This window comes from Bradyrhizobium sp. (assembly GCF_030646015.1).
GTDB lineage: Bacteria > Pseudomonadota > Alphaproteobacteria > Rhizobiales > Xanthobacteraceae > Bradyrhizobium.
Genome location: NZ_JAUSLT010000038.1, coordinates 1 through 53,314 on the forward strand (window position 1 = coordinate 1; position 53,314 = coordinate 53,314).

Here is a 53,314-nt window from a genome sequence, read left to right on the forward strand (position 1 = left end):
ACCACACGACTTCGCCGTCCGCCTCAGGCGCCCTCGTCAGGAGCGCCATCCGCGTCCACCGCATCCCCGCCCCGCGTCGTTGACGTTGCGCAACGCCCCTCGGAATGGGACGGGATGGCGAATCAATAATGCTGTTTCTACCTCGCTGTCAAATATAAATTCTGGAAAACAGAAATATTCTTGCGGGGAGTTGGAACATGCCCCAATTCCTGGGCGAGCGATACGAACTGATTTTCCCGCCGGGTAGTCACACAGCGGCGTGGGGTCGTCATTGCGAGGAGCGCTTGCGAGGAAGCAATCCAGCTTTCGTGCGACAACAAAGAAAGCTGGATTGCGCTGACGTCAAACGGTACTGTGGGCCCTGGCCATCCTCTTTCAACGTCGTTCCTGCGAACGCAGGAACCCATAGCCACCGATGTTCATCGTCGCAGAAGGTGTCTGACACCACCATCCAACCGCGAGTGTTTGTGTGTGCCGCCCCCGGATTTCGCTTCGCTCCATCCGGGCTACGGTTTCGATTTACTTTCCCTTGAACTGCGGCTTCCTCTTCTCCATGAAAGCCTGCCGGCCCTCGCGAAAATCTTCCGAATCCATGCAGGCGGTGCCGATGTTCCTGATGGCGTCCATGTCGCGGTGGCTTTCGTCTTTCAGCACCTGTGCGATGGTGATCTTGGCGGCCTGAATGGCCAGCGGCGCGTTGCCGGAGATGGTGCGGGCGATCTGCAGGGTTTCGTCCCACAGGTCGAGGTCGGCGATCACGCGATCGACCAGGCCGATCCGCACCGCTTCCGCGGAATCGATCCGCATCCCCGTATACATCAGCAGCCGCGCCCAGGACGGGCCGACCAGCGACACCAGATGCTTCAATCCCTCATAGCCATAGGCGATACCGAGTTTTGCGGCGGGGATGCCGAACTGGCTGTATTCTGAGGCGAGGCGGATGTCGGCCAGCATCGCCACCTGCATGCCGCCGCCGAGGCAGAAGCCGCGGATGCAGGCGATGGTCGGCTTCGGGTAGTCCGCCAGCAGCGCGCGTTGCGCGGCGCTCTTTCTCGAATATTCTTCCGAGGCCTCGGCGTTATGACGGGTTTTTTCGAATTGACTAATATCAGCGCCGGACACGAAGGCCTTGTCGCCGGCGCCGACCATGATCACGACGCGCACATCGGGATCGTCGCGCAGTTCGACCAGCGCCTGGCCGAGCCCTTCCCACATGTCGAGCGACATGGCGTTGCGCTTCGCCGGATTGTTGAAGGTGATGACGCCGACACCGTCGGTCACGCTTTGCAGGATCTTGCCGTCGGCGAAAGTTTTTTCTGATTTTTGCGGGACGTCCAGCATGGTGTGCGCTTTCGTGAAGGGAGTCGGAGTCGGATTGAAGCACTGCTTCGATCCTGCGGCAATGAAGCTGAGCCGGCCAGCCAAGGGGCGGGTAACCCGGGCCGACCCGGCTGCACGGGTAACAGAATAGACCGGCGACATGGGCAAACAGGGCAACTGATTGCCGGAGACCTCGTGGACGGCAGGAAGGAGGTCGATGCCATGGGTGCGGACCAGCAGGCGCCCATTGGCCCTACCATGCCGGTATTTCTGCCCGAGTCGAAGGTGGGATATCTAGATGAATGCTCGCGAAAGTTGTATGGTATTAAGCCGCTGTTGAGGCTGTTGCGCTGTCGCCACAGATGATGGCGTCGATTGGAGTCATGACGCCTTTGATATGCCACGTGAGCGGCTATGCTATTCCGCAACAGCGATGGAGAAAAAATGCGCTGGGAGGAAACCATGGCATTGACGCGCCGGGAAGCGATGGCCGGATGCGGGGCAGCCTTGCTGACGGGGTTGCCGGCCTTTGCGCAGGCGGCCTATCCCAGCCAGGGCATCAAGATGATCGTGCCCTATCCCGCGGGTGGCACCACCGATCTGCTCGGCCGCCTGGTCGCCGATCAGCTGAGAAGCGGGCTTGGCGCGCATGTCAGCGTCGAGAACAAGCCGGGTGCAGCCACCGCGGTCGGCGCGGAGCATGTGGCGCGCGCCGAGCCGGATGGCCATACCTTGCTGATGGCGACCTCGACCACGCTCGCCATCAACAAGACGCTCTACAGGAAGCTACCATACGATCCGGTCAAGGATTTTACCCCGATTGCGCTGGTGGCCGGCGTGCCGTTCGCGCTGATCGTCAACCCGCAGATCCCGGCGAAGACGCTGTCCGCCTTCATCGCCTACGCCAAATCGAAGCCGGGACTGGCCTATGGCTCGGCCGGCAATGGCAGCCCGCAGCATCTCGGCGCCGAGATGCTGAAGGCGGCGGCCGGGATCAATATCCGCCACGTGCCGTATCGCGGCAGCGTGACCGCGATGCAGGACATGATCGCGGGGCACATTGCCTTCGTGATGATGGATTTGCAGCCTGCGCTGAAGCCGATTCGAGAGGGCAAGCTGAGGTGCCTTGGCGTCGCCACGTCAAAGCGGGTCGCTGCCGCGCCCGACATTCCGACGTTGGCGGAAGCGGGCCTGCCCGGCTTCGAACTGGTGGCGTGGCAGGGCGTGGTCGGGCCCGCCGGCCTGCGGCGTGATATCGCCGACCAGCTGGCGGCGCAGATCGGAAAACTGCTCGCCGATCCTGCAACGCGCGACAAGTTGACGGCGCTCGCGCTGGAGCCGCTGCCCGGCTCAACGCCGGACAGTTTTGCCGCTTACGTCAAGACCGAGGTCGATCGCTGGGCCGTGATCGTCAGGAATTCGGGCGCCACGCTGGAATGACACGACGTCATGCCACAGCTGACGCTGTTCGCACGAGGCGCGATGGTGCCTTGATATCGAACAGCCAGATATATCGAACAGCCAGATGCCGCCGTTTTCTACGGCGGTGGGCTCGTCCTGTCGCGCCCGGACCGGCTATGGCCCGGCGAGAGATACCGCGAACCAACCGTTCACACTGCGACCCGGGCCGCGAACCCACGGGTTCGCGCCGGGATTGATTCGCAGCGCTCAGTCTTCGTTCGCGGCGATCGATTCCATCAAGGACACCAGCTGACGCTGAACGGTCTGGTCCTTGATCTTGCTGTAGGCGCGCAACAGCCTCAGGCTGAACGCGCTGTCCAGGAACAGCAGGCTCTCGACTTCACGCGCCTTGCCGTCGCCGTCATAGAAGAACGTGACGGGCACATCGAGCGCGGTGGCGATTGCCTGAAGACGGGCAGCGCCGACGCGGTTGACACCCTTCTCGTACTTCTGCACCTGCTGGAAGCTGACGCCGAGCTTGTCGCCGAGCTCCGCCTGCGAGATCTTCTGCTCAACGCGCCGAAGCCGGATCCGCTTGCCCAATTCAATGTCGGGTTTACCGGCACTGCGCTGCTTCATTTTCTTCGCTGCTGCTTTCATCATTCTGCCTTTTGTCGTCCGTCGGTCGAGAAGCCCCCGAAGAGATGGGTCAGGGATTCACCCTTATATACCGCTTTAAATTCGCTTGGATGGACGAATTCGTCCTTAAACCACGGGAATCTTGCGGGATTGAAAGCCTCCACCAGCCAGTCGATCATGTGCCGTACCCTGGGGATACGGCCACTACCGGCATGATAGGAAAGCCAAATATCGAACGGCCGGCTTAATGGAATTTCGAGCGGCACGATCTTACCGCCGAGCGCCCAGCCGTAGGTTGGAAACACGCCGACGCCGGCGCCGTTGGCGACGGCCCAGTAATGCGCGCTGCTGACGTTGGTTTTCATCACCAGCAAATCGCGTTGCGAATAACCCGGAAACAGACTGTCGAACGTTTCCTTGGCGGCGATCTCATCGGCGACCTGCATCACCAACCGGTGCTTGACAAGTTCTGCCGTCGTCTTCGGCGCGCCGAAAGTCTCGATGTATTTCTCGCTGGCGAAGAACATCATATGCATGCGGCCGAGCCGCACCAGCTTGACGTCGAGCGCCGCGGGCCGCGACAGATGGATCGCAATGTCGGCCTCATGCCGCGACACGTCGGCAGAGCGCATCGCGCAGTGCAGGTCGACCGTGATGTTCGGGAACGCTTGCTGGAATTCGACGAGGCGGGGCGCCAGCCAGAATGTCCCCAGGCCCTCGGTAACGGCCACCCGGACTTCGCCGGACAGCGTATTGGTGACAGAATTGCTGGCGCGCAGCAGATCGAACGAAGCCGCCTCCATGCGTTCCACCGCCGACACCACCTGCGAGCCTTCGTCGGTCAGCCTGGTGCCATGGACGTCGCGGGTGAAGAGGGTGGCGCCGATCTGCCGCTCGAAATCGTCGATGCGGCGGCGCACGCCGTTGATGGACAAGTCCAGCCGCTCCGCGGCGGACCTGAAACTGCCGCAGCGGACCACTTCCAGGAAAACCCTGGCGGCGTCCCAGTCCGTGAGACTGCCGATGGCGACCTTCTGGCGTTCCTCCTGAGGAACGCCCCTTTCCACTACCAGACGCATACAGATTCCTTTCTGCCCGCTAAACTTGGCAGAATATCGTGAAAACTACAACCATTGCGGGTCCAGGGGCTGGGGATTCCGAGGGTTATACTTACCCTGTGGCTGAGCCTGCAGGCCGCCCCCGGCACATTGGGATACCACCCGGTAACCGTTCCGGGCTTGAGAGGGGCGCCAAGTGACGTCAGTTGTAAGCCTTCGGAGTTTCGCGAATTCCTCCAGCGTCCCGATCGTCGTGTTCGTGGACATGCAGCAGGAATATCTGGCGAAGCCGCGGCTGCTGGCGATTTCCGAGATCGACCGCGCGCTGGATAATTGCCGCAGGGTGCTGGACCATTCGCGCCAGATCGGGCTGCTGGTGGCCTTCATCCGGATGCTCAATGAGTCCGCCTTCTTCAACCGGGCAACCCCGTTCGTGCGCTGGATCGAGGGTTTTGAGCCCACCCGCAACGAAATGGTATTCGAACGGGCGAGCCCGTCGTGCTATTCTTCCGAACCGTTCACCGCGTTGGTGAACCAAAGCCGTGGCGGCATCGTGCTGGTCGGGTTTGCAGGCGAGTCGGCCTGCCTGTCGACCATGATCGATGGCTTCCATCGTAACCACAAGGTCGCCTATCTCAGCGATGCGTCGGCCAGTCATGCCCTCGACGACATGTCCGCGGACGACGTTCAGCGGGCCGTATCGAGGATATCTGCGCTTTATGGAGACGTCTATGAAACCGCCGACTGGATCGCCTCCACTGTACCTCGCAAGCTCGGTAACGGAAGAAACGCTGGTGGCTAATTCAGAAGAACGACTGCAGTCGATCCTCGCAACCCTCGAGCAGTGCCGGGCGGCCCTGGTCAAGGAGGCTCGCCCGGAGACCGCCAAGCTGGTGTCGCTGGCCGTTCTCGACCTTCGGATCGACATCGGCAAACTCCCGGATTCGGATCTGAAGGCGCTGTGCGATGCGATGACACCGCCGGAGCAGGCGCCTGCGGGACGGTCGAACGATCCGAACTCGCCACGAGGCCCGCGCAAGCGCGCCGTGCTGAAGCTGGTCAAGTAGCGCCGCGGATTCGGCGACAGCGGGATTGCTTGCTGGATTGGCGGCTCGTCCGGTCCGGCCGGCGACCTTCTTCCGTAAATCCAGCGACAAAAATAATCTTGCCTGATCGCGCGGCGGCTGCAATCTGGTCCTCAAATTGAGGAACAGGGAAGCATCTGGATGAGCCAACTCATTGTCCGCGTGGGCGACTTCACGTTCGACGCACGTTTCGAAGACCAGCTGGCGCCCAAGACCTGCGCCGCCTTCCGCACCGCGATGCCGTTCGAGAGCCAGGCGGTTCATGTCCGCTGGAGCGGCGAGGCGGTCTGGCTGCCGCTCGGCGATCTCGACTTCGGCGTCGGCTATGAGAACCACACCAGCTATCCGGCACCCGGCCAGATCATCCTATATCCCGGTGGCATCAGCGAGACCGAGATTCTGCTGGCCTATGGCGGGGTGCACTTCGCCAGCAAGATGGGCCAGCTCGCCGGCAACCATTTTATTACACTGACCTCGGGGCTCGAGCGGCTGCCGGAGCTGGGCAAGACCGTGCTCTACAAGGGGGCGCAGAAGGTCCGGTTCGAGGCGGCCTAGGAATGGCTGATACCCCTTACCCCCGGGATCTCAGCGGCTATGGCCGCAACCCGCCAGATCCGCAATGGCCTGATGGCGCGCGTATCGCGGTGCAGTTCGTGGTCAATTTCGAGGAGGGCGGCGAGAACAATATCCTGCACGGCGATCCCGCCTCGGAAGCCTTCCTGTCGGATGTGCTCGGCGCGCAGCCATGGCCGGGACAACGCCACGCCAATATCGAATCGATGTTCGAATACGGCTCGCGTGCCGGCTTTTGGCGGCTGTGGCGCGCCTTTACCGAACGCAAGTGGCCTGCCACCGTGTTCGGAGTCGCAACCGCGCTGCAGCGCAATCCCGACATCGTCGCGGCGATGAACGAGGCCCGGTGGGATATCGCCAGCCACAGCCTGAAATGGGTCGAGCACCGCAATATGCCGGAGGCGGAGGAGCGGGCGACCATTGCCGAGGCGATCCGCATTCACACCGAGGTCACGGGGCAGCGGCCGCTCGGCTGGTACACGGGACGGTCCTCGATCAACACGCTGCGGCTGGTAATGGAAGCCGGCGGCTTTCTGTATTCCAGCGATTCCTACGCCGACGATCTGCCCTACTGGGTCAGGGGCGCGTCCGGACCGCATCTCGTCATTCCCTACAGCCTCGACGCCAACGACATGCGTTTTGTGAATGCCCAGGGTTTTGGCGATGGTGATCAGTTCTTCAATTATCTGAAGGACAGTTTTGACGTGCTCTATGCGGAGGGCGCGACGGCGCCAAAAATGATGTCGGTGGGCCTGCATTGCCGGGTCGTCGGCCGGCCGGGAAGGGCGGCCTCGCTGCTGCGCTTTCTCGATTATGTCGCTGGCCATGACAAGGTCTGGGTGCCCACCCGGCTGCAGATCGCGCAGCATTGGCACACCCGTCTCGCGCATCTCGCCGACGGCGCACCCAGCGTCGGATCGTCGTGATGGCGCCGGCAACCGCTGCCACGGGGGAACTCGGCCGGGATATCCTCCGCCGGATCGAGGCGCTCGGCGCCATCTCCGAGACGCCGGATCACCTGACGCGAATCTTCCTTTCCCCCGAGCACCGCGCCGCGGCCGATCTCCTGCTGTCGTGGATGCGGGACGCCGGCATGGCGGCGCATCTCGATGCCATCGGCAATGTCTGCGGCCGTTACGAAGGCGAGAAAGCGGGCTTGCCCTGCCTGATGCTGGGCTCGCATTACGACACCGTGCGCGACGCCGGCAAATGGGACGGGCCGCTCGGGCTCATCACCGCGATTGCCTGCGTCGCGGATTTGCACCGGCGCGGCAAGCGGCTGCCGTTCGCCGTCGAGGTGACCGGCTTTGCCGATGAGGAAGGCGTCCGCTTCGCTTCGACGCTGCTGGGCAGCCGGGCGGTGGCCGGAACGTTCGACGAGAGCGTGCTGGGCTCAAGAGACAGCGCCGGCATCTCGATGCGCGAGGCGCTGATCACATTCGGGCTCGACCCCGATCATATCGGCGCCGCCGCACGGGTGCGTAGCGAATTGCTGGCCTATGTCGAATTGCACATCGAGCAGGGCCCGGTGCTGGAAGGCCTCCATCTCCCGGTCGGAACCGTCACCGCGATCGCGGGCGCGACCCGGCTGGCGGCGAGCCTCACCGGCATGGCCGGCCATGCCGGCACGGTGCCGATGCTGCTGCGCCGCGACGCGCTCGCGGGTGCTGCCGAATGCATTGTCGAGATCGAGCAATTCTGCCGGACCGACCAGGACGGGCTTGTCGGCACCGTCGGATATATCGATGCGCGGCCCGGCGCCACCAATGTCATCCCGGGACAGGTGTCGTTCACCATCGATATCCGCGCACCCACCGATGCGCACCGCAAGCTCGCCGTCGCCGATATCGTCCGACGAATCGAGAATATCGCCAAACGCCGCAAGCTGCAGCTGCAGCTCGACGTCACCCACGAGAACCGCACCGTGCCCTGTGCGCCATGGCTGCGGGATCAGGTGTCGGAAGCCGTCGCCGCGGAGGGGTTTCGTACCTTCGAACTGGCGAGCGGCGCCGGCCATGACGGCATGGCGATGATCGACATCGCCGACGTCGCCATGCTGTTCGTGCGCTGCCGCGGCGGCATCAGCCATCACCCCGATGAGCATGTCGACGCTGATGACGCCGACGCCGGCGCCCGCGTGCTGCTGCGGCTGGTCGAGAATTTCCGGCCGCGGGGGGCGGAAGTCGAATGACCGGGACGCGGGCGTGGCGTGTCTCGTCAATGTTAGTTGATTGTTGTCCTGGCCGCGATCGGCTCTTTTCCGCCCGGGGTCGCGATCGTTCGGCCGGACACGGCGGTCGCCTACCCAGGGCCTCAGCGAAAAATCGCGAAAACAACCCCATGCACAGTAAGCCTCGTCGTTCACCCAACCAGGCACGATCCCGGCCGCAGGGCCGACGGCGAGCTGAACGAAAAGTGAGTGCTGGAGCGGCTTTGAGTTGCTTGCGGTGGTCGCAGAGGTGCTAGAGATGGCCTGGTTCTGCCCGTCGCAGCCGCTTGAAGCAGGGCTGCGCGCAACGATCCGGGGCACAGGCTGGAACTCCGGTTCAGCCCAATAACAATGATGGCAAAGACGGCATGATTCACGATGTCTCGATCCCCGCGGCGCTGCTTGCCGGTCTGGTCAGTTTCCTGTCGCCCTGCGTGCTGCCGCTGGTGCCGCCCTATCTGATCTACCTCACCGGCGCGACCATCGAACAGGTCGCCAATGACGAGACGGAAGCATCCTCCAAGCGCGCGGTGATGCTGGCGGCCGGCATGTTCGTGCTCGGTTTTTCCACCGTGTTCGTGGCGCTCGGTGCCAGCGCCTCGCTGATCGGGAGCCTGATCCGCGCCTGGTCGGCGGAGCTGTCGATCGTCGCCGGCATCGTCATCATCATCATGGGCCTGCATTTCCTCGGGCTGACCCGGATCGGCTTCATGATGCGGGAAGGGCGGCTGCCGATCCCGAGGCCGGTCGGCCTGTGGGGCGCCTATGCGATGGGGCTCGCCTTTGCGTTCGGCTGGACACCCTGCATCGGTCCGATCCTGGCGGCCATTCTGTCGGTCGCCGCCGCCGAGGCCACGGTGACCAAGGGGGCGATGCTGCTCGCGGTCTATTCCGCCGGGCTCGGAATTCCCTTCCTGATCGCGGCCTTCATGGTCGAACAATTCTCCGCACTGTTTGCGCGCATGAAGCGCTACCTCGTCAATGTCGAGCGGGCGATGGGCGTGCTGCTGGTCGTCACCGGCATCGGCTTCCTCACCGGCGCGGTCACCAGTGTCAGCATCTGGCTGCTGGAGACGTTTCCGGCATTGCAGAATTTCGGCTAGGGCGCTTGCCGCCGCCTTCGGGGGCGGGTCTCCCTGGGGTTGCCGATGTCGCGCCGACAAACGGGGTATCGCGCTGTCGGAGATGACTTCCAGCGCTCCATACGATTGATCTTGTGCGTGTACCGCGCGACACTATGGTCATGCAGATGCGTGCGATCCCGAAGGATCATTCCTTCCTGCCCTATTTCTGGGCCATATCGATATATCTGTGTTCGCGGGTGGTGGTCGCACTCGGATTGGTATTCTCACAGAAGTACCTGCCCATCGCTACGGATGTCTGGTCGGCGGGACCGTCCTGGTACCACCAATTGCTGCAATGGGATTCAGAATGGTATTTCAAGATCGCAACCGAGGGATATCGGTATAACGGCGATCCGACCATTCAACAGAATATCGTGTTTTACCCGTTGTATCCGATGCTCGCGCGGGGTCTCACTGCGGTTAGCGGCCTGACGCCTGCGGATGCATTGCTGCTGGTGTCGAACGTCGCGGGAATGCTTTCTATCGTCGCGCTCTTCAAGCTGGTTCGCGAGGAATTCGGCGACCAGATCGCCCTCACCACCATCGCGCTGCTCAGCTTTTTTCCGGCGTCGGTTTTGCTGTCGGCCGGGTATACCGAACCCCTGGAATTACTCCTGATCGTTGGGTTTTTTCTTGTCTTGAAGCAACAGCGCTATCTGTCGGCAGCGCTGCTTGCGGGCCTGGCCGTTGCCGACCGATCGACGGGCATTGTGTTATTACCCGTCCTGCTCTGGGAGATGTGGCGCAATCGCGACCACAAGCCGTTCCTTGCGGTCCTTGTGCCGTGCGTCGTTCTCGCCACGTCGGGCATCTGGCTGTTCATGATCTATCTCTGGAGCCAGTTCGGGGATCCCCTTGTATTCGCGTACGGGCAGGCGGCTTTCCATCGAGAAACGACCTTCGCTGCAAGGTTGATCGCGGCACTCAAATTCGAACCCTTCACCCGATTGATCCTCAATGACTGGAATCCATGGGGGCAGGACAGCTGGTTCACGCTGCTGTTTATTGTCCTGATCGCTGTGGGCTGGTTTCGATTGCGCTCCTCCTGGACGCTGTTCGCCATGGGTGTGTTGTTGTTGCCGTATCTGACGCTCGGCGGTGGACCGGCAGGCTTCGTCTCGATGGGCCGGTTTAATCTTGTCTCATTTCCGCTGTTTGTCGTGCTGGCCGATTTATTGCTGCGGGCGAAGTGGCTTCTGGCAGGCGTGATCGGGCTACTCGGCGCGGCTCTGCTCATGAACACCGCGTTGTTCGCCCGGAGAATCTGGATCGGATGATCGGCGGCTTGGAAAAACTAGCGCTTCTCGATTTTCGTGATGGTCTTCGTTCCGCCCGTTTCGCTGACGGAAAAGGTGACCCTGTCGCCGGCGTGCAAATTGGTCAGCATGCCGGCTTGTACCTTGAATTGCTCCGCCGTTCCGCCGGTATTCGCGCCAACCGTGGCGCTTTCAGTGCCGCTTTGCGCCGGTTGAATGGCGATGGTCCCGCTGATCCGATTGACCATGGTGACCGTTCCCGTAAGCGCTTCCTGCGCCAGCGTCACCGAACTGATGAGCGTGAGCAGGGAACCCGCCAAAAACGTCTGTGTCAGCCTCATCGCGATCTCCTGGATTTCGAGCATTCGGAGATAAGCTCCGAAGGTCGGATTTTGTTCCCTGCCGGGTAAGCCCTGGATCGAAAAAAGCTCCCCCAAGCCTGAAGCAGTCACAGAGAAAGACCCATACAGCAGTCGTTGACGACGGTCGAAATGGTGTCCTACTCGAGCGTGCAGGTCACCGTGTAAACCACGCCGTGGGGCAGAAAATCAACGGTGGCCTCGCCGCCGAGTTGATCGCGGGCGCTGCGCTCGATCAGCCGCGATCCGAAGCCGCGCTGCACCGGGGCCGTGACGTGAGGGCCGCCGGATTCGGTCCAGATCAATCTCAATTGCGGTTTGACGTCTTCCGTAATCACTTCCCAGTCCAGCGCAACCTTGCCGCTGTCGTTCGACAGCGCGCCGTACTTGGCGGCGTTGGTCGCGATCTCGTGCAGGATCATCGACAGCACCACCGCCAGCCGCGGCGACAGCGGCACGTCGGGTCCGGACATTCGCAGCCGCTCCGGCGCGTTGAGCAGATAGGGCTGCAGCACACGGTCGATGACGTCCCTTAGTTCCGAGCGCTCCCATTTTTCCTTGCTCAGTAGATTATGCGCTTCCGCCAGCGCGCCGAGCCGTCCCTCGAATTTCTCGCGCTCGATCCTGTTGGCGCTGCGAAAGGTCTGCGTGGCGATTGCCTGCAGGATCGCCAGCGTATTCTTGACGCGATGATTGAGCTCCTCGATCAGGAGGTCGTGGAGCATCTCGCCGCGGGCAATCGCGGTCGCCATCCGCACCGCGAAGGCGAGGCCGACCAGCAGCAGAAGGCCGCCGATCACGCTGGTGATGGCGAGGTTGCGCCACAACGGACCGACCAGCGAGCTTTCCGCGATCCCGGCGGCGACCGTCCAGCCGGTGAGGGAGGACCGTGCAAAGCTGGTGATCAGCGGCACGCCTTCGAGCGTCACCGTCGACAAGGTAGCTTCCGGTGCACGCAGCATCGCGGCGTACAGCGACGGCGAGGCGCGCTTGCCGAGCGTATCCTGCGGATTCGGTACCCGCGCGAAATTGACGCCTTCGCGGTCGAAGATCGAGATCGTCCAGTCCCGGCTGGGGCGCTGCTTCTCGATGATGGCCTGGAAAATCTCGATCGGCGGACTGAAGGAGACGACACTGACGACCTGGCCGTCGCGAAGCACCGGCACCTCGGCGGTTACGATCAGCTGCTTCTTGGCGGCGTCGATGAACAGGTTGGAGTATTGCGGGCTTTTGGTTGCGAATACCTTCTCGACGATGTCGCGATTGTTGCGCGGCTGAAGGCTCGCTGTATCCGCCGTGACCGAGGAGAACAGTTGACGGCCGTCACGGTCGGCCACCAGCACGACGCCGTCCTTGCCATACTGCTCGAGGAAGCCCGTGGCGATGCGGCGGAAGCTGTCGAAATCGCGGTCCCGCAGCGCGTTGGTCCGCGCCATCACCTGCAGCCCGCCGGCCATCCGCTGCATTTCGGCGTCGAGCACCAGCCGGATGCTGCGCACGGTTTCCAGCACGCGCTGCGTCGCGGCCCGGCGGTCCTGCTCATAGTTGTAAATGACGAGACCAACCGCAAAGACGATCAGCGGCAGCGTGGTTCCCGCGACCAGCAGGGCGAGACGCACTGGCAGTGAGAGTTTTGGCACGCGGATCCCGGCCCATGGCATCCGGCGCGAAAGCGCCTGATGCTCCGGAGCATAAGAGAAGCGTCTAAAACGCGCCAGCGGCAGCCGGGTTCCATGGTGCGTTGAACGCCAGGCAATCCGGGTTGGTACCTAGAGATTGCTGTCGGTGATGGCCGCGTACACCATGGTGCGCAGCTCGCGCCGGATCGGATAGGCGCTCGACGGCAGCACCTGGGTCATGAAAATGGCGATCAGTTCTTCCGCCGGATCGATCCAGAACGAGGTCGTCGCCGCACCGCCCCAGGAATACTCGCCGGCGCTCCCCGGAATCAGTGTCTGGGCCGGGTTCATGGTGACGGAGAAGCCGAGGCCGAAGCCGATACCGTTATAGGCCGCTTCCGAGAACAGCGAGCGCGACATCGCCGGCAGGTCGACGCCGCCGGGCAGATGATTTGATGTCATCAGCGCCAGGGTTTTGGGGCCGAGCAGCCTGACGCCGCCGAGTTCGCCGCGGTTCAACAGGGCACGGCAGAAGGTGAGGTAGTCGGCCGCCGTCGAGCACAGCCCGCCGCCGCCGGAAATGAACGTCGGCGGCGACAGGAACGAACTGGTGGCCGGGTCGTCCTGCAGCGTGAGGCTAGCCTTGCGATCGGCGGCGTTGGAGGTCATGCCGAGCTTTGCATCGGCCGAGTAGCAGGCCGCGAAGCGATGTGCCTTGGCGGCGGGCACATGAAAGTCGGTGTCGGTCATCCCGAGGGGATCGAAGATGCGCTGCTTCAGGAACTGTTCGAACGGCATGCCGCTGATGAGGCCGACGAGATAGCCGACCACGTCGGTGGCGACGGAATAATTCCAGGCCTCGCCGGGGGAGAATTCCAGCGGAATCTTGGCGAGGTCGTCGATCATTCCCTGCAGCGTTCCGGCCTTGACGACTTCGCCGATCTTCATTTCGCGGTAGGCGGCATCGACATTGGAGCGCTGCTGGAAGCCGTAGGTTAGCCCCGACGTATGCCGCAGCAGGTCGACGATCAGCATCGGCCGCGACGGCGGCCTGGTCAGGAAGGAGGGCGCGGTGCCGGCCTGGAAAACCCCGAGGTTCTTCCATTCCGGGATATATTTATGGACGGGCTCGTCGAGCGCGACGCGGCCTTCCTCGACCAGCATCATGAAGGCCACCGAGGTGATCGGCTTGGTCATCGAATAGATCCGGAAGATGGTGTCGTCCTTGACCGGCGCCTTGCGCTCGAGGTCGGCAAAGCCCTGCACCGCGCTGTGCACTACCTTGCCGCGGCGGTAGACCAGAAGCTGCGACCCCGGAAAGCGGCCGGCGTCGATATAGCGGCGCTTCAGATGGGCATCGATGCGGTCGAAGCCGGTCTTGGACATGCCGGCGGATTCGGGCGAGGCGGGGGTAGGGGCTAGCATCTGATGTCTCCGGGGGCTGGCGAGGTCAGCCTTGATAGCCGAAATGTGTGCCCCGTTCCAACCGCCGCCGCTTACCCCCGGCAGGCGGCTGGTGTAGGCTTTCCCCCTACAACCGCGTAGCCCCGCAGGACAGCCCAATGCCCCAATTCAACGACACCGAACTGACCGCCGCCGTCATTGAAAGTTTCGAGAAGACGCCGGACCCGCGGGTCAAATTCCTGATGCAGGAATTGGTCAAGTCGCTGCACGACTACGTGCGCAAGACCGATCTGACCTTCGACGAGTGGGGCTACGCGATCGATTTCCTGACCCGCACCGGCCAGAAATGCACTGCCAGCCGGCAGGAGTTCATCCTGCTGTCCGACGTGCTCGGGGTCTCGATGCTGGTCGATGCCGTCAACCACCGCGAACGCGAGGGCGCCACCGAGACCACGGTGCTGGGGCCGTTCTATGTCGGAGAACACAAGGTGCTGCCGCACGGCACAGATGTTTCCCCGCACAATGTGACGGGCGAACGGATGTTCGTGCAGAGCCGCGTCACCGACCTCAAGGGCAAGCCGCTGGCCGGCGTCCCCGTCGACATCTGGCACGCCGACGATGACGGCCATTACGATTCGCAGAAGCCGGATTACGAGGTGACGGGCCCGTCATCGCGGGCGCGCTTTATCACCGATGCCGATGGCCGGTTTTTCTTTCGCACCATCCTGCCGTGCAGCTATCCCATTCCCACCGATGGCCCGGTCGGCGAGATGATCCGGCAGGTCCGCCGCCACGAGATGCGGCCGGCGCATGTGCATTTTCTGGTCGCGGCTCCCGGCTACGAGCCGCTGGTCACCCACGTCTTTATCGAGGGCGACGAATATCTCGATTCCGACGTGGTGTTCGGGGTGAAGGACGAACTGGTCGCCAAAATCGAAAAACGCACTGACGCGCTGATGCCGGACGGCAAGCCGGCGCCCGCGCCATGGCATCTGATGAGCTATGAGTTTCGCATGAAACCGGGCAAGGGGACGGCCCCGAAGCCGATGCTGGCGGTGGCCGAGGACGCCTGAAATCCACTGATCCGGCGCCTGCTTATTTGTTGTGCGGCGCACAAGATTTGACCTTTGCGCAAATTTTCGATGCAATATTGGGCATGCACATTAATTGTGCATATGTCTTAAGATATTAAAAAACATACGCTTTTTCTGACGAGCCCGCTTGGCACGAAGCTTGAATAGTTTGTGCCGACGCCATTGATGCCGTCCCTCGAGACCAATCATCCGAATTGTGAAACCGCCAGACCGGGGCCTCCCCGGAGCGTGCCTCCATGCGCTTCTTACGGTGACACCGGACGGACGGCCAAACCGACGCAAAGGACGCCAGCGCCCATGACGAAGCCTACCGACCCAACTTCCCGCAGCGGCATCAGCCGCCGTCAGATCCTCAAGGCCACCGCGGGGACGGCAGCCCTGCTCGCCGCCGCCAGGATGAATTTGCCCGCCGGCGCCTTCGCGCAGGGCGCGGGCCCGGAAGTGAAGGGGGCGAAGCTCGGCTTCATCGCGCTCAGCGATGCCGGTCCGCTGTTCGTGGCCAAGGACAAGGGCCTGTTCGCCAAGCACGGCATGCCGGACGTCGAGGTGCAGAAGCAGGCGTCGTGGGGCACCACGCGCGACAACCTCGTGCTCGGCTCGGAAGGCAACGGCATCGATGGCGCGCATATCCTGACGCCGATGCCGTACCTGATCTCCTCCGGCAAGGTGACGCAGAACAATCAGCCGACGCCGATGTACATTTTGGCGCGGCTGAATCTGGATGCGCAGTGCATCTCGGTCGCCAGCGAATACGCCGATCTCAAGATCGGCCTGGACGCCAAGCCGTTCAAGGAAGCGCTGGACAAGAAGAAGGCCGCCGGCAAGTCGATCAAGGCGGCGATGACGTTCCCGGGCGGCACCCACGATCTGTGGCTGCGCTACTGGCTCGCCGCCGGCGGCATCGATCCCGACAAGGACATCGAAACCATCACGGTGCCACCGCCGCAGATGGTCGCCAACATGAAGGTTGGCACCATGGACTGCTTCTGTGTCGGCGAACCCTGGCCGGGCCAGCTCGTGCATCAGAAGATCGGCTACACCGCGCTCAACACCGGCGAGATCTGGAACAAGCACCCCGAAAAATCATTCGCGATGCGCTCGGCCTGGGTCGACAAGAATCCGAACGCCGCGAAAGCCATCACCATGGCGATCATGGAAGCCCAGCAGTGGGCCGACAAGGCCGAGAACAAGGAAGAGCTCGCGACCATCCTGGGCAAGCGGCAGTGGATCAACTGCCCGGTCGAGGACATTCTCGATCGCGCCAGGGGCAAGTTCGACTACGGCACCGGAAAGGTGGTCGAGAACTCGCCGCACATCATGAAGTACTGGCGCGACTTCGCCTCCTATCCGTTCCAGAGCCACGATCTCTGGTTCATGACCGAGGACATCCGCTGGGGAAAATTCGAGCCCGGCTTCGACTCAAAGGCGCTGATCGCCAAGGTCAACCGCGAGGATATCTGGCGCGACGCCGCCAAGACGCTCGGCGTCGCCGCTGCGGATATCCCGGCCTCCAAGTCGCGCGGCAAGGAGACCTTCTTCGACGGCAAGGTATTCGATCCGGAAAATCCGGCGGCCTACCTGAAGTCGCTGTCCATCAAGCGTGCCGACGTCTGATCCAGCAGGGCCGCATGCTCGCGTGCGGCCGCTCCATCGAACCACGGAGACATACTCCCGATGAATATGCATGCCCTGAAGACCGAGCCCGATGCGGTGGTGGAAGCGGTGGTCGTTGCGACCACGGCTGCGCCGGTTGTCGCGTTGATGCCGAAGCGGCCGCCACTCGCCGAGAAATACGCCAAGATGGCGAAGGAGACCGCGGTGCGCGTGGTGCCGCCGCTGATCGTGCTGGCGCTCGGCATGCTGTTCTGGGAGCTGGTCTGCCGGCGCGCCGGCTCGACCCTGCCGCCGCCGTCGCGGGTGTTCAAGGAAACCAAGGAGTTGATTTTCGATCCGTTCTTCGACCGCGGCGGCATCGACAAGGGGCTGTTCTGGCACCTGTCCGCCAGTCTGCAGCGGGTTTTTCTCGGCTATTCGCTGGCGGCGGTCGCCGGCATCGGGCTCGGCACCCTGGTCGGCCAGTCGGTCTGGGCGATGCGCGGGCTCGATCCGATCTTCCAGGTGCTGCGCACCATCCCGCCGCTGGCCTGGCTGCCGCTGTCGCTGGCCGCATTCCGCGACGGCCAGCCCTCGGCGATCTTCGTGATCTTCATCACCTCGATCTGGCCGATCATCATCAACACCGCGGTCGGCATCCGCAACATCCCGCAGGACTATCGAAATGTCGCCGCGGTGGTCCAGCTCAACCCGCTGGAATTTTTCTGGAAGATCATGATCCCGGCGGCGGCGCCCTACATCTTCACCGGCCTGCGCATCGGCATCGGCCTGTCCTGGCTCGCCATCGTGGCGGCGGAAATGCTGATCGGCGGCGTCGGCATCGGCTTCTTCATCTGGGACGCCTGGAACTCGTCGCACATCAGCGAAATCATCCTGGCGCTGTTTTACGTCGGCATCATCGGCTTCGTGCTCGACCGCATCATCGCGGGCATGGCGAAATTCGTCACCCGCGGCACCGCGCTGAACTGAAGGAACATGTCCATGCACCCCTATCTGAAGCTCGACCACATCGACAAGGTCTTCACCCGCGGCAGTGCCTCGACCGAGGTGCTGAAGGACATCAACCTGACGATCGACAAGGGCGAGTATGTCTCGATCATCGGCCATTCCGGCTGCGGCAAGTCCACGCTGCTCAACATCGTCGCCGGCCTCACCACCACCACGATGGGCTGCGTGCTGCTGGAAAACCGCGAGGTCAACTCGCCGGGTCCGGACCGCGCGGTGGTGTTCCAGAACCACAGCCTGCTGCCCTGGCTCACGGTCTACGAAAACGTCCGGCTCGGCGTCGACAAGGTGTTCGCATCCAGCAAGACCCGTGGGGAGCGTGATGCCTGGACCATGCACAATCTCAATCTGGTGCAGATGGCGCATGCCAAGGACAAGCGGCCCTCGGAAATCTCCGGCGGCATGAAGCAGCGCGTCGGCATCGCCCGCGCGCTGGCGATGGAGCCGAAAGTTCTGCTGCTGGACGAGCCCTTTGGCGCGCTCGACGCGCTGACCCGCGCACACTTGCAGGACTCCGTCATGGCGCTGCACCAAAAACTCGGCAACACCATCCTGATGATCACCCACGACGTCGACGAGGCGGTGCTGCTGTCGGACCGCATCGTGATGATGACCAACGGGCCGAGCGCGCGAATCGGCGAAGTGCTCGACGTGCCCTTGGCGCGCCCGCGCAAGCGGCTCGAACTCGCCACCAACGCCGGCTATCTGAAATGCCGCCAGCGCGTGCTCGAATTCCTCTATGAGCGGCATCGTTTTGTCGAGGCGGCGTAAGCCCTTACGTCTCTTTCGAACTTTGACGTGAACTAATGTCCCCGGAGCGCGACCAACAGGTTCTGCTTTAACGCATTAGGAGAGCTGAAATGAATTCGACGCAGGTGAAACTGGTTCAGGAGAGTTTTTCGAAGGTGGTTCCGATCTCGGAAGCCGCCGCGGTTATTTTCTACGATCGCCTGTTCGAGGTCGCGCCGTCAGTGAAGGCGATGTTCCCGGACGACATGACGCAGCAGCGCAAGAAGCTGATGATGATGCTGGCCGCCGTGGTGAACGGCCTCGGCAATCTCGAGTCGATCCTGCCGGCCGCCAGCGCGCTGGCGAAGCGCCACGTCGATTACGGCGCCCGGCCGGAACATTACCCCGTTGTCGGCGGCGCACTGCTGTGGACGCTGGAAAAGGGACTTGGCGAGGCCTGGACATCGGACGTCGCCGACGCATGGACCACGGCCTACGGGACGCTGTCCGGTTACATGATTTCAGAAGCATACGGCCGCGCGGAAGCCGCGGAGTAAGGATCGATGTGAGCGAACCGCTGGTTATCGTCGGCAATGGAATGGCGGCGGCGCGTCTGGTCGACGAGCTGTCGAAAGCAGCCCTTGGCCGTTACGCCATCGCGGTGATCGGCGAAGAGCCGCGGCTGGCCTATAACCGCGTGCTGCTGTCGTCGGTGCTGGCGGGCGAGACCGCCTCGCATGACATCGAGCTGCGGCCGGCGTCATGGTGGCGCGATCGCGGGGTCACCCTGAAATACGGCTGCGTCGCCACCGAAATCGACGTCGGCCGCCGCGAGCTCAAGATCGCGGGTGACGAGAGCATGACGTTCTCGAAGCTGGTGCTCGCGACAGGCTCGACGCCGTTGCGACTGAATGTCCCCGGCGCCGACCTCGCCGGCGTGCATACCTTTCGCGACAGCCGGGACGTCGATCTGCTGCTGACGCTGGCCGCGCAGAAGAAGCGCGTCGTCGTGATCGGCGGCGGCCTGCTCGGGCTGGAAGCAGCCTACGGCCTCGCCAAGGCCGGCGCTCCGGTCACCCTGGTTCACCTGATGGACCGGCTGATGGAGCGCCAGCTCGATGCGCCGGCGGCCGAGCTCCTGAAGTCGCTGGTCGAGCTCAAGGGCATCAAGATTCTGCTCAATGCCAACACCGCGCGCTTTCACGGCGAGACCTGCGTCGAGGGCGTCGAACTGACCGACGGCCGCCTGATCGACGCCGACGCGGTGGTCTTCGCGGCCGGCATCCGCCCCAGCATCGCGCTGGCGAAGGAAGCCGGCATTGCCGTCAACCGCGGCATCGTGGTCGACGATGTCATGCAGACCGGCGCACCTGATATTTTCGCGCTCGGCGAATGCGCCGAGCATCGCGGCATCTGCTACGGCCTGGTCGAGCCGGCCTATGAGCAGGCGCGCGTTTTGGCGCGGCATCTGGCGGGCAAGCCAGTCGCCTATCATGGCAGCGTGGTCGCGACCAATCTGAAGGTCTCCGGAGTCAGCGTGTTTTCGGCCGGCGATTTCATGGGCGCCGATGGCAGCGAAGCCATCGTGCTCAACGATATCAGGCACGGCACCTACAAGAAGCTGGTGATCTCGGGTGGCCGTCTCACCGGCGCGGTGCTGGTCGGCGATGTCGCCGACGCGCTCTGGTATCTCGAATTGATCAGGGATCGCAAACCCGTCGCGGGCATTCGCAGCCAGATGATGTTCGGCCGCTCGCTCGCGCTGGCCTCGGAGGCGGCGTGAGCCGGTTGCTCATATGACTGCTGTCGATCCCGCCCTTCGTGCTACCCGTACGACTTGCGCTTATTGCGGCGTCGGCTGCGGCGTCGTGGCGACGCCGGACGGCAGCGGCGGTGCGGCGATCTCGGGCGATCCCGAGCATCCCGCCAATTTCGGCCGGCTGTGCTCGAAAGGCTCGGCGCTCGGCGAAACCCTCGGGATTGAGGACCGGCTGCTCCATCCGATGATCCGCTGCAGCAAGGGCATCATGGAGCGGGTGGCCTGGAGCGACGCGCTCGACCATGTCGCGCATCGCTTCGCGCACATCGTCAAGCGCGACGGTCCGGATGCGGTCGCGTTCTATCTGTCCGGACAGCTTCTCACCGAAGACTATTACGTCGCCAACAAGCTGATGAAGGGGTTCATCGGCAGCGCCAATGTCGATACCAATTCGCGGCTGTGCATGGCGTCCTCGGTGGCCGGCCACCGCCGCGCCTTCGGCACCGACACCGTGCCCGGCTGCTATGACGATCTCGACCAGGCCGACCTGCTGGTGCTGGTCGGCTCCAACGCGGCGTGGTGCCATCCGGTGCTGTACCAGCGCATGGTCGCCAACAAGGCGAAGCGCGGCGCGCGCATCGTCGTGATCGATCCGCGCCGTACCGACACCGCAGGGGATGCCGACCTGTTTCTGGGCCTGAAGCCCGGCACCGACACCGCGTTGTTCTCCGGGCTGCTGGCGCATCTGGCCGATAACGGCGCGCTGGATTCCGGTTACATCGAACGGCACACCGAGGGTTTCGGCGAGGCGCTGGCGCGGGCACGGGTGATCGCCGGCAGTGTCGGCGCGACTGCACTGGCGACCGGCCTTGCCGAACGCGACATCGCGGACTTTTTCCGGCTGTTCGCCACCATGCCGCGCGTGGTGACGCTGTATTCGCAGGGCGTCAACCAGTCGGCGCAGGGCACCGACAAGGTCAATGCCATCATCAACTGCCATCTCGCCACCGGCCGGATCGGCAAACCCGGCGCGTCGCCATTCTCGCTGACCGGGCAACCCAATGCGATGGGCGGACGCGAGGTCGGCGGGCTCGCCAATCAGCTCGCCGCCCATATGGGCTTCACGCCGCCCGACATCGACCGGGTGCGCCGGTTCTGGAAAGCACCGCGCATCGCCACGCATGAAGGATTGAAGGCGGTCCAGATGTTCGAGGCGATCGCGCGCGGCGAGATCAAGGCGCTGTGGGTGATGGGCACCAATCCCGCGGTGTCGCTGCCGGACGCCGACGCCGCCCGCGCCGCGCTGAAGAAGCTCGAGATGTTCGTGGTCTCGGAGAATGTGCGTTCCAACGACACGGTGAGCGCGGGCGCGCATGTGCTGCTGCCGGCGCAGGCCTGGGGCGAGAAGTCCGGCACGGTGACCAACTCGGAACGCCGCATCTCGCGGCAGCGCGCGTTTCTGAAACCTCCCGGCGAGGCCAAAGCGGATTGGTGGATCGTCAGCGAAGTCGCAAAACGGCTCGGCTTCGGCGCGGCGTTCGATTTCAACTCGGCCGCCGACGTGTTTCGCGAGCACGCTGGTTTGTCGGCCTTCGAGAACACCGGCAGCCGTGATTTCGATATCGGTGCGCTCAAATCGCTGTCGGACGAGGCGTTTGACGCGCTGGCGCCGGTGCAGTGGCCGACGCGGATCGATAGCAGCCAGCCGCAACGGCGGTTCTTTGCCGATGGCGGCTTCTTCACCAACGACTTCAAGGCGTGCTTCATAGCACCTGAAATCCCGGCGCTGCGCAGCGTGACGACGGCCGCCCGGCCGCTGCGGCTGAACACCGGCCGCATCCGGGATCAATGGCACACCATGACCCGCAGCGGCCAGAGCCCGCGGCTGGGCCAGCATCTGCCGGAGCCGTTCGTCGAGGTGCATCCCGACGACGCGCTGAAATTCGGCGTGGCCCATGACAGCTTCGCGCGCGTCACCACCGATTACGGACAATGCACGCTCAAGGTCGTCGTCAGCGAGCGGCAGCAGCGCGGCATGCTGTTCGCGCCGATCCACTGGAGCGAGGCCACCGCCACAGGCTCGCGGGTCGGCGCGCTGGTGGCGCCTTTCACCGATGGATTTTCCGGCCAGCCCGAGAACAAGGCGACGCCGGCGTCGATCACGCCCCATGAATATGTGTTCCGCGGTTTTGCGCTGTCGCGTACACCGCTGGCCTTGCCCGGCCATGCCTGGTGGGCACATGTCGCAATCCCTGGCGGCCACGGTTATCTGCTGGCCGACAATGGGGACCTTAAGGGCTGGCAATCCTGGCTGCGCTCGGCGACTACAGATGATCTCGCCGAGTACAATGATTTCGGTGGCGGTGTTTACCGCGCCGCGGCATTCGCCGCCGACCGGATCGAAGCCTGTCTATTCATCGGACCGGCGCACGACGCCGGCGACTGGGACGTGATCAAGCAGCTGTTCGCCGCCGGCGTGCTCAGCGACGACCAGCGCCGCATGCTGCTGTCGGGCAAATCGACCGACGGGATGGCCAGCGCCGGGCCGATCGTCTGCGCCTGTTTCGGCGTCGGCCGCACCACGATCTGCGACGCGATCGCGGCGGGTGCGGGCACCGCCGCCGACATCGGCGCGCAGCTGAAGGCCGGCACCAATTGCGGCTCGTGCATTCCGGAGATGAAACGGCTGATTGCGCAGGTGGGCGCGGCGGAACTGAAGCAACCTCAATTGGCGGTGGCTAACTAGGCTGTAGCCGTAGCCCGGATGGAGCGGCTGGTGTGATCTCTCCTGGAATGTCGGCTCTCAGGGGTAACGCGGAAGTGCCATAGACATCCAACAAGTGGCGCTTTTGACCCGACTCGGACATCGATCATCATGGAGCGCCTAAAGTAGCCTTCCTCGCTAGCACGTGCCAAACTTCCAGTTGATCGCCGCCCTTTACTTTTATTGTACCCTTGGCCTCGCAGGCGAATTCATCCTTGATCAATCGAAAGGTATTGCTTGTGATTTGGATCGACTGACTTTGTCCCTGCGATTCCATACGACTTGCAATGTTCACAGCATCACCCCAAAGGTCATAGATAAACTTCTTGCGACCGATGACGCCGGCCACCACCGGACCGGAATTGATACCGATGCGAAACGCGAGCTTCTGATCGCCGAATTTGCGTTGGGTTGCCGCCTCCCGCATATCGAGGGCTAAATTCACGATCAACCTGGCGTGATCGGGGCATGATCGTGGTACTCCGGCAGCAACCATGTAGCAGTCGCCGATCGTCTTGATCTTCTCAAGATCGTATTTCTCGACCAGATCGTCGAAACATTGAAAGACTTCGTCGAGAAGATCGAGCAAACGCATTGGCGTCATGGTCGCCGCCATAGGGGTAAAATCCACGACATCGGCAAAAAGGATGCTTGTTTCCTGGTATTGAGCCGCGATCGTTTGCTGTTTGGCTTTGAGCGCCTCCGAGATTTCCTTTGGCAGGATATTTAGCAGTAGCATCTCGGAACGTTCCTGAAAGAAGTTCCGCTGAACGACGAAGTAGTAGAGGAGCGCGAAGGCTATTGCGATCACCGCGCCGACATTGAGCACGAAAAACCAGGTCACGAATGTCTCGGACAGGCCGACGGGAACCAGATAAGGCTGCAGGATCGCGCTCACGATCAAAAGGGAGACAAACCCAACGATCCAAAATACTGTTTGCCGCGATTCATCGAGCAGAAGTGCTGCGAGCGGGCACAGGGCAGCCCATATGATCACCACGCTCGAGTCCTTGATCCGCCAAGGCTCATCATCAAGAGCCATGGAAGGATCAGAAACATCAGAAGCTGGATGAAGCGGTAGAAAACGAGATTTCGGGTCCACGCAAAGACTGCTGTATTGATCGGAGCGATGACGGTGTACAAGCCCGGGACGGCGGCAGACAGCGGTGCGCCAGCGGCGAAATAGACTACGCTCCACAGAAACGTCAAAGGCAAGAGTCCGACCGAAAGCGAAACGACGAGCCGCTTTTGGAGCGCTCGTTCGGTACTGTCGGTTGGAGCGGCGCCAATACGGCCCGCTTGCGCGACGAGACGTTGGCAAACTGAAGAAATCCACCGCGCCTGCTCAGCGCTCTGCGATGACTGCGGCATGGTCAAAACTCTCGATTGAGATCGTGTCGTTCCTGCCGGCTCCATGTAAAGACTATGTGTGCGCTCTTCGTCTCTTACCCGCCGGCCGGCTCGGCGCCGTTTCCATTTTGCCGCAACGGCGCTGCAGCGCACAAGTACGTTCATGGCACGAAACGGACCTGCCGCAGTAGTCGCCGCATGTTCGCTATCGGGGGTGAGCCGGACTCCTTGGGCGCATCGCGGAATCGACGCGATTGACCCATCACGGAAATCGGGGCGGCCCCGACGCGTGATCGTGGCAGGAAACCGCGTCATGTGATTTGATGATCCTGAGGACGGCTGCTGCCCTATATTGGCCCCCAAGGGAGGAGACCACCATGACCGAGAAGGACGTTAGCGTCGCTTATGCGGACGGGACTGGATCCGCCATGACTTTCAACGAAGTGTTGCGAAGCGAGGCCGAGATCGACAGCATCATCGGGCGGCCGAATTCACGGGTATTGGCTAAAGTTACGAATAGGCTTGACGATCTCTGCCGCGAATTTATCGGGGCATCGCCGTTTTTGGTTGTTTCATCCTCGGATTCTCAAGGTCGGATGGATTGCTCGCCGAAAGGTGACCCGGCTGGATTCGTTCATATCCTCGACGATTGGACCCTCGCTATTCCTGAACGGCCGGGCAACCGCAGAGCTGATACGTTTCGAAACGTTCTGCAAAATCCTAAGGTTGGACTTATTTTCCTTGTCCCAGGTAAAGGGGAAACGCTGAGAATTAATGGAACTGCGCGAATAGTTCGCGACTCTTGGCTACGGGAAAAGTTGGCGCATAAGGGAATAGTGCCAGAGCTGACGCTAGTTGTAACAGTTGAGGAAGTGTTCGCGCATTGCACGAAATGCATGGTGCGTTCGGCGCTTTGGAAGCCTGAATCATGGAAACCCGAAGGCCTACAGTTCACCATTGGATCAGCAATGGTGGCTCATGGGAAACTCGAAATGTCGGTTCAGGAAATGCAAGCTATCGCGGATGAACGGGTACGGACTAGTCTGTATTAGGACGTGAACTCACGAACGCGGGTGTCAGCGTGATGTCACCTCATGGCACAAACTGGCACTAAGCGTCAGTTATTGCGGCGCAGCGATATGTCCGGAGTCGGGGGTAGACCGGAAGTGACCAGCACACGGCCAAAGTGAAGCTCATGACCCGAAGCGGACATGAGGCGTCGACCCTTTGCTCCGGGACTTCCTGCCAAGCCGGATGTCAGGTACACTAAATTTTTGTTACATCTGGGTTTTTTACTGCATCTGGGGTATCGGGTCGATGACGCCTATTCAGCTGCCGGAGACCCGCTATGCGCGCAGCGGAAACGTCAGTATCGCATATCAGGTGATGGGCGATGGTCCGATCGACCTGATCATGGTTCCGGGCCTGCTGTCGCATATTGAGTTTTTCCATGAACTGGCCGGTTACACGGACTTTCTACACCGGCTTTCCGCTTTCGCGCGCGTAATCAGCTTCGACAAGCGAGGCCAAGGCTTGTCTGACCGAGTTGCTGGCTGCCCCACGCTGGATGAACGGATGGATGATCTGGATGCAGTGATGATGGCGCTCGGTATCTCACGTGCGGCCCTGCTTGGTTATTCCGAGGGGGCAGCGATGAGCGCGCTGTTTTCGGCGACCTATCCCGAGCGGGTTTCCCATCTCATCCTCTATGGTGGATTTGCCCGTTTCACCAACTGCGATGACTACACCCATATGTTTCCACTGGAGCAGATGATACGCTCCGTAAAGTATTGGGGCAGCGGCGCGTCGGCTAAGGCTTTCGCTCCAAGCCTCGTCGGCGATCCTGAAGCGATCAAGATCTGGGCCAAGGGCGAAAGGCTCATCGTAAGTCCCAGCGCCTATCAGGCGATGCTTGAGACGAATGCGTTGATCGACGTTCGCGCAATTCTTCCACAACTTCGATTGCCCGCTCTCGTTTTGCACAACGAGGCTGACGTAGCCGTGCCTGTTGCCAACGGGCGTTACTTGGCGGCCCACATTCCTGGCGCGCGCTACGTCGAGTACCCTGCCGGCGATCACCGGCCATGGGCTCAGAAGAATATCGAAGCCATTATCGGCGACATCGAGGAGTTCGTCACCGGCCGCCGCGAGATCGTCGTGGACGAAATCGAGCGCGTGCTCGCCACCGTTCTCTTTACCGATATCGTTGACTCGACAAAGCAAGCGGTGAGTCTTGGTGACAACAACTGGCATCGGTTGCTCGATGAGCACGACAAGCTCGCGCGCCGCACGGTCGAACAGCATCGCGGCCGTTTGATCAAGATGACAGGAGATGGAATCTTGGCAACTTTTGACGGACCTGGGCGCGCCATCAAGTGCGCCGTGGCGTTGTCGGGAGGCACCGCGCGACTTGGAATCAGGCTTCGCGCCGGACTGCACACCGGCGAAGTCGAACTGCGGGGCGAGGATATCGCCGGTATCGCAGTCAATACTGCTGCACGGATTATGTCTGAGGCACGCCCTGGCGAAACCCTGGTGTCTCGCGTCGTGACCGATCTCGTAGCCGGCGCCGGTGTGAGCTTCAGCCCCCGCGAACCGTGCGAACTCAAGGGGCTGCCGGGGCGCTGGGACCTCTTTGCCGCTTCGTGAATCGCAGTCTCATCGCGGAATGTCTGCTAATCGCACTTTTCGGACTAGCCAATGAGGCCAAGCGGGGTCTGCTACCTGCGGGTAGACCGGACATCCCTATTGCAGTGCTACACTTCGGAGAATGACCCGGAGGAGACGTCTCGACCATCGACGGCGCCGTCGGGCCATTGCTCACTGTTTCAAGTGATGTCGAACGAGTGTAATTGCGGCCTCAGACGCTGCAGCCGAATACCCACGATCACCATGGACGAGAATCAGAGAGACCGCGCCTTCTGACAGGAGCCAGACGGCGCGGGCAAGTTCGTTCGGGCGGTCGGCCCCTGATCGAGCCAATAGCTCCGCGAAGCATTTCTCCAACTGGGCCTTGTGTCGGCGAGCGATCAGTCTTGCCGGATGACCCGGCAGGTCCGCGAGTTCGATGACGAGACGCGTAAATCCGGACCCGGCCCATCTCGGCCTGTCTGCCCAAACGGCAAGATCCTGGAACATCGCCTCGACGATGGTCTCAGCTGATCCGGAGAGATTGTCTCCGAAGGTGCGGAAAGCCTGCAACGCCAAATGATGCTGAGATTCGAGCACATCGGCGAGTAGCTGATCCTTACTGTTAAAGTGGTGATAGAGCGTGCGCTTGGTGAGCTTCGCCGCTTCAGCGATGTCGTCCATGGTGACGCGGTGTACCCTTGGCGACGAAAGAGCTTGTAAGCCGCTTCTAGGACACGTCCTCGCGTCTGCTCCGCTGACCTTGGCACAGCACCGCCTTCACAAAAGTATACTCAATAGTGAATTTACACGACAGCGGCCTGGGATGAAAGGTGCTCATCCCAGACATCAAACCACGGGTGCCCGGCATGTCGCACGCCCCTTTGACCATACGAAGCATCACCGCTCGCGCCATTGTCCTCAAGCTCAAACGGCCCGTCGTGGCCCGCATCGCCACACTGTCCGAGTGGCCGGTCATCCTGATCGATCTGCAGACCGAGCAAGGGATCACGGGCCGTAGCTACCTCGAGCCCTATATCGTGACGTCTATGCGTTACCTTGTGCCCGCCTTACAGGACTTCGGCGATATGCTCAAAGGACGCCGGCTCGCTCCGGTCGAGCTGTTTGACGCAGCGCGCAAGTCACTGCATTTCGTCGGCTACGAGGGCTTGTCGATGATCGCCGCATCTGGCCTCGACATGGCAGCGTGGGATGCGCTGGCCAAGGCAGCGAGCCAGCCACTGTGCGTGCTACTCGGCGGCACGGTTGGTCCCGTGAAATCCTACAACAGCAATGGTCTGTGGTTGAAATCACCCGAGGCCGTTGCCACCGAAGCAATTGAACTGCGCGATGAGGGCGGATTCACAGGCCTGAAGCTTAGACTCGGGCGCGAATGTATTGCCGATGATCTTGCGACGTTGGATGCTGTACGGAAAGCCGTTGGCGATGGCATTCAGCTGATGGTCGATTTCAATCAGGGGCTAACCCTGGCCGAGGCGCTTCAGCGCTGCCACATGATCGACGATCACGGGCTGGCCTGGATCGAGGAGCCGATCGTCTACGACAATCTCGACGGCTATGCCCGGCTCGCGGCCGAACTGAAGACGCCGCTGCAGATTGGAGAGAACTTCTACGGCCCGCGCGAGATGCACAAGGCCCTTCAGCGCGGGGCGTGCGACCTTGTGATGCCTGATTTCATGCGCATTGGTGGCGTCACCGGGTGGATGCGGGCTGCGGCCATTGCGGGTTCGGCGGGCATCCCCATGTCCACGCATCTCTATCCAGAGGTGGCCGCTCACGTCATGCGGGTCACCGAGACGGCGCACTGGCTCGAATGGCAGGATTGGGCCGATCCAATCTTGCAGCATCCGTACGCGATCAGAGACGGGCACCTGCATATTCCGAACGTGCCAGGCGTTGGCATTGAATGGAACGAGGATGCGGTTGAGGCGCATCAGATTTAGGCAAAAGGCCAATGTCGGTTCATGACACTTTTCGGACATGGCGTGATGTCCGTCTTGAGTTCGCTAAGCACTCAATAGCGGACGTGTCGTGGTACTTCGCGCGCTACTATGGACCGATGACGGTCAACCGGCCTCCATGCTTCAGTGACGACGCGCGGCAAGCTCGATGATCTAAATTCAATGCTGGCAGCGCTCGAAAAAGTTCATGAAGAGGCGAAGGCAATAAGGCAGGAAATTTCTGGCAAGGCCGAGATCATCCCGTGACATCGCCACGTCACGAAACCTGAGACGCCACGATGGGCAGGTGTCCAGGGGCACCGCGCCCATTCACGGGACATAGATCGGGGGATATGTCCCGAAAACGCGAATTACCCTAGTGGTATCAATGCCGTATCCCGGATTAGAGCGAACGGGTCTGCGCAAAGCGCCGCTCCGGAGCGTAATCCGGGAAACCGTATGTGCTGATGCACTGTCCCGGATTGCGCCATCGGCCGCGCATTCGCGCGAGCCGCTGGCTCCATCCGGGCTACGGGAGTGTCGAGCTTCTCACGATTTCCGATGTGTCGCATTCACGGCCATCGCCGCCGCCGCGGTGCGGTTCTCGACGCCGAGTTTCGAATAGATCTGCTCGAGATGCTTGTCGACCGTACGCGGGCTCAGGCCCAGGATCTGCGCGATGTCGCGGTTGGTCTTGCCCTTGCTGAGCCAGGACAGCACTTCGCCCTCGCGGCTGGTGAGCCCGAGATCCCTGCTGAATTCCTGCGGCAGGCCGGCGCCGGAATCCTTGGCGAGGCGCAGCAGGAATTCGTTCGGGCCGAGCTTGCCCATATATTGCAGCCGCAGCGCCTCGTTGTTCGGGAAGGAGGCCAGCGCAGGGGTTTTGGCACCGGCCTTGCCTTTTTGCGCCTGGTCGAGCCATTGCAGCATCGGCTGCGGCAGAATCAGTTCGTCGCCGTCGCCGGCCGGCAAATTGTCCGACAGCAATTTCTGCGCCTGTGGCGTCGCCCACATGATCCTGTCCTGGCCGCTCACCGCCATCAGGAAGCGACCGGAGACGTCGAGCGCGGTCTGTGCGCTCTGCGTCATCCTCGCGTTAGCGAGATGAACGCGAATGCGCGCCAGCATCTCCTCGATCACGATCGGCTTCGAGGGCACGCGGGAAATGGTCGAGGCGATGACGCGATCGACCGCGGGGACCGACGAATGCCCGATCGACGGCATTCTGAACGAATCACCCGCAGGTAATTACTAGCCATCAAAATTGTCGTCGCCCGGCTCCGACCGGGCGATCCAGTACGCCGAGGCTTATCGGTTAGGCCGCTGGCGTCTCTGGAATACTGGGTCACCCGCGTTCGCGGGTGACGACGACCTGGGTGGTTCGAAGAGGACTTTAACGGCACGTTCGTCTAAGGTCGCACCCTGCAGCTTCTCCGGCGAACGAGGCGATCTTGCGAAAACAAAAATTCGGCAATGGCGGTCCCGATGTATCCGTGATCGGGCAGGGCACCTGGTATATCGACCGCGGCGATCGCAAGAGCGCGGTAGCCGCGTTGCGCCGCGGTCTCGATCTCGGGATGAACCACATCGACACCGCCGAAATGTATGGCGATGCCGAGCCCGTCGTCGCCGAAGCGATCGCGGGCAGGCGCGACGAAGTTTTCCTGGTCTCGAAGGTGCTGCCGAGCAACGCGTCGCGGCGCGGCACCATTACCGCCTGCGAACGGTCGCTGGCGCGGCTGAAGACCGACCGGCTCGACTGCTATTTGCTGCATTGGCGCGGATCCTATCCGCTTCAGGAAACCGTCGCGGCGTTCGATGAACTGGTGGCCGCCGGAAAGATCCGCAGCTGGGGCGTCAGCAATTTCGACACCGACGATCTCAATGAACTGCTCGCGGTTGCCGGCAAAGGCAAGATCGCCTGCAATCAGGTGCTCTATCATCTGCAGGAGCGCGCCATCGAGCACGCGGTGATTCCGTGGTGTGAGCAACATGGCGTCGCGGTGGTGGCCTATTCACCGTTCGGTCACAATGAGTTTCCGTCCACACGCAGCAAGGCCGGCGAAGCGCTGCAGGCGATCGCCGACGCGCATGGCGCCTCGCCGCGCCAGGTCGCGCTGGCGTTTCTGTCGCGCCGGCCATCGGTGTTAGCGATTCCAAAAGCCGGAACTCCGGAACATGCCGCCGACAACGCGGCTGCCGGCCAACTCGTGCTCAGCGAAGGCGACATCGCCGCACTCGACAAGGCGTTTCCCCGCGGCCCAAAACCGCGCGGTCTGCCGATGCTGTAGCGGAACACAGTTCTTAACAAAGTGTTTCAGCTGTATGCGCGCCGGTACTTCTACGGCACGCCGCGCGCAATCGTGCATATCGGCGTCCCGGTTTCGTGCCTTGTCGATTCCCCCTGATTGGCGTTGTTAGAGGCTCGCCCGAATCGAAATTATTGCCTCCGAGATTGCCCGTGACACCGCCCCCCGCCGCAGCCGCCAGGCTGGACAGCGTTCCCCTGCCGTTGCCCGAGAAGAAGCCCGCCGCGCGCAAGGCGCCCGCGCGCGCCGATCATCCGTTCAAGGGCATCGCGCTGATCTTGCTCTCGACCGTGTTCCTCGGCGCCTCCGACGTGACGGCGAAATACCTGTCGGCGACGCTGCCGTCGATTGAGATCGCCTGGATCAGGTTTCTCACCTTCGCGCTGATCATGTCGCCGGCGATGTTCCCGGGATCGCCGCTGTTCGCGTTGCGCACCGAGCGCCTCGGGCTGCATTTGATGCGCGGCGCAGCACTGGTCGGCTCGTCGCTGTTCTTCATCTCCGGCCTGCGCTATCTGCCGATCGCCGAAGCCTCCGCCACCGGCTTCGTGGCGCCGCTGTTCGTCACCGCGCTGTCGATCTTTTTTCTGTCCGAGAAGGTCGGCGTGCGGCGCTGGCTGGCGACCGCGGTCGGCTTGATGGGCGTGCTGATCATCCTGCGGCCGGGCACGTCGGCGTTTCATGCCGCGGCGTTCTTCCCGCTGATCTCGGCGCTGGCGTGGGCCTGCACCTTGATCATGACGCGCATGATGAGCGGACGCGAACACGTCCTCACCACCATGACCTGGTCGTCGATCGCGGGGCTGTGCATTCTCTCGGTGCTGGTGCCGTTCGTCTGGGTGACCCCGACCTGGCACGATATTGCCTTCGGCGTCTTCATCGGCGTCGCTTCAACCGCCGGCCAGTGGATCGTGGTGCTGGCATTTCGCTACGCCGACGCCTCGGTGCTGGCGCCGTTTTCCTACACCCAGTTGCTGTGGGTCAGCTTTCTCGGCTTCCTGGTGTTCGGCGAAGTGCCCGACATCTGGACCGTGACCGGCGCCGTCTTCATCGTCGGCAGCGGCCTCTACACCGCGCACCGCGAGCGCGTCAGGCGCTCGCAATTGCTGGCGGTCGAGGGCGAGTCGTCGCCGAACGCGTGACCGCGCAATAGCACACAGTTTGGCAGGCCGGCTGGGCCACAAGCGTTGCGCGTGTGCAACAGTGGTGCCGAAAAACATGCGTTTCCCATGCCGGATCGAGGGATTCCGGCCGATCCGTAAAACTACGGGATATTGCCATGCTAGCGTGGCCCGGATGGCGCCGCAGAGCGCTGCTTAACGGGGCTGTGGGGCTGGCGTCAGTGTTCAATCTGGATCGAGCGATATTGCCGGCGAGCCTGGTGGCTATCGCAGCGTCAGTTGCGATCGGCGCGACCATGGTCCCTGCGCGCGCCCAGCAGTATTTCAATGGGTCTCAGACCACGCCTAACGGTCTCATCAATGGCGGCGGCGGCGTCTGGAACAACACGACCACGAATTGGACCGACGACCCCGGTACGGCGAGTAATCCCTATGATCCCTCGGCCGGGACAACGACATTGTTTGGCGCCTCGACAACCTCGACGCCTCCGACCGCCGGCATCGTCACGGTTGCTCCCGGCGGCGTCCAGCTCACCGGCGCCGTCATCTTTGATGCCACCGGCGACAACTCGGTCTACACCATTCAAGGCGGCAATCTGACGGTCGCAGCCGGCGGCACGACGTTCACGGTCAACGACGTCTCGCTTACGACAGATCCTTCGGCCGTCATCACCTCGAGCATCGTCGGCACCGGCGCGCTGAACCTGCAGGGCATCGGCAAGCTGCTGTTGGCCGGCGCCAATACCTATAGCGGCGGCACCACGATCTGCGCGTGCGCCACGCTGCAGCTGGGCGACGCCACCCGCATCGGCAGCATCATTGGCGCCGTCGTCAACGAAGGCTTCTTCAACATCGTCAATGCCAACACAGCGGGCATCACGTCGATCACCAATGACGGCGGCCAGACCACCTTCTTCAACGCGTCCACGGCGGGTACGGCCACCATCGTGAACGACTTCGGTGGCACGACCGTCTTCAACGATTCGAGTTCGGCGTTGAACGCAAATATCACCAATACGGCGTTTGGCGGCAGCACATTATTCTATGGGAATAGTTCTGCGGGCAGCGCGATCATCAACAATGAGAGCTCAGCCGGAAGCATTGAGCCGGTCGGCCTGGGCTTCTTCGATAACAGCAGGGCGGCGACGGCCACCATCACCAACAGCAACGGCGGTTATATCTCTTTCGGGATACCGGCGTTTCTTGGAGGGACCGATACTGCCTCGGCCGATCACGCGACGATCATCAACAATTCCGGCGGGCTGCTGGATTTCAATGCATCCACCACCGCCGGCCATGCGACGATCATCACCAACAGCGGCGGCGGGACGGCGTTTTTCGACAACAGCAACGGCGGCAATGCGCAGTTCATCACCAACGGTACCGGCTACGTCGATTTCTCCGACACTATCGGTTTGGGCCCTGTCGGCCCGCTCGGCTTGAACCGGATCACTGCGGGTTCGATCGCGGGTTCGGGAACCTATTCTATCGGATCCGGCAACGTGTTGACGGTTGGCAGCAACAATCTCTCGACCGAGGTGAGTGGCGTCATCGACGACGGTTGCGGCTGCGGCTCAGGCAGCCTCGAGAAGGTCGGCACCGGCACGCTCACTTTGTCGGGCACCAACACCTATACCGGCCTGACTTTCGTCAATGCAGGCACTTTGCTGGTGACCGGCTCGATCGCGTCCTCGACCGGTGTATCCGTAGATTCCGGCGCGACGCTGGGCGGCACCGGCACGGTTCCGTTCACCACGCTTGCCAACGGGGCGGTGCTGGCGCCCGGCCTGCCGACCGCACTCGGCACGCTGACGGTCAACGATGCGCTGTTGTTCTGCAATTGCACGTTCTATGACGTGAAGGTGACATCTGGAGGCAACGATCTCACGGTGGTCGTGCCAAACTCTCTCGCGGGATTTGCCAGTCTGGAAGGGGCGGTGCGGGTCATATCTCTCGACAACACCTACCGCTTCAACTCGCCCTACACGATCCTGACGGCGCAGGGGGGCTTCGATCTCGGTTTCGGCCCGACGCTGTTCAACTCGCTGGTCGTACCCACCGGCATCAACGGTGTACTCAGCTATACCGCGACCGATGTGAACCTGACGCTGGTGTCCGCGCTCGGACACATCACGGGATTGAACATCAACCAGCGCAATGTCGGCAATGCGCTCGATGCCGTCTTCAACGCGACCGGCAATTCCGGTAATTTGGGCGCCATCTTCAACGGCAACGTCCCGTTCAATCTCAGCCAGGTTTCCGGCGAGACCGCGACCGGCACGCAGCAGGCCACCTTCGATGCGATGAACCTGTTTCTGGGGTTGCTGACCGACCCGTTCATCGACGGACGGCGCGGTGCGTCGCCGGGCGGCGCGACACCGTTTGCAGATGAAGGCGGCGCCAGCGCCTATGCTGCAAGGAAACAAAACGCTGTGCGCGCCGCCTTCGCCAAATTCCCCACCAAGGCCGATGTCGCGCGTAATGATCTGTTTGATCCGCGCTGGAGCCTGTGGGGCAGCGCCTTTGGCGGCAGCAGCACGACATCAGGCAATGCAGCGCTGGGATCGAACGACGCCACCACACGTGCGTTCGGCTTTGCCGCCGGCGCGGACTACCGGATTTCCCCGGCGACGCTGGCAGGTTTTGCGCTGGCCGGCGGCGGTACCCATTTTGCCGTCAACGGTTTCGGCTCCGGACGTTCGGACATGTTCCAGGCCGGCGCGTTCGTGCGCCACACCATGGGCAAGGCCTATGTGACGGGGGCGCTGGCCTATGGCTGGCAGGACGTGACGACGGATCGCACCGTCACGGTTGCAGGAATCGACCGGCTGCGTGCGCAGTTCAACGCCAACGCCTGGTCCGGCCGCGTCGAAGGCGGCTACCGTTTCGTCACGCCGTGGATGGGCGTCACGCCCTATGCCGCCGGGCAGTTCACCACCTATCAATTGCCTGGCTATGCCGAGCAGGTGGTGTCAGGCGCCAATACCTTCGCGCTGAACTACGCCGCCAGGGACGTCACGGCGTCGCGCTCCGAACTCGGCATCCGCACCGACAAGTCGTTCGCGATGCAGACCGCGATCCTGACGCTGCGCGGCCGCGCCGCCTGGGCGCATAATTTCAACACCGACCGCAGCATCACCCCGGTATTCCAGACCCTGCCGGGCGCTGCCTTCGTCGTCAACGGCGCGGCGCAGGCCCGCGATGCCGCGCTGACGACAGCGTCCGCGGAGATGAAGTGGCTGAACGGCTGGTCCGCCGCCGCCACCTTCGAGGGCGAGTTCTCCCACGTCACGCGGTCCTATGCCGGCAAGGGCGTTGCGCGCTATACGTGGTGAGGGTCTCAGGCCTGAACACGGCAATAACAAGAACGCGAAGGAAACGTCGATGCGCGCAGCCATCTTCAGGAACGGCGAGATCGTGGTCGATACGCTGCCCGAGCCGAAGCCGGCTTCGGGGCAGGTGCTGGTCAAAACGCTGGCCTGCGGCATCTGCGGTTCCGACCTGCACGCTCGCAAGCATGCGCATCGCATGGTCGAACTGGCGAAGCATTTTCCCGGCCGCAAGCCGATGGACCTTTCCCGCGACATCGTGTTCGGCCATGAATTCTGCTGCGAGATCCTCGATTACGGGCCGGGCACGGAACGCAGGCTGAAAGCCGGCACCCGCGTCTGCTCGCTGCCGGCGCTGCTGACGGCGGAAGGGCCGCAGGGTATCGGCTATTCCAACGACAATCTCGGCGGTTATGCCGAGCGCATGCTGCTCAGCGAGGCGCTGCTGCTGGAGGTGCCGAACGGCCTCTCGGCAGAGCACGCCGCCTTGACCGAACCGCTTGCGGTCGGCGTTCACGCCGTCGCCAAGGCAAATATTCGCGGCGACGAGGTGCCGCTGGTGATCGGCTGCGGCCCGGTCGGGCTGGCGGTGATCGCGGCGCTGAAGCTGAAGGGGTTGCACCCGATCGTCGCCGCCGATTATTCGCCGGCGCGCCGCGCGCTGGCCGGGAAGATGGGCGCCGACATCGTCGTCGATCCCGCGCTTACGCAGCCTTATGCGACCTGGGCCGAGCACGCCCAGATGTCGCCGGAGCAGAAGGCGGCGCGGCCACCGCTGCAGGCCTTGCTGCCGGCCCTGAAGCCGGCGCTGATCTTCGAATGCGTCGGCATCCCCGGCCTGATCCAGCAGGTGTTCGAGGGCGCGCCGCGCGATGCCCGCATCGTCGTGGTCGGCGTCTGCATGGAAACCGACCGCTCCGAACCGATGCTCGGCATCATGAAGGAGCTGAACGTTCAGTATGTGCTGGGCTACACACCCGACGAATTCGCCCATTCGCTGCGGCTGATAGCGGAGGGGCAAGTCGACGCCGCCGCGCTGGTCACCGCGACCGTCGGGATCGACGGGGTTGCCCAGGCGTTCGCCGATCTCGCCAATCCGGAGCGGCATACCAAGATCATCGTCGAACCCTGGCGGTAGTTATGCCTCCTGATGATTCCGATCGTCCGCCCGTGCTCGCGCATCAGCGCTTTGTCGATGACCGGGAATCCTTTGCGGGTCTCGATCTGCGGCAGCGTTTCCGGCGCATTCACGACACCAATCTGTGGGGCGCTGCAGCCTCCACCTCGGGGCTCGGCTCGGAGCTGGACGCCACTGCCGTGCTGCGCGCGGAATTGTCCGGGCTTTTTCGAAGGCTCGGCGTAGCCTCGCTGCTCGATGCGCCCTGCGGCGATGCCGGCTGGATCAACCAGGCCGATCTCGGCGTGCGCTATGTCGGGATCGACATCGTGCCTGAACTGATCGCGCGGCTGCAGGGCCGCGCCGCGTCAGGCGAAGTCACCGGCGAATACCATCTCGCCGACATCACCGTGGACCCGCTGCCCCGCTGCGACGCCATTTTGTGCCGCGACTGCCTGGTGCATCTATCGTTTGCCAATATCGGGCGCGCGGTGGGGAATTTTCAGACGTCCGGCGCGGTGTGGCTGATCGCAACCACTTTTCCGGATTGGCAGGGCAACGCCGACTGCGAGGACGGCGACTGGCGCGCGCTGAATTTCGAGCGCGAGCCGTTTAATTGGGGGGCGCCGGTTGAATTGCTCAACGAGAATTGCCTTGAGGCCGGCGGTGGCTGGCGCGACAAGAGCCTTGGCGTGTGGCGGCTGGCATCACTCTGAGGCGGACGCTGTTTGCCGATCTGGCCAAGTGTGAGGCCATGACGGTAGAGTGAACATAATCAGTGACAAGGGGAGACGGAACATGATCACGCTGACGGCAAAAGACGTCCTGCCGGACGACGGCACCAGCGGCACGCTGGTGGGGCGGGTCTGGGTGCCTGATCTGGCAGGCCCGGCCGTAGCAGCGGTTCGTCATGACGGCGTGTTCGACGTCAGCGCGCGCTTTTCGACCGTGAGCGCACTCTGCGAGGAAGCCAACCCGGCGGACGCGCTGCGCGGAACGGCGGGGATGCGGATCGGCGATCTCGACAGCATCGTTGCCAACACGCCGCCCGATCGCCGCGACCGGACAAAACCCTGGCTGCTGGCGCCGCTCGACCTGCAGGTTCTGAAAGCGGCCGGTGTCACCTTCGCGATCTCGATGCTCGAGCGCGTGATCGAGGAGCGGGCGCGGGGCAACCCGGCCTCGGCGGAAGCGATCCGCAAGGAAGTGGTGCGGCTGGTCGGCGACGACCTCTCGAAACTCAAGCCGGGGTCGCCGGAAGCGATGAAACTGAAGGCGGTGCTGATCGATCAGAACGCCTGGAGCCAGTATCTGGAAGTCGGCATCGGCCCCGACGCGGAAGTGTTCACCAAGGCGCCGACGTTGTCCTCGGTCGGATCAGGCATGGATGCCGGCCTGCATCCGAAATCGACCTGGAACAATCCGGAGCCGGAGGTGGTGCTGGTGGTGTCGAGCCGTGGCGCGATCGTCGGCGCGATGCTCGGCAACGACGTCAATCTGCGCGACTTCGAGGGACGCTCGGCGCTGCTGTTGTCGAAGGCCAAGGACAACAACGCCTCCTGCGCCGTCGGCCCGCTGCTGCGGCTGTTTGACAGCGGTTTTTCGCTCGACGATGTACGCAAGATGGATGTCGGATTGACGGTAAAGGGGCAGGACGGTTTCGTTCTCGAGGGTCTTTCGTCGATCAGCAAGATCAGCCGCGATCCCACCGACCTCGTCGCCCAGACCATCGGGCCGGTGCATCAGTATCCCGATGGCTTCGCGCTGTTCCTCGGCACCATGTTCGCGCCGGTGAAGGACCGCGATGCGCCGGGCGAGGGGTTTACGCACAAGCGCGACGATATCGTCACGATATCCGCGCCCCAGCTCGGCAAACTGGTCAACCGCATGCGCACCAGCGACGAGTGCGAACCCTGGACGTTCGGCATCGGCGAACTGATGCGAAACCTGGCGAAGCGGAAGGTGCTGTAGGGCTGCTTCGTAGGGTGGGCAAAGCGTAAGCGTGCCCACCATCTCGCATCGTGCAGGTGATGGTGGGCACGGCGCAAGGGCGCCTTTGCCCACCCTACGGTCCGCGCGGGCAGTCATCCATCAAGGCATGACGAGCGTGATGACACCGTCGTCGACGGTTCCGGTCTTGATGCCGTCGCGCGCCATCGACTCGATGACAGGCCATTTCTCGCGAAACAGAGCCGACGCCTCATGTATGTCAGTCGCGTCGACCTTGACGCAACAGGCCCGCCGTTCGCCATCTGAAAGAAGAAGGTGTATCCATCCGGCTGCCCATTCCCGTCAATCGAAAGTCGTGCTTGTCGCATTCAGTGTCCCCTGATTTGCGTCGAAGCCGGCAGTTGCGTTTTCAAATGGGCTTTTCGTGCGGCGCAATCGTGACGCTGGTAATATTGGCGTGATGTGTTGCAAACGTTCAACAGTTGGAACGCGATTTGACCTCACACCGGCAGCGCGATCGAATATTTCACCTGGCTCAGCGCAAAACTCGATTCGATCGAGGCGATGCCGTCGAGGCGCGTCAGCTTGTTTTTCAGGAACGCTTCATAGGATGACAGGTCGGCGGCGACCACGCGCAGCAGATAGTCGCGGTTGCCGGTCATCAGATAGCATTCCAGCACCTCGTCCCATTTCGAGATCGCCTTGGCGAAGCGGTTGAGGTCTTCCTCCTTCTGCCGCGCCAGTTTGATGGAGATGAAGACGCTGACGTGGAGCCCCAGGGATTTCTGGTCGACGGTGGCGATATAGCGGGTGATGACGCCGCGCTGTTCCAGCAATTTGACCCGGCGGTGGCATGGCGACACTGACAGGCCGACCTTGTCGGCGAGCTCCTGCATGGTGGTGCGGCCGTCGGATTGCAGCTGGGCGAGGATCTTGCGGTCGATGGCGTCGAGGCTGTGCATTGGGATAAACTCGGTTCAGTGGGCTCAGGATTAGGATTTTATCCCAATATTCGCAGGTATGTCGCGGAAATTTGAGATTTTTGACGGCGGCCAAGGCGTTAACATTCCCGGATATTTCGCCCTGCCGGGAGTATTGCCATGCCGATCGATCCCGCACGCCTCGAAACCTTGTCCGCGCTGGCCCGCAAGGTGCTGTGGCTGTCGTCGTGGACCATCCATCACGCCAATCATATCAGGCCCAATGCCGACGGGCTGAAGGTCGGCGGCCACCAGGCTTCGTCCGCCTCGCTCGCCACCATCATGTCGGCGCTGTATTTCTCGGTGCTGAAGCCGGAAGACCGCGTCGCGGTGAAGCCGCATGCCAGCCCCGTGTTCCACGCCATCCAGTATCTGTTCGGGCACCAGAGCCGCGAGAAGCTGGAAAACTTTCGCGGGTTCAAGGGCGCGCAATCCTATCCGTCGCGCACCAAGGACGTCGATGATGTCGATTTCTCCACGGGATCGGTGGGCCTCGGCGTGGCGCAGACTTTGTTCTCCTCACTGGTGCAGGATTACGTCAAGGCGCATGGCTGGATGATGGATCGCCCGGAGGGGCGGATGATCGCGCTGGTCGGCGACGCCGAGATGGACGAGGGCAATATCTTCGAGGCGCTGCTGGAGGGCTGGAAACACGGCCTGCGCAACACCTGGTGGGTGGTCGATTACAACCGGCAGAGCCTCGATGCCGTGGTGCGCGAGGGGCTGTGGGAAAAATTCGAATCCATGTTCCGAAATTTCGGCTGGGACGTGGTGATCGTGAAATATGGACGGCTGATGCAGGCGGCGTTCGCCGAGCCCGGCGGCGAGGCCCTGAAAGGCTGGATCGATGCCTGCCCGAACGCAATGTATGCGGCGCTGTGTTTTCAGGGCGGGGCGGCGTTTCGAAAGCATCTCGATGACGAGATCGGCGATCAGGGCGCGGTGTCGCACCTGATCGGGCGGCGCAGCGACGACGAGTTGCTGGCGCTGATGTCGAATCTCGGCGGCCATGACATGGCCAGCATGATCGAGGCTTTTGAGTCGATCGACCATGATCGCCCGGTCTGCTTCATCGCCTACACCATCAAGGGTGTCGGGCTGCCGTTCCAGGGCCACAAGGACAACCATGCCGGCCTGATGACGGTGACCCAGATGGAGAAATGGCGCGGCGCGCAGAACATCCGCACCGGGCACGAGTGGGAGAAGTTCGAGGGGCTGGCGCAGGAGCCGGCCGCGCTGGAGGCCTTTCTGGCCGACGCCCCGTTCAACCGCGACGGCCGCCGCAGGTTGACCGCGCCGGTGATCGACGTGCCCGAGCGGCTGTCGTTCAAGCCGTCGCCTGCGATGTCCACCCAACAGGGCTTTGGGCTGGTGCTCAACGAACTCGCGCGCGGCGACAGCGATCTGGCTGAGCGCATCGTCACCGCATCGCCCGACGTTACAGTCTCGACCAATCTCGGCGCCTGGGTCAACCGCCGCGGCCTGTTCGCGCGCGCCGAGAAGGCCGACCTGTTCCGCAGCGAGAAGATCCCGTCGACCTTCAACTGGGATTTTTCGCCGAAGGGACAGCACATCGAGCTCGGCATCGCCGAGATGAACCTGTTCATCCTGATGTCGGCGCTGGGGCTGTCGCATGCCATCAATGGCGAGCGGCTGCTGCCGGTCGCCACCCTGTACGATCCCTTCATCCAGCGCGGCCTCGATGCCCTGAATTATGCCTGCTACCAGGACGCCCGTTTCATGGTGGCGGCGACGCCGTCGGGCATTACGTTGTCGCCGGAAGGCGGCGCGCATCAGTCGATCGCGACGCCGCTGATCGGCATGGCGCAGGATGGCCTCGCCTCGTTCGAGCCGGCCTTCGTCGATGAACTCTCCGTGATCATGGGCTGGGGTTTCCAGCACATGCAGCGCGAGGAAGCGGGCGAGGGCGGCTCGGTCTATTTGCGGCTGTCGACCCGCACCATCGACCAGCCGCAGCGCATCATGACGCCGGAGCTGCAACGCGGCATCACCGACGGCGCCTATTGGCTGCGCAAGCCCGGCGAGAACTGCGAGGCGGTGGTCGCCTACACCGGCGCGGTGGCGCCGGAGGCGATCGAGGCCATCGGCCTGATCGGCGAGAGCCGGCGCGATGTCGGCCTGCTGGCGGTGACCTCGGCCGACCGGCTGCATGCGGGCTGGACCTCGGCGCGAAAGCTGCGCCGCGACCGCCGCGGGGTGGCGCATCTCAGCCATATCGAAAAACTGCTGGCGCCGCTGCCGCGCGATTGCGGCATCGTCACCGTGATCGACGGCCACCCGGCGACGCTCGGCTGGCTCGGCAGCGTGCGCGGCCACCGCGTCGAGGCACTCGGCGTCGAGCACTTTGGGCAGACCGGCACCATCGGCGACCTCTACCGCCACCACGGCATGGACGCCAACGCCATCATCGATGCTGCCGAAAGCCTGACGGCCGGCGGACCGGTGCGGCACCGCACGATGGCGGTGTGATTTTTCCACCCTCCCCTGGTGGGGGAGGGTCGATCGCGTCGCGATCGGGGTGGGGTGACAGTCTATCGTTTCGGACGGTGTCCGAGTTGAGAGATCACCCCACCCCGTCTCACATTTCGCTGCGCTCAATGTGAGCCGACCCTCCCCCTCCAGGGGAGGGAAAGCAAGAATTGCCCCGTCTTGCTTCCATCCCAAACCTGCCCCTATATTCCGCGCCTGCCGCAACGCGGCGTCCCGCATATGGCGGGTTCAATTCTCCCGGCTTTCGTGCAAGGATGCCTGCCGAACGCTCCGTTCCTCCTCCATTTACTTCAAAATAAAGAGGTTTCCGATGGTCAACCGCATGCAATTCTACATCGATGGCGCCTGGGTCGATCCCGTCGTCAAGAAGTCCACCCCGGTCGTCAATCCGGCGACCGAAGAGGCGATGTATGAGGTTGCGCTGGGATCCAAGGCCGACGTCGACAAGGCGGTTGCCGCCGCCAAGCGCGCCTTCGAGACCTATTCGCAGACCAGTCGCGAGGAGCGCGTCGCGCTGCTGACCAAGGTCATGGAGGTCTACAAGACCCGCATGAAGGACATCGGCGCCGCCGTGTCCGACGAGATGGGCGCGCCGCTGCCGATGGCGGAAAGGCTGCAGGCCGGTGCCGGCCTCGGCCATATCGCTTCCACCCTGGAAGTGCTCAAGAACTATCATTTCGAGGAGCCGATCGGCTCCGCCATGGTGGTGCGCGAGCCCGTCGGCGTCATCGGCATGATCACGCCGTGGAACTGGCCGCTCAACCAGATCGCCTGCAAGGTCGCGCCCGCGCTCGCCGCCGGCTGCACCATGATCCTGAAGCCCTCGGAATTCACCCCGACCTCGGCGCTGATCTTCGCGGAAATCCTCCATGAAGCCGGCGTGCCGAAGGGCGTGTTCAACCTGATCAACGGCCTCGGGCCCGAGGTCGGCGCCGCCATGAGCGAGCATCCGGATATCGACATGATCTCGTTCACCGGCTCGACCCGCGCCGGAGTCGACGTTGCCAAGCGCGCCGCCCCCACGGTCAAGCGTGTCAGCCAGGAACTCGGAGGCAAGTCGCCGAACGTCATCCTGGAAGGCGCCGATCTCGCCAAGGCCGTCACCGGCGGCGTCATGCACATGTTCAACAATTCCGGACAGTCCTGCAACGCGCCGTCCCGGATGATCGTGCCGCTGTCGAAGATGAAGGAAGTCGCCGCGATCGCGAAAAGCGTGGCCGACAAGACCAAGGCGGGCGATCCCCGCGCCGAAGGCACCACCATCGGCCCGGTCGTGTCCCGTATCCAGTGGGACAAGATCCAGACCCTGATCCAGAAGGGCATCGACGAAGGCGCTACTCTGGTTGCCGGCGGCCCCGGCTTGCCGGAAGGCGTCAACAAGGGTTTCTATGTGCGCCCGACCATCTTCGCCGACGTCACCAACGACATGACGATCGCGCGGGAGGAAATCTTCGGACCCGTGCTCACCATCCTCGGTGCCAAGGACGAGGAAGACGCCGTCAAGATCGCCAATGACACGCCGTATGGTCTGGCTGGTTATGTCTTCGCCGATACCGTCGAGCATGCCCGCAAGGTCGGTCGCCGGATCCGCGCCGGCAACGTCAACCTGCAGGGCCAGCCGAACGACCGCACCGCGCCGTTCGGCGGCTACAAGCAGTCCGGCAACGGCCGCGAGTGGGGCCAGTACGGCCTGGAAGAATATCTCGAGGTCAAGGCGGTCGCCGGCTACAACGCCGCGTAAGTTTGGCACGAGAGAAGAATGCAGCGCCGGGGCGGATCATCCGCTCCGGCGTTTTTGCGTTTTTGGATGTGTGCATCAACAAACTCGATGTCGTCCCTGCGTTCGCAGGGACGACAGCAGCGCCTATCCCCCCAGCGCACCCTGCGTGTTGACATACAGCGCGTAGATCGACTGGCTCGCGGCCATGAACAGCCGGTTGCGCTGCAATCCGCCGAAACACAGATTGGCGCAGCGTTCGGGCAGCGCGATGCGGCCGATCATGACGCCGTCGGGCGCGAACACCACGACGCCGTCGAGTTCGGGATCGCCCATGCCCCAGCCGCACCACAGATTGCCGTCGATGTCGGCGCGCATGCCGTCGGGCGTGCCGGGACCCGCATCGACGAAGGTGCGCTTGTTGGAGAGTTTTTCGCCGCTGACTGAAACGTCATAGGCCAGAATCCTGCGGGTCGGCACGCCCCTGGATTCGATGATGTAGAGAATTTTTTCGTCCGGCGAGAAGCACAGCCCGTTCGGCCCCAGAATGCCCTCGGCGACGATGCTGGCTTTGCCGGTGGTGCCATCGATCCGGTAGACGTTCATGTCGATCTCGGACTCGGCCTTGTAGCCCTCGTAATTGCCGAGGATGCCGAACACGGGATCGGTAAACCAGATCGAGCCGTCGGATTTTACCACGACGTCGTTCGGCGAATTGAGCCGCTTGCCGTCGAACGAATCCATCAGCACGGTGATGGCGCCGTCATACTCGGTTCGGATGACGCGACGGCCGCCATGCTCGCAGGTGACCAGGCGGCCCTGGCGGTCGCGGGTATTGCCGTTGGCGAAACCGGACGGCTTGCGGAAAATGCTCACCGCGCCGGTTTCCTCTTCCCACTTGATGATGCGCTGGTTGGGAATGTCGCTGCACAGCAGATAGCGCCCGTCGCCGAACCACACCGGGCCTTCGGCCCAGCGCAGCCCCGTGGTCAGCCGCTCCACCGCCGACAGCTTCCACCAGTATTTTTCAAAGCGCGGATCGAGCGCGTGAATCGCGGGATCGGGATAATAGGTCGCCGGCTGCCAGCCGGCGCGGGGTAAAGCCTCGGACATTTGCTGTTCTCGTTGCTGTTGCGTTTCCTCGCGGGTCCATTTGCTATCATCCGCGCGGTCTGTCAGCAAGCGACCGGAGCCTCATCCCGTCATTGCGAGCATAGCGAAGCAATCCATCGCGCCACGCGAAGAAAGAATGGATTGCTTCGTCGCAAGCGCTCCTCGCAATGACGTTGAGAGAGTCTTGCTGCATCGCGGTCACCGCGCCATACTCATCTCAAACTATGAGAATGAGGGAATGAAATGCCACGCATATTGATGACCGGCGCCGCAGGGGGAATCGGCACGAGCCTCCGCAAGCTGCTGCCGCCGGTCTATCCGGACCTGCTGCTGAGCGATTTGAAGACGCCGGACGATCTCGGCGCGAACGAGAAATTCAAGGCCGCCGACCTTGCCGACCTCGCGCAGGTCGAGGCGATTTGCGAAGGCGTCGACGGCATCCTGCATTTCGGTGGCTATTCGGTCGAAGGCACCTGGGACCAGATTCACCAGTCCAACATCATAGGCTGCTACAACCTGTTCGAGGCGGCGCGCAGGAAGGGCGTCAAGCGCGTGGTATTCGCGTCGTCGAACCACGCGGTCGGCTTCTATCCCCGCCATCACCGCATCGGCACCGACGTGACGCCGCGGCCCGACAGCCGCTACGGCGTCAGCAAGGTGTTTGGCGAGGCGGTCGGCGCGCTCTACGCCGACAAGCACGGGCTCGGGGTGACATGCCTGCGGATCGGCAATTTCGGCGAGGTGCCGCTCGATCACCGCCGGCTGTCGATCTGGCTGAAGCCGGAAGACCTGGTGCAGCTGTGCCGGATCGGGCTCGATCATCCCGACATCCATTTTGAAGTTTTATACGGCGCGTCCTACAACGAGCGTAGCTGGTGGGACAACCACCGCGCCTACGACCTCGGCTATCGCCCGACCGGCCGCGGCGAGGATCATCGCGAACACGCGATGGCCGAACAGGCCAAGCTCAAGCCTGATCCCGTCGGCGATTTCTACCAGGGCGGGGCGTTCTGCGGCATGGAGTTCGATGGCGACATGAGCAGGATTATCGATTGGAAATGACGGCCGCTAGTTCGCGCTCTTCTCCCCGGCGATCCGCCCGAGATAATCCGACTTGCTGAACTGCATGTGGTCGACGCAGAGCTGCGCGAAGGCCCAGTTGTCGCGGCCACGCAGCAGTTCGATCATGAATTCGTGCTGGCGGCGCGACAGGGCCAGGCCCTCTGCATCGGCGAGATTTTTCGCCCGCATCGGCAGGGTCAGGTTCATGTAATCCTGCAGCGAGCGCACCAGATAGGGATTGCCGCAGGCGGAGAACAGCGCGACGTGAAAAGCGTCGTTGGCCTCATGGATGCCGCGCAGGTCCTGCGCGTCGGCCTTGGCGCAATATTCCTGCTGCAGCTCGGTGAGCTGCTCGATCAGGCTTGCGGGGGCGGGCAGGGCGATCATCAGCGCCGCCTGCCGCGTCAGCATTTCCCGCACCTCGTAGATCTGCCGGACTTCCTCGCTGGAATAGCACCGAACGGTGGCGCCGATGTTCTTTTCGCGCAGCACAATGCCTTGCCGCTCCAGCTGGAACAGGCCCTGCCGAACAAAATGCCGGCTGGCGCGGTAGCGCGCCATCAGCGTGTCCTCGACCAGCCGCGAGCCCGGCGCGAAGCGGCCGAAGATGATGTCTTCCTCCAGCCGGCGGATCACATCCGCCTGTTCTTCCTCGCGTGTCGGCGCGGCGGTGCCGGGTGATGATGCCTGCAAGGTCATGGCTTCGTCTCCCAGCCGGACAAGCGGTAGCAATCCTCAACCAGACGCAAGGTCTCGATATTGTCTTCAGGCGCGGTCTCGAACGGGGTGTTGTCGCGCAACGACTGGACGAAGTGCGCGATGGTCCGGTTGTAGGAGCCCTGGTACTCTGCGGCGAGATCGTAGTGCTTCTCCGCCGGGGAAGCGCCCGCGCAGGTCAGCAGCGGCCCATCGAGCCTGATCGAGCCGGCATCGCCGAGAATGTCGAGTCGGTCGACTTGGACAGCCGGAAACCCGTGCGCCGCAAAACTGGCGAACACGGTGACGGCGCCGCCAGCGGCGGCCTTGAGCTGGATCACCGCGCCGTCCTCGCCCGCCATTTCGGAAAAGCTGCGGCTGAGTTCGGCGGCCGTCACCCGCAGCGGTCCGAGCAGCATGCGCAGCGTATCGAGATGATGGATCAGCACTTCGGCCACCAGCATGCGTCGTTCCCGGCGCATGAAAGGCTGCCGCTCCAGCGCCGGCCGCAATCCGTCGGGACCCGGCAGCACCCCCGATGTCAGCAGCGTCAGCTGCGCCTGTTTGACCTTGCCGATGCGGCCCTCGCGTAGCCACGCCGCGGCGTCGCGGTAGTAGCCGCGAAAACGCCAGTTCTCATGCACCATCAGGCGCGTCTGGTTCTTCACTTCCGCGGCGAGTTCGATGGCTTCAAACAGGTTGGGCGCCAGCGGCTTCTGGCACAGCACCGGCAGGCCTCGCTTCGCGGCGTGCCGTACCAGTGGCGCATGCATCTGGCGTGGCGCCGCGATATCGATGGCGTCGAGTTCGGTCTCAGCCAGCATCGCTTCGGCATCGTCGTAGAACTTCGAAATTCCGAATTCGGCCATGCGCCGCGCGGCATTGTCGTGGGCTGGATCGGCGACCGCCGCCACGTGAGCCTGACCGGCAAGCTCGGCCCAGGCCAGCAGATGGTGACGGCTCACCATGCCGGCGCCGATCAGGCCAATGCGCAGCGGCTTGTTCATGTGCGTGCCCTTCGGCTCATGCCGGGAAATCAGCACGCAGCCATTTCATTGTCAATAATATTGATATTTTCCCCATCGATCCGGGCTGATCCGCGACACAATATCAAAGATTGACAATAATTCTGCGGACTTCATAAGTGGGGGAAACAGGGCGACAAGGAATAGTCACGATGGCGGACGGGCTTCGCAAGGGTTTGACCAGTTACGGCGATGCCGGCTTTTCGCTGTTCCTGCGCAAGGCCTTCATCAAGGCGATGGGCTATTCCGATGACGCGCTGAACCGTCCCATCGTCGGCATCACCAACACCCACAGCGACTACAATCCCTGCCACGGCAACGTGCCGCAGATCATCGAAGCGGTGAAGCGCGGCGTGATGCTGGCGGGCGCGATGCCGATGGTGTTTCCGACCATCTCGATCGCCGAGAGCTTTGCGCATCCGACCTCGATGTATCTGCGCAATCTGATGGCGATGGATACCGAGGAGATGATCCGCGCCCAGCCGATGGATTCCGTGGTCGTGATCGGCGGCTGCGACAAGACCTTGCCGGCGCAGATCATGGCCGCGCTCAGCGCCGACCTTCCGACCGTCGTCATTCCGGTCGGGCCGATGGTGGTCGGGCATCACAAGGGCGAGGTGCTGGGCGCCTGCACCGATTGCCGGCGGCTGTGGGGAAAATACCGTGCCGGCGAAATCGACGATGTCGAGATCGAGGCCGTCAACGGCCGGCTTGCGCCGTCGGTCGGCACCTGCATGGTGATGGGCACCGCCTCCACCATGGCCTGCATCACCGAAGCGCTGGGCCTGTCGCTGCCGATGAGCGCGACGATCCCGGCGCCGCATGCCGAACGTTTCCGTTCCGCCGAGGCCAGCGGCAAGGTGGCCGCCGAGATGGCGAAGGCCAAGGGGCCGAAGCCGAGCGAGTTCCTGACCAAGGCCTCATTCCGCAACGCGCAGGTGGTGCTGCAGGCGATCGGCGGATCGACCAACGGTCTCATTCATCTCACCGCGATCGCCAACCGCACCGAGCATCGCATCGATCTCGAAGGCTTTGACGAACTCGGCCGCGAGGTGCCGGTGCTGATCGACCTGAAGCCGTCGGGCGATCATTACATGGAGCATTTCCATCATGCCGGCGGCCTGCCGAAGCTGATGGCGCAGCTAGGCGACCTGATCGACCTCGATGCCAAAACCATCACCGGTGCGACCTTGCGCGATGTCGTCGCCGCCGCCGAGGAAGTGCCGGGACAGGATGTGATCCGGGCACGACAGAGCCCGATCAAGCCGGAGGGCGCGATGGCGGTGCTGCATGGCAATCTGGCGCCGCGTGGCGCCGTCATAAAACATTCGGCGGCAAGTCCGAAACTGCTCCAGCACACCGGCCGCGCCGTGGTGTTCGAATCCGTCGAAGACATGACGCTGCGGGTCGATGATCCCGATCTCGACGTCAATGCCGACGACGTGCTGGTGCTGCGCAATGCCGGGCCGAAAGGCGCGCCGGGCATGCCGGAAGCGGGCTATCTGCCGATCCCGAAGAAACTGGCGCGCGGCGGCGTCAAGGACATGGTGCGGATCTCCGACGCGCGGATGAGCGGCACGGCGTTCGGCACCATCGTGCTGCACATCACGCCGGAATCCGCGGTTGGCGGCCCGCTGGCGCTGGTCAGGAACGGCGACATGATCCGGCTCGACGTTTCCAAACGCAGCATCGATCTGCTGGTCGATGCCGCCGAGCTGGCAAAGCGGCAGGCCGCGCTGGCGCCCGCAAGCACGCCGGATTGGGCCAGGCGCGGCTACGCGCATCTCTTCAACGAGACCATCCTGCAGGCCGACGAAGGCTGCGATTTCGATTTCATGCGCGGCCAGGGCAAGGGGTAGGCAATCTCCATCGTCGTCCCTGCGAACGCAGGGTCCCATAACCACAAGCGGTCGAGGTTGCGTCAGTTCGTCCGGCAGTTTCCGTGAATCGATAGATCACGCGGTATGGGTCCCTGCGTTCGCAGGGACGACGAGGGAAATTTTTATATTTCCTCGAGCGTCCACGCCTCGCCCGCCTGCGCGAACCTGAACGGCGTACCATGGCGGTTGTTGAACCATTTCTTGCATAATGCTTCCGACATCGACTGCATTATGGCGTCGTGGCAGACGAACAGCATGGCGGCCTGTGGATAGCGGTCGAGCCATTGGCCGACACAACGCAGCGAGCGCCTGGAGACTGATGGCCACGGCTCGCCGTCCTCGGGAAGGATGGTGGCAAGCGCTTCCACCGCGGTGATGCCGTGTTCGTCCATCACCTCGGATATCGGGCGTCCTTCGAAGCTGCCGAAATCGCATTCGATCAGATCGGCATCGATAGCGACCGGCTTGCCTGACCCGGCAGCGATGATTTCGGCTGTCTTCACCGCACGGATCAGCGGGCTGCTGACCACGTAATCGAACCTGATATCGCGCAGCCGGCGGGCGGCCGCCTGGGCCTGCGTGATCCCCTCGTCATTCAAGGGAATATCGGTCAGACCCTGGAACCGGCCCTGCCGGTTCCAGTCGGTGACGCCGTGACGGACGCAGAGAAACGAGCGCGACGGCGCCGCGGACGGTCTCACGCTTTCGTCTTGCTCGTGAATTTCTTCACGGCCACGCGAAAATCATCGGTGTGCATGGCGTCGATGATCTTGGTTTCCTCGGCATCGAGCTGCGCTTTGGTCGGGGTGACCGCGGCCTGGTAGACCAGCGACTTGGTGCCGGCGATGGCGGCCGGCGGATTCTGCGCCAGCCGCTCGGCGAATTTTCGCGTTTCCGCTTTCAGCTCGGCCCCCGGCACGACCTTGGCGACCAGACCCCAATCATATGCCTGCTGTGCGGAGAAGCTGTCTTCGCTGAGAAATATCTGCAACGCGCGTCGGACGCCAACCGTCCCCACCATGCCCACCGTGCTGCCGCCATCCGGCGAGACGCCGATCTTGGCATAGGCCGGCGTGAAGCGGGCGGTATCGGCTGCGATACAGAGGTCGGCGACGAAGGCGAGGCCCATGCCGGCGCCGGCGGCGGAACCGTGGACACTCGACAGTACGATTCTCGGCATCCGCCTGACGGTCTCGATGAAGGCGTGATAATGCTTGAGCAGTTCGCCAACCACGGGCGCGATGGTGTCCGCCTCGGCGGCGGCTCCGATGGTCTGCAGGTCGCCGCCGGCGCTGAAGGCGCGGCCTTCGCCCTCGATCACCAGCACCCTTATGTCGACATTGGCCTCGACCTCGGCGCCGAGTTGTTCGAGCTTTTTCGCGATCGAAAGGTCGATCGAGTTGAAGGCGCCGGGCCGGTTGAGCGTGATGGTGGCGATCGGGCCGTCGATCCTGAGCAGCGCCGGATCGTCTGATAGGGACGTGGTAGCCGGATCTGGTGTCGGCATTGCAGGGGACCTCGGGGTTTGGGACGCGGCATTTAAATCGCAGAAGGGGACAGGTGACAATCCCGGTGAAGTCTGCGAGGCTTGGGCAACGAGCCTTGGCGCCAACCCTCATGCACGATCCCATGGGGTCGAGCGATGCTCCCGTCCTGCAAGCTGCGGCCACGAGCGCCGCCACTCGGGATGATGTGGGCAAGCACCAAATCGGCTGATATTAAGGAGATGACATGGGTAATCCCTGTGCCCTTCCAGTTGGGCTGCCCCGATGACGCAGGGAACGGTCGTCATTGTCGGCGCCGGCCACGCCGGTTTTCAGGTAGCGGCGTCGTTGCGCCAGCACGGCTTTGCCGGGCGCATCTGCCTGCTCAACGATGAGGCCCATCTGCCGTATCAGCGGCCGCCGCTGTCGAAAGCCTATCTGAAGGGCGAGGGACGGCCGGACAGCCTGATGTTCCGGCCGGATAAATTCTACCGCGATCAGACCATCGAGCTGATCGCCGATCGCGCCGTCTCGATCGATCGCGGCGCGCGAAAGTTACAACTCGCATCGGGCGCCTCGCTGGATTACTGGCACCTGGTGCTGGCGACCGGCGCACGCAATCGCCTGCTCGATATTCCCAATGCCGGTCTCGAAGACGTGCGTTATCTGCGGACGCTCGATGAAAGCGAGGCGTTGCGCAAGCGGATCGCGTCGGGGAAGGGCGTCGTCGTGATCGGCGCCGGCTTCATCGGGCTGGAATTCGCCGCTACCGCGCGGGCCAAGGGCCTCGAGGTGGATGTGATCGAACTCGGCGCCCGCGTCATGGCGCGCGCGGTGACCGTGGAAATCTCGGAATATTTTCAAGCCAGGCACACCGCGGCGGGTATCCGCATCCATCTCGGTGTGCAGGCCACCGCCATCGAGGGCGACGGCGGCCGCGTCACCGGGGCCAGCCTCAGCGACGGCCGTCATATACCGGCAGACCTGGTCGTGGTCGGCGTCGGTGTCCTGCCCAATGTCGAGGTGGCGGGTGAGGCCGGCCTGAAGGTGGCGTCAGGCATCATCGTCGATGAACAATTGCTGACGTCGGATCCCGATATCTCGGCGATCGGCGACTGTGCGCTGTTCGCAAGCCCGCGCTTCGGCGCCGCGCTGCGGCTGGAGTCGGTGCAGAACGCCACCGATCAGGCGCGTTGCGTGGCGGCGCGGCTGACCGGCGATGCCAGGACCTATGACGGTCTGCCATGGTTCTGGAGCGACCAGGGCGATGACAAGCTGCAGATTGCCGGCCTGACCACCGGCTACGATCGCGTGGTGGTGCGCGGCGACCCGGCGCAGCGATCGTTCTCGGCCTTCTGCTATAAATCCGGGCAGCTGGTCGGCGTCGAGTCCGTCAACCGTGCGTCGGATCACGTGTTCGGACGCAAGATCCTGGCGCTGGGCCGTTCGATCGAGCCGGAACAGGCGGCGGATTTGAGTTTCGATCTGAAGGCGGCCCTTACTTAAGTTGGCTTTGTCGCCACTTGCATCCGCACTTCATATCGGCGACGTTGTCGCCCGAGGACCCGTCAACGAGGTCCCAGTAATAATTTGAAGGGGAGGGATTCATGTCCGTTTGGACGCGCCGTGCAGTTTTGTCGACGGCATTCATCATCGCAGCAGCCATTGCAGGACCGGCTTCGGCCCAGACCAAGCTTAAATGGGCGCATGTCTACGAGGTCGCCGAGCCCTATCATACCCAGGCGCTGTGGGCCGCCGAGGAAATCAAGAAGCGCACCTCCGGCCGCTATGAAATCGGAGTGTTTCCGGCGTCCCAGCTCGGCAACGAGAACCAGATCAATGAGGGCCTCGGCCTCGGCACCGTGGACATGATCTACACCGGCACGTCGTTTGCCGGCTCGATCCACAAGCCGCTGGCGATTTCCGGCGCGCCGTTCATGGTGCGCGATTTCAATCACTGGAAGTCCTACCGCGACAGCAAGCTGTTCCGCGACATCGCCAAGGGTTACGAGGACAAGACCAGGCACAAGATCGTCGCGCTGACCTATTACGGCGAGCGCATGGTCACC

General features: G+C 62.9%; 44 protein-coding genes and 1 pseudogene. 30 read left to right on the forward strand and 15 right to left on the reverse strand.

Features of this window, described 5'->3' with window-relative positions; all coding sequences use genetic code 11:
- Positions 1 to 519: 519 nt before the first annotated feature.
- Positions 520 to 1,341: an enoyl-CoA hydratase gene (locus Q7T45_RS05590; protein ID WP_304868581.1), complete on the reverse strand. Its 822-nt coding sequence runs from the start codon at positions 1,339 to 1,341 to the stop codon at positions 520 to 522.
- 441 nt (positions 1,342 to 1,782) lie between these two features.
- Here Q7T45_RS05590 and Q7T45_RS05595 point away from each other — a divergent pair, with 441 nt between their 5' ends.
- Positions 1,783 to 2,760, forward strand: coding sequence for a tripartite tricarboxylate transporter substrate binding protein (locus Q7T45_RS05595; RefSeq protein WP_304868582.1), 978 nt, complete (start codon positions 1,783 to 1,785; stop codon positions 2,758 to 2,760).
- A gap of 228 nt (positions 2,761 to 2,988) precedes the next feature.
- Here Q7T45_RS05595 and Q7T45_RS05600 read toward each other — a convergent pair whose 3' ends face one another.
- Both Q7T45_RS05600 and Q7T45_RS05605 read right to left on the reverse strand, forming a co-directional pair.
- A complete protein-coding gene (locus tag Q7T45_RS05600; RefSeq protein WP_304743359.1) occupies positions 2,989 to 3,384 on the reverse strand; it encodes a helix-turn-helix domain-containing protein in 396 nt (131 codons plus the stop codon).
- Positions 3,381 to 4,439: a LysR family transcriptional regulator gene (locus Q7T45_RS05605; protein WP_304868585.1), complete on the reverse strand. Its 1,059-nt coding sequence runs from the start codon at positions 4,437 to 4,439 to the stop codon at positions 3,381 to 3,383. Before Q7T45_RS05605 ends, Q7T45_RS05600 begins: the two co-directional genes overlap by 4 nt.
- A 175-nt stretch (positions 4,440 to 4,614) precedes the next feature.
- Here Q7T45_RS05605 and Q7T45_RS05610 point away from each other — a divergent pair, with 175 nt between their 5' ends.
- From Q7T45_RS05610 to Q7T45_RS05640, 7 genes are all read left to right on the forward strand, one after another.
- On the forward strand, positions 4,615 to 5,220 hold the full coding sequence (locus tag Q7T45_RS05610; RefSeq protein ID WP_304868587.1) for a cysteine hydrolase family protein: 606 nt from the start codon (positions 4,615 to 4,617) through the stop codon (positions 5,218 to 5,220).
- Positions 5,213 to 5,485: a hypothetical protein gene (locus Q7T45_RS05615; RefSeq protein WP_304868589.1), complete on the forward strand. Its 273-nt coding sequence runs from the start codon at positions 5,213 to 5,215 to the stop codon at positions 5,483 to 5,485. The genes Q7T45_RS05610 and Q7T45_RS05615 overlap by 8 nt, the downstream gene beginning before the upstream one ends.
- Before the next feature lie 159 nt (positions 5,486 to 5,644).
- The gene (locus Q7T45_RS05620) at positions 5,645 to 6,058 is read left to right on the forward strand and encodes a DUF3830 family protein (RefSeq protein WP_304868591.1); all 414 of its coding nucleotides are present in this window, start codon (positions 5,645 to 5,647) and stop codon (positions 6,056 to 6,058) included.
- 2 nt (positions 6,059 to 6,060) lie between these two features.
- Positions 6,061 to 7,002: an allantoinase PuuE gene (gene puuE / locus Q7T45_RS05625; RefSeq protein WP_304868593.1), complete on the forward strand. Its 942-nt coding sequence runs from the start codon at positions 6,061 to 6,063 to the stop codon at positions 7,000 to 7,002.
- On the forward strand, positions 7,002 to 8,267 hold the full coding sequence (locus tag Q7T45_RS05630; RefSeq protein ID WP_304868595.1) for an allantoate amidohydrolase: 1,266 nt from the start codon (positions 7,002 to 7,004) through the stop codon (positions 8,265 to 8,267). The genes puuE and Q7T45_RS05630 overlap by 1 nt, the downstream gene beginning before the upstream one ends.
- A gap of 386 nt (positions 8,268 to 8,653) precedes the next feature.
- Positions 8,654 to 9,388 carry a cytochrome c biogenesis CcdA family protein gene (locus Q7T45_RS05635; protein ID WP_304868597.1) on the forward strand — a complete coding sequence of 245 codons (735 nt, stop codon included), beginning with the start codon at positions 8,654 to 8,656 and terminating at the stop codon, positions 9,386 to 9,388.
- Positions 9,389 to 9,528: 140 nt separating this feature from the next.
- Complete coding sequence (locus Q7T45_RS05640; RefSeq protein WP_304868600.1) at positions 9,529 to 10,686, forward strand: glycosyltransferase family 39 protein; 1,158 nt, start codon at positions 9,529 to 9,531, stop codon at positions 10,684 to 10,686.
- A 17-nt stretch (positions 10,687 to 10,703) separates the two neighbouring features.
- Here the strand turns inward: Q7T45_RS05640 and Q7T45_RS05645 are convergent, their stop codons facing one another.
- The 3 genes from Q7T45_RS05645 to Q7T45_RS05655 form a co-directional block, all read right to left on the reverse strand.
- Positions 10,704 to 11,030, reverse strand: coding sequence for a copper-binding protein (locus Q7T45_RS05645; protein WP_304868601.1), 327 nt, complete (start codon positions 11,028 to 11,030; stop codon positions 10,704 to 10,706).
- Between the two features lie 134 nt (positions 11,031 to 11,164).
- Entirely contained in the window at positions 11,165 to 12,664 is a 1,500-nt protein-coding gene (locus Q7T45_RS05650) for a sensor histidine kinase (protein WP_304868603.1), read from the reverse strand.
- Positions 12,665 to 12,793: 129 nt separating this feature from the next.
- Positions 12,794 to 14,068: a serine hydrolase gene (locus tag Q7T45_RS05655; RefSeq protein WP_304868605.1), complete on the reverse strand. Its 1,275-nt coding sequence runs from the start codon at positions 14,066 to 14,068 to the stop codon at positions 12,794 to 12,796.
- Positions 14,069 to 14,205: 137 nt separating this feature from the next.
- Here Q7T45_RS05655 and Q7T45_RS05660 point away from each other — a divergent pair, with 137 nt between their 5' ends.
- The 7 genes from Q7T45_RS05660 to Q7T45_RS05690 all read left to right on the forward strand — a co-directional run bounded on the left by Q7T45_RS05660 (position 14,206) and on the right by Q7T45_RS05690 (position 22,994).
- Positions 14,206 to 15,120, forward strand: a complete 915-nt coding sequence (locus Q7T45_RS05660; RefSeq protein ID WP_304868607.1) for a dioxygenase — start codon at positions 14,206 to 14,208, stop codon at positions 15,118 to 15,120.
- Between the two features lie 318 nt (positions 15,121 to 15,438).
- Positions 15,439 to 16,755: a CmpA/NrtA family ABC transporter substrate-binding protein gene (locus Q7T45_RS05665; RefSeq protein WP_304868609.1), complete on the forward strand. Its 1,317-nt coding sequence runs from the start codon at positions 15,439 to 15,441 to the stop codon at positions 16,753 to 16,755.
- Between the two features lie 60 nt (positions 16,756 to 16,815).
- Positions 16,816 to 17,724, forward strand: coding sequence for a nitrate ABC transporter permease (ntrB, locus tag Q7T45_RS05670; RefSeq protein ID WP_304868611.1), 909 nt, complete (start codon positions 16,816 to 16,818; stop codon positions 17,722 to 17,724).
- A 12-nt stretch (positions 17,725 to 17,736) separates the two neighbouring features.
- Positions 17,737 to 18,531 carry an ABC transporter ATP-binding protein gene (locus tag Q7T45_RS05675; RefSeq protein ID WP_304868613.1) on the forward strand — a complete coding sequence of 265 codons (795 nt, stop codon included), beginning with the start codon at positions 17,737 to 17,739 and terminating at the stop codon, positions 18,529 to 18,531.
- Between the two features lie 89 nt (positions 18,532 to 18,620).
- Positions 18,621 to 19,046, forward strand: a complete 426-nt coding sequence (locus tag Q7T45_RS05680) for a globin family protein (protein WP_304868615.1) — start codon at positions 18,621 to 18,623, stop codon at positions 19,044 to 19,046.
- Positions 19,047 to 19,054: 8 nt separating this feature from the next.
- A complete protein-coding gene (locus Q7T45_RS05685) occupies positions 19,055 to 20,272 on the forward strand; it encodes an NAD(P)/FAD-dependent oxidoreductase (RefSeq protein WP_304868617.1) in 1,218 nt (405 codons plus the stop codon).
- Positions 20,273 to 20,285: 13 nt separating this feature from the next.
- The gene (locus Q7T45_RS05690) at positions 20,286 to 22,994 is read left to right on the forward strand and encodes a nitrate reductase (RefSeq protein ID WP_304868619.1); all 2,709 of its coding nucleotides are present in this window, start codon (positions 20,286 to 20,288) and stop codon (positions 22,992 to 22,994) included.
- Between the two features lie 127 nt (positions 22,995 to 23,121).
- Here the strand turns inward: Q7T45_RS05690 and Q7T45_RS05695 are convergent, their stop codons facing one another.
- Positions 23,122 to 24,348, reverse strand: a complete 1,227-nt coding sequence (locus Q7T45_RS05695; RefSeq protein WP_304868621.1) for an adenylate/guanylate cyclase domain-containing protein — start codon at positions 24,346 to 24,348, stop codon at positions 23,122 to 23,124.
- A gap of 391 nt (positions 24,349 to 24,739) precedes the next feature.
- Here Q7T45_RS05695 and Q7T45_RS05700 point away from each other — a divergent pair, with 391 nt between their 5' ends.
- Positions 24,740 to 25,414: an MSMEG_1061 family FMN-dependent PPOX-type flavoprotein gene (locus Q7T45_RS05700; RefSeq protein ID WP_304868624.1), complete on the forward strand. Its 675-nt coding sequence runs from the start codon at positions 24,740 to 24,742 to the stop codon at positions 25,412 to 25,414.
- Between the two features lie 265 nt (positions 25,415 to 25,679).
- On the forward strand, positions 25,680 to 27,011 hold the full coding sequence (locus Q7T45_RS05705; RefSeq protein ID WP_304868626.1) for an adenylate/guanylate cyclase domain-containing protein: 1,332 nt from the start codon (positions 25,680 to 25,682) through the stop codon (positions 27,009 to 27,011).
- 171 nt (positions 27,012 to 27,182) lie between these two features.
- On the opposite strand, the gene Q7T45_RS05710 is transcribed toward Q7T45_RS05705, so the two are convergent.
- A complete protein-coding gene (locus Q7T45_RS05710) occupies positions 27,183 to 27,674 on the reverse strand; it encodes a TetR/AcrR family transcriptional regulator (RefSeq protein ID WP_304868628.1) in 492 nt (163 codons plus the stop codon).
- A 149-nt stretch (positions 27,675 to 27,823) separates the two neighbouring features.
- Between Q7T45_RS05710 and Q7T45_RS05715 the strand changes: the two genes are divergently transcribed.
- Complete coding sequence (locus Q7T45_RS05715) at positions 27,824 to 28,954, forward strand: enolase C-terminal domain-like protein (RefSeq protein ID WP_304868630.1); 1,131 nt, start codon at positions 27,824 to 27,826, stop codon at positions 28,952 to 28,954.
- Between the two features lie 546 nt (positions 28,955 to 29,500).
- Here the strand turns inward: Q7T45_RS05715 and Q7T45_RS05720 are convergent.
- A pseudogene (locus tag Q7T45_RS05720) lies at positions 29,501 to 30,103 on the reverse strand (LuxR C-terminal-related transcriptional regulator); the annotation flags it as partial.
- 299 nt (positions 30,104 to 30,402) lie between these two features.
- On the opposite strand from Q7T45_RS05720, the gene Q7T45_RS05725 reads away from it, so the two are divergent.
- The 6 genes from Q7T45_RS05725 to Q7T45_RS05750 all read left to right on the forward strand — a co-directional run bounded on the left by Q7T45_RS05725 (position 30,403) and on the right by Q7T45_RS05750 (position 38,798).
- Positions 30,403 to 31,242, forward strand: coding sequence for an aldo/keto reductase (locus Q7T45_RS05725; protein WP_304868632.1), 840 nt, complete (start codon positions 30,403 to 30,405; stop codon positions 31,240 to 31,242).
- A gap of 170 nt (positions 31,243 to 31,412) precedes the next feature.
- Positions 31,413 to 32,402 (forward strand): DMT family transporter, encoded by a 990-nt coding sequence (locus Q7T45_RS05730; protein ID WP_304868634.1) that lies wholly within the window; start codon positions 31,413 to 31,415, stop codon positions 32,400 to 32,402.
- Positions 32,403 to 32,641: 239 nt separating this feature from the next.
- Entirely contained in the window at positions 32,642 to 35,716 is a 3,075-nt protein-coding gene (locus Q7T45_RS05735) for an autotransporter domain-containing protein (RefSeq protein WP_304868636.1), read from the forward strand.
- 49 nt (positions 35,717 to 35,765) lie between these two features.
- On the forward strand, positions 35,766 to 36,848 hold the full coding sequence (locus Q7T45_RS05740; protein WP_304868638.1) for a zinc-binding dehydrogenase: 1,083 nt from the start codon (positions 35,766 to 35,768) through the stop codon (positions 36,846 to 36,848).
- A 2-nt stretch (positions 36,849 to 36,850) separates the two neighbouring features.
- Positions 36,851 to 37,543 carry a class I SAM-dependent methyltransferase gene (locus Q7T45_RS05745; protein ID WP_304868640.1) on the forward strand — a complete coding sequence of 231 codons (693 nt, stop codon included), beginning with the start codon at positions 36,851 to 36,853 and terminating at the stop codon, positions 37,541 to 37,543.
- Positions 37,544 to 37,625: 82 nt separating this feature from the next.
- Complete coding sequence (locus Q7T45_RS05750) at positions 37,626 to 38,798, forward strand: fumarylacetoacetate hydrolase family protein (protein ID WP_304868642.1); 1,173 nt, start codon at positions 37,626 to 37,628, stop codon at positions 38,796 to 38,798.
- Positions 38,799 to 39,277: 479 nt separating this feature from the next.
- Here Q7T45_RS05750 and Q7T45_RS05755 read toward each other — a convergent pair whose 3' ends face one another.
- Positions 39,278 to 39,739: an Lrp/AsnC family transcriptional regulator gene (locus Q7T45_RS05755; RefSeq protein ID WP_304868644.1), complete on the reverse strand. Its 462-nt coding sequence runs from the start codon at positions 39,737 to 39,739 to the stop codon at positions 39,278 to 39,280.
- 138 nt (positions 39,740 to 39,877) lie between these two features.
- Between Q7T45_RS05755 and Q7T45_RS05760 the strand changes: the two genes are divergently transcribed.
- Positions 39,878 to 42,247 carry a transketolase gene (locus Q7T45_RS05760; protein WP_304868647.1) on the forward strand — a complete coding sequence of 790 codons (2,370 nt, stop codon included), beginning with the start codon at positions 39,878 to 39,880 and terminating at the stop codon, positions 42,245 to 42,247.
- 331 nt (positions 42,248 to 42,578) lie between these two features.
- Positions 42,579 to 44,009, forward strand: coding sequence for an aldehyde dehydrogenase family protein (locus Q7T45_RS05765; protein WP_304868649.1), 1,431 nt, complete (start codon positions 42,579 to 42,581; stop codon positions 44,007 to 44,009).
- 123 nt (positions 44,010 to 44,132) lie between these two features.
- Here the strand turns inward: Q7T45_RS05765 and Q7T45_RS05770 are convergent, their stop codons facing one another.
- Positions 44,133 to 45,098, reverse strand: a complete 966-nt coding sequence (locus Q7T45_RS05770; RefSeq protein WP_304868651.1) for an SMP-30/gluconolactonase/LRE family protein — start codon at positions 45,096 to 45,098, stop codon at positions 44,133 to 44,135.
- 243 nt (positions 45,099 to 45,341) lie between these two features.
- Here Q7T45_RS05770 and Q7T45_RS05775 point away from each other — a divergent pair, with 243 nt between their 5' ends.
- Complete coding sequence (locus tag Q7T45_RS05775; protein ID WP_304868653.1) at positions 45,342 to 46,160, forward strand: NAD(P)-dependent oxidoreductase; 819 nt, start codon at positions 45,342 to 45,344, stop codon at positions 46,158 to 46,160.
- 6 nt (positions 46,161 to 46,166) lie between these two features.
- Here Q7T45_RS05775 and Q7T45_RS05780 read toward each other — a convergent pair whose 3' ends face one another.
- Both Q7T45_RS05780 and Q7T45_RS05785 read right to left on the reverse strand, forming a co-directional pair.
- Positions 46,167 to 46,859, reverse strand: a complete 693-nt coding sequence (locus Q7T45_RS05780; protein WP_304868655.1) for a GntR family transcriptional regulator — start codon at positions 46,857 to 46,859, stop codon at positions 46,167 to 46,169.
- Complete coding sequence (locus Q7T45_RS05785; protein ID WP_304868657.1) at positions 46,856 to 47,899, reverse strand: Gfo/Idh/MocA family protein; 1,044 nt, start codon at positions 47,897 to 47,899, stop codon at positions 46,856 to 46,858. The genes Q7T45_RS05780 and Q7T45_RS05785 overlap by 4 nt, the downstream gene beginning before the upstream one ends.
- A 134-nt stretch (positions 47,900 to 48,033) precedes the next feature.
- Here Q7T45_RS05785 and Q7T45_RS05790 point away from each other — a divergent pair, with 134 nt between their 5' ends.
- Complete coding sequence (locus tag Q7T45_RS05790) at positions 48,034 to 49,740, forward strand: IlvD/Edd family dehydratase (RefSeq protein ID WP_304868659.1); 1,707 nt, start codon at positions 48,034 to 48,036, stop codon at positions 49,738 to 49,740.
- A 143-nt stretch (positions 49,741 to 49,883) separates the two neighbouring features.
- On the opposite strand, the gene Q7T45_RS05795 is transcribed toward Q7T45_RS05790, so the two are convergent.
- Both Q7T45_RS05795 and Q7T45_RS05800 read right to left on the reverse strand, forming a co-directional pair.
- The gene (locus tag Q7T45_RS05795) at positions 49,884 to 50,462 is read right to left on the reverse strand and encodes a histidine phosphatase family protein (RefSeq protein ID WP_304868661.1); all 579 of its coding nucleotides are present in this window, start codon (positions 50,460 to 50,462) and stop codon (positions 49,884 to 49,886) included.
- Positions 50,459 to 51,268 (reverse strand): enoyl-CoA hydratase/isomerase family protein, encoded by an 810-nt coding sequence (locus tag Q7T45_RS05800; RefSeq protein ID WP_304868663.1) that lies wholly within the window; start codon positions 51,266 to 51,268, stop codon positions 50,459 to 50,461. Before Q7T45_RS05800 ends, Q7T45_RS05795 begins: the two co-directional genes overlap by 4 nt.
- Before the next feature lie 262 nt (positions 51,269 to 51,530).
- Between Q7T45_RS05800 and Q7T45_RS05805 the strand changes: the two genes are divergently transcribed.
- A complete protein-coding gene (locus Q7T45_RS05805; RefSeq protein ID WP_304868665.1) occupies positions 51,531 to 52,751 on the forward strand; it encodes an NAD(P)/FAD-dependent oxidoreductase in 1,221 nt (406 codons plus the stop codon).
- 101 nt (positions 52,752 to 52,852) lie between these two features.
- A partial coding sequence (dctP, locus tag Q7T45_RS05810; protein ID WP_304868667.1) for a TRAP transporter substrate-binding protein DctP occupies positions 52,853 to 53,314 on the forward strand: 462 nt, incomplete at its 3' end.

Coding starts and splice junctions, on each gene's coding strand:
- Q7T45_RS05590 (WP_304868581.1), bottom strand. CDS start 1,341: ATGCTGGACGTCCCGCAAAAATCAGAAAAAACTTTCGCCGACGGCAAG.
- Q7T45_RS05595 (WP_304868582.1), top strand. CDS start 1,783: ATGGCATTGACGCGCCGGGAAGCGATGGCCGGATGCGGGGCAGCCTTG.
- Q7T45_RS05600 (WP_304743359.1), bottom strand. CDS start 3,384: ATGATGAAAGCAGCAGCGAAGAAAATGAAGCAGCGCAGTGCCGGTAAA.
- Q7T45_RS05605 (WP_304868585.1), bottom strand. CDS start 4,439: ATGCGTCTGGTAGTGGAAAGGGGCGTTCCTCAGGAGGAACGCCAGAAG.
- Q7T45_RS05620 (WP_304868591.1), top strand. CDS start 5,645: ATGAGCCAACTCATTGTCCGCGTGGGCGACTTCACGTTCGACGCACGT.
- puuE (WP_304868593.1), top strand. CDS start 6,061: ATGGCTGATACCCCTTACCCCCGGGATCTCAGCGGCTATGGCCGCAAC.
- Q7T45_RS05630 (WP_304868595.1), top strand. CDS start 7,002: ATGGCGCCGGCAACCGCTGCCACGGGGGAACTCGGCCGGGATATCCTC.
- Q7T45_RS05635 (WP_304868597.1), top strand. CDS start 8,654: ATGATTCACGATGTCTCGATCCCCGCGGCGCTGCTTGCCGGTCTGGTC.
- Q7T45_RS05640 (WP_304868600.1), top strand. CDS start 9,529: ATGCAGATGCGTGCGATCCCGAAGGATCATTCCTTCCTGCCCTATTTC.
- Q7T45_RS05645 (WP_304868601.1), bottom strand. CDS start 11,030: ATGCTCGAAATCCAGGAGATCGCGATGAGGCTGACACAGACGTTTTTG.
- Q7T45_RS05655 (WP_304868605.1), bottom strand. CDS start 14,068: ATGCTAGCCCCTACCCCCGCCTCGCCCGAATCCGCCGGCATGTCCAAG.
- Q7T45_RS05660 (WP_304868607.1), top strand. CDS start 14,206: ATGCCCCAATTCAACGACACCGAACTGACCGCCGCCGTCATTGAAAGT.
- Q7T45_RS05665 (WP_304868609.1), top strand. CDS start 15,439: ATGACGAAGCCTACCGACCCAACTTCCCGCAGCGGCATCAGCCGCCGT.
- ntrB (WP_304868611.1), top strand. CDS start 16,816: ATGAATATGCATGCCCTGAAGACCGAGCCCGATGCGGTGGTGGAAGCG.
- Q7T45_RS05675 (WP_304868613.1), top strand. CDS start 17,737: ATGCACCCCTATCTGAAGCTCGACCACATCGACAAGGTCTTCACCCGC.
- Q7T45_RS05680 (WP_304868615.1), top strand. CDS start 18,621: ATGAATTCGACGCAGGTGAAACTGGTTCAGGAGAGTTTTTCGAAGGTG.
- Q7T45_RS05690 (WP_304868619.1), top strand. CDS start 20,286: ATGACTGCTGTCGATCCCGCCCTTCGTGCTACCCGTACGACTTGCGCT.
- Q7T45_RS05700 (WP_304868624.1), top strand. CDS start 24,740: ATGACCGAGAAGGACGTTAGCGTCGCTTATGCGGACGGGACTGGATCC.
- Q7T45_RS05705 (WP_304868626.1), top strand. CDS start 25,680: ATGACGCCTATTCAGCTGCCGGAGACCCGCTATGCGCGCAGCGGAAAC.
- Q7T45_RS05710 (WP_304868628.1), bottom strand. CDS start 27,674: ATGGACGACATCGCTGAAGCGGCGAAGCTCACCAAGCGCACGCTCTAT.
- Q7T45_RS05740 (WP_304868638.1), top strand. CDS start 35,766: ATGCGCGCAGCCATCTTCAGGAACGGCGAGATCGTGGTCGATACGCTG.
- Q7T45_RS05745 (WP_304868640.1), top strand. CDS start 36,851: ATGCCTCCTGATGATTCCGATCGTCCGCCCGTGCTCGCGCATCAGCGC.
- Q7T45_RS05750 (WP_304868642.1), top strand. CDS start 37,626: ATGATCACGCTGACGGCAAAAGACGTCCTGCCGGACGACGGCACCAGC.
- Q7T45_RS05755 (WP_304868644.1), bottom strand. CDS start 39,739: ATGCACAGCCTCGACGCCATCGACCGCAAGATCCTCGCCCAGCTGCAA.
- Q7T45_RS05760 (WP_304868647.1), top strand. CDS start 39,878: ATGCCGATCGATCCCGCACGCCTCGAAACCTTGTCCGCGCTGGCCCGC.
- Q7T45_RS05765 (WP_304868649.1), top strand. CDS start 42,579: ATGGTCAACCGCATGCAATTCTACATCGATGGCGCCTGGGTCGATCCC.
- Q7T45_RS05770 (WP_304868651.1), bottom strand. CDS start 45,098: ATGTCCGAGGCTTTACCCCGCGCCGGCTGGCAGCCGGCGACCTATTAT.
- Q7T45_RS05775 (WP_304868653.1), top strand. CDS start 45,342: ATGCCACGCATATTGATGACCGGCGCCGCAGGGGGAATCGGCACGAGC.
- Q7T45_RS05780 (WP_304868655.1), bottom strand. CDS start 46,859: ATGACCTTGCAGGCATCATCACCCGGCACCGCCGCGCCGACACGCGAG.
- Q7T45_RS05790 (WP_304868659.1), top strand. CDS start 48,034: ATGGCGGACGGGCTTCGCAAGGGTTTGACCAGTTACGGCGATGCCGGC.
- Q7T45_RS05800 (WP_304868663.1), bottom strand. CDS start 51,268: ATGCCGACACCAGATCCGGCTACCACGTCCCTATCAGACGATCCGGCG.
- Q7T45_RS05805 (WP_304868665.1), top strand. CDS start 51,531: ATGACGCAGGGAACGGTCGTCATTGTCGGCGCCGGCCACGCCGGTTTT.